The 57,671-nt window shown below is 62.7% G+C and carries 41 protein-coding genes; 19 read left to right on the top strand and 22 right to left on the bottom strand.

The window, feature by feature from the left end:
- Positions 1-67: 67 nt before the first annotated feature.
- The 3 genes from PQQ95_RS30735 to PQQ95_RS30725 form a co-directional block, all read right to left on the bottom strand.
- The gene (locus PQQ95_RS30735) at positions 68-1,246 is read right to left on the bottom strand and encodes a porin (protein WP_408444553.1); all 1,179 of its coding nucleotides are present in this window, start codon (positions 1,244-1,246) and stop codon (positions 68-70) included.
- 50 nt (positions 1,247-1,296) lie between these two features.
- Positions 1,297-2,001: an aspartate/glutamate racemase family protein gene (locus PQQ95_RS30730; RefSeq protein WP_408444550.1), complete on the bottom strand. Its 705-nt coding sequence runs from the start codon at positions 1,999-2,001 to the stop codon at positions 1,297-1,299.
- Positions 2,002-2,109: 108 nt separating this feature from the next.
- Positions 2,110-3,588, bottom strand: a complete 1,479-nt coding sequence (locus tag PQQ95_RS30725) for an MFS transporter (protein ID WP_408444548.1) — start codon at positions 3,586-3,588, stop codon at positions 2,110-2,112.
- 239 nt (positions 3,589-3,827) lie between these two features.
- On the opposite strand from PQQ95_RS30725, the gene PQQ95_RS30720 reads away from it, so the two are divergent.
- A complete protein-coding gene (locus PQQ95_RS30720; RefSeq protein WP_408444545.1) occupies positions 3,828-4,844 on the top strand; it encodes a LysR family transcriptional regulator in 1,017 nt (338 codons plus the stop codon).
- Here the strand turns inward: PQQ95_RS30720 and PQQ95_RS30715 are convergent.
- The 4 genes from PQQ95_RS30715 to PQQ95_RS30700 form a co-directional block, all read right to left on the bottom strand.
- Positions 4,808-5,602 carry an enoyl-CoA hydratase/isomerase family protein gene (locus PQQ95_RS30715; RefSeq protein WP_408444543.1) on the bottom strand — a complete coding sequence of 265 codons (795 nt, stop codon included), beginning with the start codon at positions 5,600-5,602 and terminating at the stop codon, positions 4,808-4,810. The two genes, PQQ95_RS30720 and PQQ95_RS30715, sit on opposite strands and share 37 nt — an antisense overlap.
- Entirely contained in the window at positions 5,589-7,658 is a 2,070-nt protein-coding gene (locus PQQ95_RS30710; RefSeq protein WP_408444541.1) for an acetate--CoA ligase family protein, read from the bottom strand. Before PQQ95_RS30710 ends, PQQ95_RS30715 begins: the two co-directional genes overlap by 14 nt.
- Before the next feature lie 24 nt (positions 7,659-7,682).
- The gene (locus tag PQQ95_RS30705) at positions 7,683-8,795 is read right to left on the bottom strand and encodes an acyl-CoA dehydrogenase family protein (RefSeq protein WP_408444539.1); all 1,113 of its coding nucleotides are present in this window, start codon (positions 8,793-8,795) and stop codon (positions 7,683-7,685) included.
- Between the two features lie 102 nt (positions 8,796-8,897).
- Entirely contained in the window at positions 8,898-9,674 is a 777-nt protein-coding gene (locus PQQ95_RS30700) for a citryl-CoA lyase (protein WP_408444536.1), read from the bottom strand.
- A gap of 463 nt (positions 9,675-10,137) precedes the next feature.
- On the opposite strand from PQQ95_RS30700, the gene PQQ95_RS30695 reads away from it, so the two are divergent.
- Both PQQ95_RS30695 and PQQ95_RS30690 read left to right on the top strand, forming a co-directional pair.
- Complete coding sequence (locus PQQ95_RS30695; protein WP_408444534.1) at positions 10,138-10,524, top strand: lactonase family protein; 387 nt, start codon at positions 10,138-10,140, stop codon at positions 10,522-10,524.
- 237 nt (positions 10,525-10,761) lie between these two features.
- A complete protein-coding gene (locus PQQ95_RS30690) occupies positions 10,762-11,700 on the top strand; it encodes a helix-turn-helix domain-containing protein (RefSeq protein ID WP_408444531.1) in 939 nt (312 codons plus the stop codon).
- Here PQQ95_RS30690 and PQQ95_RS30685 read toward each other — a convergent pair.
- From PQQ95_RS30685 to PQQ95_RS30670, 4 genes are read right to left on the bottom strand one after another with little or no spacing between them, the layout of a single operon-like run.
- The gene (locus PQQ95_RS30685) at positions 11,663-13,174 is read right to left on the bottom strand and encodes a hypothetical protein (RefSeq protein ID WP_408444528.1); all 1,512 of its coding nucleotides are present in this window, start codon (positions 13,172-13,174) and stop codon (positions 11,663-11,665) included. The genes PQQ95_RS30690 and PQQ95_RS30685 overlap by 38 nt on opposite strands.
- Before the next feature lie 25 nt (positions 13,175-13,199).
- Positions 13,200-14,618: a hypothetical protein gene (locus PQQ95_RS30680; protein ID WP_408444527.1), complete on the bottom strand. Its 1,419-nt coding sequence runs from the start codon at positions 14,616-14,618 to the stop codon at positions 13,200-13,202.
- Positions 14,615-16,252 (bottom strand): LVIVD repeat-containing protein, encoded by a 1,638-nt coding sequence (locus tag PQQ95_RS30675; protein ID WP_408444525.1) that lies wholly within the window; start codon positions 16,250-16,252, stop codon positions 14,615-14,617. The genes PQQ95_RS30680 and PQQ95_RS30675 overlap by 4 nt, the downstream gene beginning before the upstream one ends.
- A 44-nt stretch (positions 16,253-16,296) precedes the next feature.
- Positions 16,297-16,704: a hypothetical protein gene (locus PQQ95_RS30670; protein ID WP_408444522.1), complete on the bottom strand. Its 408-nt coding sequence runs from the start codon at positions 16,702-16,704 to the stop codon at positions 16,297-16,299.
- Between the two features lie 644 nt (positions 16,705-17,348).
- Here PQQ95_RS30670 and PQQ95_RS30665 point away from each other — a divergent pair.
- Together PQQ95_RS30665 and PQQ95_RS30660 are read left to right on the top strand one after the other, a co-directional pair.
- Positions 17,349-18,476 carry an aminotransferase class V-fold PLP-dependent enzyme gene (locus PQQ95_RS30665; RefSeq protein ID WP_408444653.1) on the top strand — a complete coding sequence of 376 codons (1,128 nt, stop codon included), beginning with the start codon at positions 17,349-17,351 and terminating at the stop codon, positions 18,474-18,476.
- Between the two features lie 174 nt (positions 18,477-18,650).
- Positions 18,651-19,121 carry a ribonuclease gene (locus tag PQQ95_RS30660; RefSeq protein ID WP_408444519.1) on the top strand — a complete coding sequence of 157 codons (471 nt, stop codon included), beginning with the start codon at positions 18,651-18,653 and terminating at the stop codon, positions 19,119-19,121.
- A 64-nt stretch (positions 19,122-19,185) separates the two neighbouring features.
- Here PQQ95_RS30660 and PQQ95_RS30655 read toward each other — a convergent pair whose 3' ends face one another.
- On the bottom strand, positions 19,186-20,616 hold the full coding sequence (locus PQQ95_RS30655; protein ID WP_408444517.1) for a DUF2252 domain-containing protein: 1,431 nt from the start codon (positions 20,614-20,616) through the stop codon (positions 19,186-19,188).
- Positions 20,617-21,317: 701 nt separating this feature from the next.
- Between PQQ95_RS30655 and PQQ95_RS30650 the strand changes: the two genes are divergently transcribed.
- From PQQ95_RS30650 to PQQ95_RS30640, 3 genes are read left to right on the top strand one after another with little or no spacing between them, the layout of a single operon-like run.
- On the top strand, positions 21,318-22,070 hold the full coding sequence (locus PQQ95_RS30650; protein ID WP_408444514.1) for an enoyl-CoA hydratase/isomerase family protein: 753 nt from the start codon (positions 21,318-21,320) through the stop codon (positions 22,068-22,070).
- A gap of 43 nt (positions 22,071-22,113) precedes the next feature.
- A complete protein-coding gene (locus PQQ95_RS30645) occupies positions 22,114-22,833 on the top strand; it encodes an NAD(P)H-dependent oxidoreductase (RefSeq protein ID WP_408444511.1) in 720 nt (239 codons plus the stop codon).
- 13 nt (positions 22,834-22,846) lie between these two features.
- Entirely contained in the window at positions 22,847-24,712 is a 1,866-nt protein-coding gene (locus tag PQQ95_RS30640; RefSeq protein WP_408444508.1) for an acyl-CoA dehydrogenase, read from the top strand.
- Between the two features lie 160 nt (positions 24,713-24,872).
- Here PQQ95_RS30640 and PQQ95_RS30635 read toward each other — a convergent pair whose 3' ends face one another.
- The 5 genes from PQQ95_RS30635 to PQQ95_RS30615 form a co-directional block, all read right to left on the bottom strand.
- Positions 24,873-26,000 carry a formylglycine-generating enzyme family protein gene (locus tag PQQ95_RS30635; RefSeq protein WP_408444505.1) on the bottom strand — a complete coding sequence of 376 codons (1,128 nt, stop codon included), beginning with the start codon at positions 25,998-26,000 and terminating at the stop codon, positions 24,873-24,875.
- A 56-nt stretch (positions 26,001-26,056) separates the two neighbouring features.
- Positions 26,057-27,709 (bottom strand): sulfatase-like hydrolase/transferase, encoded by a 1,653-nt coding sequence (locus PQQ95_RS30630; protein WP_408444503.1) that lies wholly within the window; start codon positions 27,707-27,709, stop codon positions 26,057-26,059.
- A gap of 230 nt (positions 27,710-27,939) precedes the next feature.
- Positions 27,940-29,088 (bottom strand): acyl-CoA dehydrogenase family protein, encoded by a 1,149-nt coding sequence (locus PQQ95_RS30625; RefSeq protein WP_408444500.1) that lies wholly within the window; start codon positions 29,086-29,088, stop codon positions 27,940-27,942.
- 51 nt (positions 29,089-29,139) lie between these two features.
- Positions 29,140-30,252, bottom strand: coding sequence for a CaiB/BaiF CoA transferase family protein (locus PQQ95_RS30620; RefSeq protein WP_408444497.1), 1,113 nt, complete (start codon positions 30,250-30,252; stop codon positions 29,140-29,142).
- Positions 30,253-30,578: 326 nt separating this feature from the next.
- On the bottom strand, positions 30,579-33,314 hold the full coding sequence (locus PQQ95_RS30615; protein ID WP_408444495.1) for a winged helix-turn-helix domain-containing protein: 2,736 nt from the start codon (positions 33,312-33,314) through the stop codon (positions 30,579-30,581).
- 395 nt (positions 33,315-33,709) lie between these two features.
- On the opposite strand from PQQ95_RS30615, the gene PQQ95_RS30610 reads away from it, so the two are divergent.
- From PQQ95_RS30610 to PQQ95_RS30600, 3 genes are read left to right on the top strand one after another with little or no spacing between them, the layout of a single operon-like run.
- Positions 33,710-34,480, top strand: a complete 771-nt coding sequence (locus PQQ95_RS30610; RefSeq protein ID WP_408444493.1) for an enoyl-CoA hydratase/isomerase family protein — start codon at positions 33,710-33,712, stop codon at positions 34,478-34,480.
- 44 nt (positions 34,481-34,524) lie between these two features.
- Positions 34,525-35,766, top strand: a complete 1,242-nt coding sequence (locus PQQ95_RS30605; protein WP_408444491.1) for a thiolase family protein — start codon at positions 34,525-34,527, stop codon at positions 35,764-35,766.
- 48 nt (positions 35,767-35,814) lie between these two features.
- Positions 35,815-36,582 (top strand): enoyl-CoA hydratase/isomerase family protein, encoded by a 768-nt coding sequence (locus PQQ95_RS30600; RefSeq protein ID WP_408444488.1) that lies wholly within the window; start codon positions 35,815-35,817, stop codon positions 36,580-36,582.
- A gap of 84 nt (positions 36,583-36,666) precedes the next feature.
- Here PQQ95_RS30600 and PQQ95_RS30595 read toward each other — a convergent pair whose 3' ends face one another.
- Entirely contained in the window at positions 36,667-37,809 is a 1,143-nt protein-coding gene (locus PQQ95_RS30595; RefSeq protein ID WP_408444486.1) for an acyl-CoA dehydrogenase family protein, read from the bottom strand.
- A 403-nt stretch (positions 37,810-38,212) separates the two neighbouring features.
- On the opposite strand from PQQ95_RS30595, the gene PQQ95_RS30590 reads away from it, so the two are divergent.
- Together PQQ95_RS30590 and PQQ95_RS30585 are read left to right on the top strand one after the other, a co-directional pair.
- Entirely contained in the window at positions 38,213-39,112 is a 900-nt protein-coding gene (locus tag PQQ95_RS30590) for an SDR family oxidoreductase (RefSeq protein WP_408444483.1), read from the top strand.
- 78 nt (positions 39,113-39,190) lie between these two features.
- A complete protein-coding gene (locus tag PQQ95_RS30585; protein ID WP_408444480.1) occupies positions 39,191-40,759 on the top strand; it encodes a class I adenylate-forming enzyme family protein in 1,569 nt (522 codons plus the stop codon).
- Between the two features lie 154 nt (positions 40,760-40,913).
- Here PQQ95_RS30585 and PQQ95_RS30580 read toward each other — a convergent pair whose 3' ends face one another.
- Together PQQ95_RS30580 and PQQ95_RS30575 are read right to left on the bottom strand one after the other, a co-directional pair.
- Positions 40,914-42,485 (bottom strand): class I adenylate-forming enzyme family protein, encoded by a 1,572-nt coding sequence (locus tag PQQ95_RS30580; protein ID WP_408444478.1) that lies wholly within the window; start codon positions 42,483-42,485, stop codon positions 40,914-40,916.
- 248 nt (positions 42,486-42,733) lie between these two features.
- The gene (locus PQQ95_RS30575; RefSeq protein WP_408444475.1) at positions 42,734-43,783 is read right to left on the bottom strand and encodes an MBL fold metallo-hydrolase; all 1,050 of its coding nucleotides are present in this window, start codon (positions 43,781-43,783) and stop codon (positions 42,734-42,736) included.
- A 335-nt stretch (positions 43,784-44,118) separates the two neighbouring features.
- Between PQQ95_RS30575 and PQQ95_RS30570 the strand changes: the two genes are divergently transcribed.
- On the top strand, positions 44,119-45,921 hold the full coding sequence (locus PQQ95_RS30570) for an acyl-CoA dehydrogenase (RefSeq protein ID WP_408444473.1): 1,803 nt from the start codon (positions 44,119-44,121) through the stop codon (positions 45,919-45,921).
- Positions 45,922-45,996: 75 nt separating this feature from the next.
- On the opposite strand, the gene PQQ95_RS30565 is transcribed toward PQQ95_RS30570, so the two are convergent.
- Complete coding sequence (locus tag PQQ95_RS30565; protein WP_408444471.1) at positions 45,997-47,175, bottom strand: acetyl-CoA C-acyltransferase; 1,179 nt, start codon at positions 47,173-47,175, stop codon at positions 45,997-45,999.
- A gap of 36 nt (positions 47,176-47,211) precedes the next feature.
- A complete protein-coding gene (locus tag PQQ95_RS30560) occupies positions 47,212-49,293 on the bottom strand; it encodes a 3-hydroxyacyl-CoA dehydrogenase NAD-binding domain-containing protein (RefSeq protein ID WP_408444468.1) in 2,082 nt (693 codons plus the stop codon).
- A 443-nt stretch (positions 49,294-49,736) separates the two neighbouring features.
- Between PQQ95_RS30560 and PQQ95_RS30555 the strand changes: the two genes are divergently transcribed.
- The 5 genes from PQQ95_RS30555 (at position 49,737) to PQQ95_RS30535 (ending at position 57,591) form a co-directional block, all read left to right on the top strand.
- Positions 49,737-51,479, top strand: a complete 1,743-nt coding sequence (locus PQQ95_RS30555; RefSeq protein WP_408444465.1) for a DUF1302 domain-containing protein — start codon at positions 49,737-49,739, stop codon at positions 51,477-51,479.
- A 29-nt stretch (positions 51,480-51,508) separates the two neighbouring features.
- Entirely contained in the window at positions 51,509-52,882 is a 1,374-nt protein-coding gene (locus PQQ95_RS30550) for a DUF1329 domain-containing protein (protein ID WP_408444462.1), read from the top strand.
- Positions 52,883-53,000: 118 nt separating this feature from the next.
- Complete coding sequence (locus PQQ95_RS30545; protein WP_408444459.1) at positions 53,001-54,098, top strand: YCF48-related protein; 1,098 nt, start codon at positions 53,001-53,003, stop codon at positions 54,096-54,098.
- Between the two features lie 31 nt (positions 54,099-54,129).
- Positions 54,130-56,535: an efflux RND transporter permease subunit gene (locus tag PQQ95_RS30540; protein WP_408444457.1), complete on the top strand. Its 2,406-nt coding sequence runs from the start codon at positions 54,130-54,132 to the stop codon at positions 56,533-56,535.
- A 309-nt stretch (positions 56,536-56,844) separates the two neighbouring features.
- Positions 56,845-57,591: an SDR family NAD(P)-dependent oxidoreductase gene (locus PQQ95_RS30535; protein ID WP_408444456.1), complete on the top strand. Its 747-nt coding sequence runs from the start codon at positions 56,845-56,847 to the stop codon at positions 57,589-57,591.
- Positions 57,592-57,671 lie beyond the last annotated feature (80 nt).

Below are 57,671 nucleotides of genomic sequence, written 5' to 3'. Positions count from 1 at the left end.
CGCACGCTACGTTTCAGCGTCGCGACCGCTAGTCCGTTTCGAAGAACGATCGCACGTAGTGGCATGCCTAGAATTTCTGACGAAATCCGAGCGAAACCACAGTCTGGCGATCACTGCTCGACGCAGTCACCTGGTTGATTGCCGCAACCGCTGGTTTGCCAGTTGAGTCGACACCGGATGCTTTCTGGTACACCGCGACTATATACAGGTCAGTTCTTTTCGACAGGCTGTACATCACGCCAAGGGTGCCCTGATTATATTGCGCAGGATCTCGGCCGTTGACCGAACTCCCTCGCGTGTACGTGTACTCCACGCCCGCCAGGAGTGCCGGTGTAAACTGATATTTCAAACTCACCTCTACATTGTTGAACGTAGCGTCACCCGAGAATTTGGTTGGATTGGGACCGCTCTCCGCAGTATTACCAAGGTTGAGGAATTTGACGTTCGAGTAATTGGCCCCAAGCGTCGTTGCACCGATGGTGTAATTGCCACCGGCACCGATGACCTGGTACGTATTGGCTGACGCATAACCGCTGAACACCGGGCTGGTATTGTTACTCGTGGCGGCGGTCAGCGTACCCGACGAGCTGGTGCCAAAGAAACTGACGTTCGGGTTGCGTGCGTTCAGGTAAGCGGCGCCGAGCACCAGCGGTCCATTTGAATAAGCTGCGCCCAATGACCAAACCTGATTCCGAGTAACATTGCCAGCAATTCCACCCAGGCTGTACAGACCACCATATGTAAAACCATCGTAGTCGGGGCTGGAGTACTTTATTGCGTTGTTAGTACGCTGACTGTTGTCGAAATTATCAAGATCACCTGGGTGGGAGCCTATAGTGCCGCCCCATTGGTCACCGACCGTAACCGGTCCCACATAGTCGACTTCAGAATCGTATTGACGCCCGAACGTGATGGTGCCTAGGCGGCTGGATGACAGACCGGCATACGCTTGACGACCGAATAGCAGGCCGCCTTGCAGGAGCTTGCCGGTGCCATCGTCAAATCCGTTTTCCAACCTGAACAATGCGCTCATTCCGCCGCCCAGATCTTCCACGCCGCGAATACCCCAGCGACTCCCTCCCAACGCGGCAGTCGTCAAATTGTAGAGCTGTTTGCCGCCGGCGTTGCTATTGTATTCAGGACCTTCGTCGATCGACCCATAAAGTGTGACGCTTGACTGAGCGAGAGCCGGGACCGAGAAGGTCGCGGCCACGAATAACAAAATACTTGTCTCCACATTTTTCATATGTCCTCCTAATTGACATTGTCGTGATCGAGCTTGTTTACGATTTTTGATCACCCTATTTTGGGCCAATACTTCCTGCTGTGACGCAAGCCGAGGTGTGCCGCCATCGCCGCCAGTCGCAGAGGCGCCCCGATCCCTTCCATGACGGGGACGCCGAGCTGCGCGGAGAGCCACGCTGGCTTGATGTGAACCGGACATTGCGTGATACCGAACGAAATGATCACGTCAGCCCGATCCTGCTCGATCAACGACCTCGACTCGGCGACGAAATTCTGGACCATGGCATCGCTGTTCGCCGCGATGTCGGGGCCTTCGAATCCTGAGCTGCGCCATCCTGCCACCCGGTCGAGCATTCCATAGCGTTCAACTATGCGGTGGACCAGCGGGAAGCGGGACTCGTGGTACATGACGATGCCGAATCGGTGACCGAATATGCACGCGAGGTGCAACATGGCCTCAGCTGGCGCAATGATCGGAATGTCGACCGCGCAACGGCCTGCGTCCACGCCCAAGTCCAGCACGCCCAGCGGCACCGCTGCGTCATACCCTTGACGTTCTACTTCACGGAAAACCTCTACAAAACCCGATGATGCGGAGTCGAGAAAAGCGGGTGTGTTTCCTGGCACATAGGCCGTGCCCTGAGTGCTAAAAATGCCAATGTGGACTTCCTCCGACGCGTACGACAGCGCAACATCGGCGCGTCGCTTGAATTCCTGCTCAGGATATTGACCCATTACAAAAGCGACTTTGAGCATTTAGCCTATCTCCATCCGGAACACGACATGGGAAACTTCACGCTTAATTCATGCTTTCATTCGGATCGACGCGCCGGGCATGCGCTGCGGCAACGCCGCTGTCACGCCTTATGCCGCGGAGGGTCGACTTGACGACACAATGGTTCTGGACGCTTTTAGAAAGCTAAGCAGCAGCATGCATATGACGACGATGATCAGCGCCGAGGCCGGGACGTAATACATTTGCGTTACCGGCCAATGAGCCCCTAACAGCAACCCGCCCACCAACGGTCCCACGATCGCTCCCACCCGACCGACACCGAGGATGAATCCCAACGCGGTGCCGCGCATCGGTGTGGGATAGACGGACGTGGTGAAGCCGTTATAGGCGCTTGTAACGCCGGTGCCGAGGCCGCCCACGAAGAATACGACCAGGAGCAATGGATAAAGAAAGATGGCATGACCGATCAGGCTGTAGAACACCGCAGCGAGTATCGCCGCAGCGGCAAATATCGCAGGCGGCCACACGCGGTCGATCAGGCGCCCCCACAGCAACGCACCAGCCACGGAGCCCGCCTGCCCCATGGTGCTGGCGACGATTGCCTTGCTCAGCGGTATCCCGGACTCGTTGAGAAGCGTAGGCGACCAGCTGGTGATGAAGTAGCCGGTCATCAGGCTGATCAGCATCGCCAGCGCGAGAAGACAGGTCAGTGACGCGCGCCCCTGTCTGAAAATGTCGCTTATCGGCAAGCCGCCCAGGTCTTGCTCGGTGCTTGTCCACGGTGTCGGCTCGATGATCGCCGGCGCGATAATGCGCATGATGGCCTGAACCCGCTGGGGTGAGTGCCGCATCAGGACCAACTGTCGAACTGAGTGCGGCAGACTGAAATAGCATGCGACAAAGATCAGCAGCGCGACCGCGCCACCCAGCACAAATGTCGAGCGCCACCCTGCCAACGGGATGATGACGGCCGTTGCATAGCCGGCAAGGATGCCACCCAGCGGGTAAGCACATGAAACGCAGGTAACCGCGAAGCGACGTACTCTCAACGGCGCATACTCTGCAGTAAGCGCCATTACGTTCATATACGCACCGCCCAGTCCGAATCCGCTGGCGATCTGCAGCAATAGCAATGCCGTATAGCTTCCGATAAAACCTTTGGCGAGCGTCGCCACGCCGAATATGAAAATGCTCGAAACAATGACCGAACGGCGCCCGAGCTTGTCGGCTAACATTCCACCAATCAAGCCACTCACCGTCATACCGATCAGGCCGGCCGAAATGAGTGATCCAAGAAGCGATCGGGAAATCTGAAAATCGCGTAAGACCGCGGGCGCCGCATAGGGAAGGATGTACATATCGAACCCGTCCAGCAACGACACGGCAAAGCACAAAATGAACACCCGGTATTGAAGCCGGCTCACAGGGCTTTGGTTTATGACCTCTGCAATATCCAAAATTTGTCCCCTGTCATTTTTAGCACCGCGTTTACACGCATCCGCCTGACCGGCATGTCCGTCTTTTAGTATCGTTTTTTTGATATCGCTCGGCCGACATCCGGATGGAAACACTGGATCTGTCTCGCCGATTATCGTTCTTACTGGCATGGAGTTTAGGAACCACACCGGCTACCAGCAAGACGTTCCGACGCATTTCATCTTTGACAGTATGTCACGGCACATGACGGCCGCTCGGGCCTCTGTGCTCGGGTGACTCCCGATACCCGCCCTCATTAATTTAGTGTGATACTGAGTTACGTTTCGAGGCTTGCCGGATGCGTCTTTCCGGTCGGCACCAGGGTCAGGACGCTGCCGATGTTGTCGCCACTCAACCGATCGGATCTGAAATGAGCTATAGCGACGACAAATTCAGCGCTATTGTGATTCTGGTTCGCGTTGCCGAATGCAATAGTTTTACCGATGCGGCCTTCAAGCTCGGTATGTCGGCCTCTGGCGTTAGCCGCTCGATTGCGCGCCTGGAAAAGCGGCTGGGTGTGCAACTGGTCAAGCGTACGACCCGTGGCCTGAGCCTGACCGACGAAGGCGCCGTCTACGTCGAGCGATGCCGGATGATCCTCTCCGAGATGGAGGACGCCGACGCGCATATCACCAACTCGCGCAGCACGCCGAGCGGCATTTTGCGCGTGCAGATGCCGGCAGCCTACGCACGTAAAGCTGTGTTACCGGCGCTCCCGCAATTCCTCGAACGCAATCCGGACCTGGTGGTCGAGTTGGAGTTGAGCGGCCGCACCCCCGATTTAGCAGAAGAATCGATCGATGTTGCGTTGCGTTTCGGTCGCCCACCCGATTCACGCATAGTGGCGCGCAAGCTTTGTGATGCGGAAAGCGTTGTCTGCGCATCCCCCCGGTATCTAGCCCGCCACGGCACCCCGCAAACACTGGATGACCTGGTGCACCACCGATGTCTAAGTTTCGTCAACCCACGCACTGGCCGGCATAATCAGTGGTCGTTCGTTGAATGCGGAAGAACGCGAGCGGTACCCGTACGGCAGGCACTGAGCTCGAACGATGTGCAATCGCTGGTCGATGCGGCAGTTGCAGGTTCTGGCATCGTCAACGTCGCGCAGGTCAATGTAGCCGAACAGATGGCGCGCGGTGAACTCGTTCCCATCCTCACACGCCATACGCCTAGCAGTTATCCGCTCTTTCTGCTGTACCTGCCCAATCGACATCTGACACGGCGGGTGCGCTGCTTTATCGATTTCCTGGTCGACCTGCTGCAAACTGAATCGCCGCGGCACGACGTACTGGAAGTATCGTCCGCTACGTCATCTCTGCACCCGGATCCAATCTTGTTTGGAGCGCCTCAGGCACATAGCATGGCCGACCAGAACGACGCATAATCTGGCGATCGTTTCGTCAGAAACGCGGAAAATCCCTCCTGCCATTCTGCGGGATCCATCGATCCCAATAACGCGTCGATGCTGGCCCAATCCGCCGGGGCCACACGACCGAGTGAGGCTTTGACCGCAGCGATCGCCGCGGGCGGACACGTCCCGATCTCGTGCGCGACAGCGACAGCGCGATCAATCAACAATGTGCTGTCGACAAGCTCATTGACTAGGCCCATCCCAAGCGCCTCGTTCGCATCGAATCGCCGGCGCGTCAGAATAAGCTCGAGTGCTTTACGACGGCCAACGATCTCGGGTAGTCGAGCCAGCGCCGTGCGTGGGATGACCCCCAGGCCGATTTCGGGCATCGCGAAACGGGCGTTTCCCGAGGCGAGCACGAGATCGCATGACAGCAGCAATTCGAGCCCGCCACCGAGCGCCAATCCGTCGACCGCGGCGATGACAGGACGGGCTTCACCGATAAGCACCTTGAATAAAGCCAACGGGGTCATCGAATCGGCAGGAGCGGCTCCAGGACGAAGCCAGTTACCGCCAAGCATCTCGCTGATATCGGCACCCGCACAAAAATTCCTGATACCCGATGCGATGATCAGGACTCGCGCGCCGAGCTGCCTGCTATTTGAAATGGCCTGCAGCAGTGCCGCGACTTGCACGGTTGACAGCGCATTGTGGTGCGCCTCATCGTGCATCATGATCACACCTGCATGTCCTCGCAGTGTAAAACTCACGCCTGTTTTAGGCTCGTTCATCTATGCTCCCCACGCGTATCGTATTCGCCACCCAGATCACGGACGCGTCGACCGCGCGCGCTTCGTTGAGGCTGACGGTAACGGGGTTTATTTCGATTTGCGTAATTTTCCCGGCATGGGTCAGAAAACAGACACCCACCCGGTTCAACAAATCGAGGGCTGCGGCGAAACCTGAAGCGCCACGTTCGCCGGCATGCAATATCTTGCCGATGGTGGTCTTTTTGAGCGCGTGCTCAAGCGTCGTAATCGGGGCTGGCAGCGAAATGAACTGCACATCAGCAAGCGCCTCGGTCCAGATGCCGCCTGAGCCGGTCATCAGCAATGGCCCGAACACGGGATGGGTAAACGCGCTGACGATCAACTCCAGACCGGGGCGGAACTGGCTCAAAATAAGGGGCGCCACCGCTCCTTCAAGGAGGCTGGCCGCTGCGGCATCCAGTTCGACGGCGTTACGGATGTCTAGCACCACGCCCCCGCGGTCCGAAATGTGAGTCTCCAACAGATCTTTTTTCAACACCAGCGGATAGCCAAGCAAGTCGGCAGCGGCCGCCAGGTCGGCGCGATCCGCAGTAGCGAACCGGGCTACCCGCACCCCGTGTTCGTCGAGAAACCGCATACTGTCGCTTTCACGGAGCGCCGTGGTTGGGCCGGACTCGCTGGACCAGACCGGCTTGCATTGCGCTGCGGTGTTCGCGTTGGCGTCCTTCATCTTTTGAAAACATCGCATCAGCAGGTTTGCGCTGTGAAATACCGGAATGCCGGCCTGGGCCAGAATGCCGCTCGATTCCGTGTCGTAACTGCCACCGGTCCAGACCAGTATCAGTGGGCACTTCACCTGCGGCGCGAGCATGGCAAGGCTCCGACAGGTCGGCTGGTAGTTGGCTGCGGCGGTAATGATCGGCAAGATGGTCATCACCCCGTCGTCTTCCGCAAGGATCCGGATCGTCTGCTCCTGCAGGGTAGGATCGATGTAACCTTGCGTCGTCAAGTCGACCGGGTTTTGCACCGCAATGAAATCGGGCAAGACCTCGCGCAAACGACGCTTCGTGGTGTCGGCCAATCCGGCAAAACGTACCCGCGAGAGATCGGCCTGATCGGCGAAGAGGGCTACGTTGCCGCCCGACACCGAGAGCGCGGCGATGTCGTCGCCATTGGGAGCACCGATTCCTCGGCGCAGCAAACTGGTACAGCCGACCACTTCGTCAAGATCATCCACGAAGATCAGACCAGCTTGTTCTGCGCAATCCCGTGTCACCCGGTAGTCGCCTGCCAGCGATCCGGTGTGCGATCTTGCCATTGCCACGCCGGTTGCTCCACGGCCCACCTTTAACAATACAACCGGTTTGAGCAGGCTGCGTCGCTCGACCGTGGCGATCAGCTCCCGCACGATCGCATCGCTTTCAATCAGCATGACGACTACTTTCGTGTGTTCGTCGTCGAAAAAAAATTCCAGCAGATTTTCGAACGAAACGCCAGCAGCGTTTCCGGTCATCACCAGATAGCTCAGGTCGATGCTGGCCTGCGCCATGAACCAGGCGGCGGAGTATGCCAGCCCGCCGCTTTGGGAAACGATCGCCACATCTCCGACGCCGACCTGATGTTCAAGCGTTGGCACGCTGGTCGCGAACAGACCGTCGACCAGATTAGCGAAACCCATTGAATTCGGCCCAAGGAAGACCACCTCGCCAGCGGAGCCTACTAATTCGGCCTGTAACCTGCTGCCTGCCTCGCCTAGTTCTGCGTAACCGGCTGCGATGATTGTGGCCGCGCTGATCCCGAGCCGGCGGCAGTCGCTCAATACTTGTGGAACACCCTGCGCTGGCAACGCGACGATACAGTGATCGACCGGCTGTCCAATAGCATCCAATGACTCATAGCAGGGCAATCCGAGTAAGGTCTGATACCCTGGGTTGACGGGGAATATCTTTCCGGCAAACTTGCCTTTAATCATCGTCGCAAGAATGCGGCCAGAAACTTTGCTCAACGCCGCAGATGCGCCAACCATCGCAACCGACTTTGGGCGCAATAGTGGCTCAACAGGATTCCTTATTTTCATATCTATATGTTTCGAAAAATTAGCTTAAGCAAGGAGATCCCGGGCGATCTGGATTCGATGAATTTCAGACGTTCCTTCGCCAATCCGAAACGCGCGCGCGTCGCGATACATCCGCTCGATCGGCAGATCTGACACATAGCCAGCGCCGCCGAAAATCTGCAACACGCGGTCCGCCACGCGGCCGACCATTTCGCTGCCGTACAGCTTGGAGCGCGAAGCAGCCACCCGCACTCGCGAATCACCTGCGTCGGCAAGCGATGCCGCGTGATATGTCAGCAGACGCGCGGCCTGCAATTCGACTTCCGAGTCGGCCAACATGAACTGGATTGCCTGGTGCTCACTGATCGGCTTGCCGAATGTCACCCGCTGTTTCGCGTATGCGACTGCCAGTTCCAGTAATTCGCTGGCCATTCCGATGTATCGGCCTGAGTATTGAATACGCGTAGCGTTGATGGTCGCCATAATGCCGTCGAATCCGCCGCCGACCTCACCCAGCACGTGCGTATCGGGAACTTCATAATCCTGGAGTGCGAATACGCCGAGCGAACTGCCATGCCAGCCCATCTTTTTCAATGTCCGCAAATAGCAGAAACCCGGATGTGCGCACTCGACAACGAACAGCGTATAACGGGAACGTAACGGCGCTTGCGGGTCGGTGACTGCAAGGAGGATGACAAAGTCCGCGGTCTTCGCGCCAGAAATAAACTGTTTGGTGCCATTCAAGACCCAGCGTTCGCCCACCTTGCTGGCGCGAGTCGCAACACGGCTAAAGTCGGAGCCGGCATCCGGTTCGGTGATCGCATAGGCGAGTAGTTTTTCGGCTCGCAGAATGGGTTCGAGAAACCATTCCCGCTGTGCGGGACTCACGAATTTCAGGCTGCCAGGCAAATAGCCGAGCGTGGCCGCCAATGCGACGGTCGTGCGCCCCAACTCTTCGCCAATCACCACCTGCGCCAACGCGTTCAATCCGCCGCCGCCCACCGACTCCGGCAGGTTATGTCCGTACAGGCCCAGTTCGACCGACAATTTTCGCAATTGCTTGTCGACTACCGGATCGACCTCGTCGGCTTCGTCGACCTCTCGCTCGAGGGGGCGCAGATTTTCATCGACGAATTTCCTGACGGTTTTTCGGATCATCTCCATTTCGTGGGGCATCGTGAAATCCATACTTTCCTTTCTTGCGAGTAGTGGCAAAACAGGTGGTTTCGACCAGGTAAGCGTCAGTTCCGCAAAAAGCACCTAGTTATCAGACGGCGCGTCGACAGGGGATACGTACGGCATACTCTTCCGGGCGGCTTGCCGCAGGGTGCGTACAGAATTGGTTTGCTGCTCTTCCTGCACGTGTGCAAGTAAACCACCCGCACGAGAGATAACTGCCAGCCCGCGCATGATGGACGGCTCAAAGCCGATCTCGAGCAGCAGCGCGCCGATTATTCCGGTCGCGTTGATCGTTATATGCCGCTGATAGATCCGATCGACTGCACGGGATAACACCAGCAGCAGGTTGACGTAGTCGCCTGCCAGACCGCAGTCGCGCGCGATCGACAGCAACCGCGGCGTACGCGGATCGTCCGGCTTGTGAATCGGGTGACCGAAGCCGGGTACAGCCAGTTTTCGATCGCGATAGCCGAGCACGATCCGGTCGCAATACAGTTCGGCGTCTTCCCCCGAATCGATGCCTTGTTTGAGCAGCTTTGCACAATCCTCCATGGTGCCGGCGAATACGCTGCCTACGGTGAGCAGCCCCGCAGACATCGCCACCTGAACGTCAGCCGGGACACTATGGGCCGCCAATCGCGCGATCAGGGCTGACGGCGTCAGCCCGTGCTCCATCAGGGTAACCAGAGCGGCGTCTAGAACCCTGGTTTGTGCCGGCGTCGGAAATCGGTTGCGAAGCAGGAAAAATATCATCTCCGTGTACGTGTAGTGGCCAATCAGATCGCTGACCAAATCACGGCCTTTAATCTCGATGCGATCGATCAGGACGTCGGCTATCTGCGTTTTCGACTCGGACATGGGTACGCAACTTTATGCATGAAAAGGAATGAACGCATCGCGGCCAACTTAGCGTCCGCTAGACGATGTTTCGCTGCTTATTCTTGCTTTGAGACGAGTTTAAGCAGTCCCTCCAGCGGAGGAAAGCGATCACCGCGCAATTCATATTTGATAAGAAGTCACGACGTTCGTAAGCGTATGGAAAGATTTTTTGGCAGGGGAATCCGCGTGGGTTGTGTGTCGCGTAATTACGGCAAACGCAATGACCGCGATTGCGTGACCTGGTCCGAGGAGGCAACTGCCGTCGAAACGCACCCGGCATTTGACTGATTGGCGCGGCTGCCCTGCGGGAGCCGTGCCTCGTTGCTGGTTGACCGCCGTCGGAACCTGCTCCATTCCCCCATAAACCGCACGTCCCTCGCGCCAACCACCGCCCAGGCGCGCCGATGGAGGTTGGAAAGAAGTCGAGGCTCGCTATCCGGACTTGCAAGGACGTTTGACACTGGTGCAAACGGTGCCGACCACCAGTCCCGATTTCCAGGGCGTGAAGAGCGGCGCCGAGATCGCGCTCAGCCGTGATGGCCGGTTCGTCTATGTCGAGAACCGCGCCGAAAATACGCTCGTGGTGTATCGCGTGAATCCGGATTCGGGCCAGCTTGTTCTCGTTCAACGTGTTTCCTCAGGCGGTGAAAAACCGTGGGGATTCGCGCTTCATCCGTCGGGCAAGTGGCTGCTGGTCGCCAATCAGCGCAGCGGCACGGTGAATGTGTTCAGCGTCGATCCGGCGTCCGGCAAGGTGGCGGCTACGGGGCAGGCGGTGGAGATGGCAACGCCGGTGAGCGTGGCTGTCGTGGAGGCTCTGTCAGGTTGATAGGGGGCGGCGATAGAGTGAAGTGATGACGTTCGCCGCAGAATACCCGCACAGTTGAGCGGTGACGCCTCCTGAGAGGCGCTGGGCATGAATGCATCAAAACGAGGCCAGACTCTTTTATAGTCAACTGAGACCAGTAAGCATCGAGTAAGAACAGCGCCCTACAGTTTGCTCATCCTCGGAACATGATAGTCACAGTATGTTTCAGTTCCGGAAATACCCGGACTACACGAAGGAATGAGCATGCAGAACCGGCCGACTATAAGCTATGTGCGCACGATTGCTCCCGATGGGCATCGGTTGAACTGGACACCACCCCCGGGCTGGAAAAAACAACTTGTGGTGCCGTTGCCTGGACCCGTTGCGATCGATCACTATATCGCGGGCGCGTCGGAACTTATCGATCTGGAGACGACGGAGCCGGTCTTTACTATGCACTTAAAGGCGCTGACGACACTTGAGATGCGTACGGATAAAGGGTGGGCCCCGAAGCCCGTGCGTGCGCCGCTGGCGTACGCGCCATCCGGATTCGCGGCCTCCAGCCGATGGTCGAATGATATCGAATGGCTTGCCGTCCACTTCGACTCGTCATGGTTGGCCCGGTCCGGTCTGCTGGTCAGTGCGCGGACCGTCCCGCCGGAACCCCACTTCGACGTGAGCGACGATTTGCTCATGCAGATCGTCAGGACCCTCCATGAGGATGCACTCGCGGGGATGCCATTGGGTCCGACGTACTCGGAAACGCTGGGCGCAGCCGCGCTTGGCCGCATGTCGTATCTGGAGTCGAAGCGGCAAGTCAGGGAATACACGCATGCGCGGGCGATGCAAAAGGCCGTCGAGTACATCCGCGACAATTTCCGGGAGCCGCTGGCGCTCGTGATGCTCGTCGAAGCGACTGACTATCCCGGCGACCTGTATTCATTCATCAGAAGTTTCAAGAAAGCCCACGGACTCACCCCTCATCAGTACATCATCGAGAGCCGTTTGCAAGCCGCGCGGGACCTGATCGAACGCCGGCAATGCGACGTGACCGAGGCCGCGCTCGCGTGCGGCTTTTCGACAACGAGCCACTTCTCGGCAACGTTCCGCAGACGGTGGGGTTTTTCGCCGTCCGGACTTAAGTCGCGTTCCGCGATCGTTACGCGAGAGGAAGAGACAGGATCCATAGACCGCTGATCGTCAATACGATCGTCAGTACGAGCAATGGCAATTGATTACCCATCACGGTGCCGGCCAGCACGTGATTCCGGATGGCGATTGCATGCGTGATGTAAACGCTCAGAATATGGCCGACGAGAATCAGGAACACCTGGGCATGCCAGATATATCCGGCATTGATGAGAAGCGATGTCGGTGAGGGATCTGGCGACGTCGGCAGCAGACGCCAGCCGAGTCCGAGCGGATCTGAGAGGATCGAGAAGATTTGCCGGCCCTGATCCAGGAATAGCGTGAAGTAGTGGCAAACGTTGTAAAACAATGCAATCGGCAATAGCAAAAGGCCGAATTGCCGCGTAAAGACCTTTCCATCCAGCGCTGAACGTGATCCAAGGGCGCCGAGTACGCAGAAGCCTCTGAATAGGCAATAGTAGGCTAGCCCGATCACAGCAAACGTGACCCACTGCCCGGCAAGAACAATCTCCCCTGATATCGCATAGTTGTTTTTGAGCGCCGGAAACAGCTGGACGATCAACGGGTAAATGCTGCGCCAGAAGAAGTTGTTCCAGCTCGCCGTGTCGCGCAAACCGTCGTAGACCGTCGACGAGAGCATGAACGACAGGAAGATCACGATGCTGGCATCCAGCGGCTTCTCCGATGCAATGTCGGTGATTGGATCCCTCAGTTTGATCCCGATACCGTTCTCCGGTAGACGAAACCACTCGAACGGCGAAAGTCGTGTGCACAGTCGGCACAGGATACCGAACGCGTCGAAGTGATTGAGCCACACCTCTCGGCCGAAGCAGAGCGAACCGGCCAGCGCATAAGCTAGATAGGCAACAAGAAACAGGCTTGCATCTCGCGGCCTTCCCGCTCCGAATAGTTCCAGGGCGATGAGCGCGATATAAGCGAGCAGGGCAGGGTACGATGCCAGGCATCGAGGATATTGATACCGCGTTCCGTCTATTCCGGGAAAGTAACGCGCGGCGATTCGCAGTATCAACGCAAACGGATTCGTGAACGAATAGATGTTGCCGAATACCGCGCTGACATACATCGATCCCAGATAGAACCAGAGCCAGAAGCCTGACATGCTGATGTTCAGGAACGGGTTCTGGGTTCCGGCGATGCCGGAAATGATCAACAGAACAACGAAGAGCGTGCTTGCGATTTGTCCGACCCGGAGTATGGCGGCTGGTATCCGCAGCGTTCCGTCCCATTGATGCGCCGACGCTCGCATGTCCGGGCTGCGGGCGCCCGATGCGAATACCAGGATCGTGAAGGAGACGATGAGCGTTCCGGTGGCAGCATAAGCATAGAGCCACAATGGAACGGGAAGATAGTAAGGAATACTCCACGCATGCGCGTCGGCCAACGCCGGAAAACAGGTGAGGATCGACGCAGCCACTGGGAACAGACAGCTTTTTCCACGCGGCGAATGGATTTTTACGCGGTTGTTCATGCCGCATGACCCGCCCTCGATATCGTCACGCATTCCAACGATCCTCGCTTTTTTTCGATCAATAGTCGGCAGATGAAATCAATCCCGTTATCTTCCAGCCGACGTCCTTTTCCTGTTCCGAGACAACCCCGATCGTGTCGTAAGGTGAGTCAAGCAGCTTTATCAACGCAACGGCACGCTTGTTCCCATCGGCCGAATTGGGCAGTGCGAAAACCAGGAAAGGCAGAATCGGGGATGGCTTGTCTCCTTCCACGATGAGAGGCAGCACGGCATCGTTCAACGACTTGAAAACCTGGAACGACGCACGGTTGCGAAACGGCGCGTACGAATTTCCTGTCGAATGCGGTTGATCCTCCATGGCCAGGTACGTGCCGTGATCCCGCAGTCGCCATCCGACGAGTTGATCGACCAGCGCGCCGTCCGGCTTGCGGCTGTGATCGGGTGAAAGCGCGGACAGCCAGTGCTTGTCGACAGGTGACGTCGTCAACCAGTCGCTGAAGAAGTGCGTGTAGAACTCTATGAGTGCCTTCTCCACACCCGGTTGCGCGGTTGGCGGCGCGGGCGTCGGGATGTCGCGCCGGCCGCCCCACCGGGCAGCCTTCCATGCGGGACCGTCCGGCAGACTCGTTCCGTCGAGAAAGGAGGTGTCTGCAATACCGTTCGCGACGAACCAGTCCGCTTTCGCCCGCTTTGTTCGCGCGTCGATAAAACGAGGGAGAGTTTGCCGTATCTGCTCCCATGGCAACGCATGCCTGAGCGATCCATTGACATTCGGATACCTCAGCATCTGAAGGTAGGTGGACTTTGCCATCGCCTCCACATCGGCAGACCAACGCCAGGTTATATCGGCCACATGACTGGACGGACCACCGCGATCGGCCGGCGCAGCCATCGCGAGACTGGCGTCGCATTCGATTCCGTAGCGGCTCCAGTCCGGAACGGAGGGCGTGCCGCGGTGCGCCCAGGCGTCTTGCAACGAATGGAGCGATCGACCGAACTCGCCGAGCATGAACGCCGCGTTACGCCCTTCGGCCCGCCGCAATGTCGTATCGATCAAAGCTCGGGGAGCCGGTCCGTCCGGCACCACTGTTCGGGTTTGCACGCTGGCCGGAACCCTGGTCGCGCTCGGATAGTGCACAGCCTGAGTATCCACGGCATCGGGCGTGAAGCGCGATAGACATGCAAACTGCAAAGGCGACGTCATGTATTCGATCGAGCCGGCATCCATGCGCTGATTTGCAAGCGCGATCGCGTCGGCCTCGCCGGGTGCGAAGCCTGCCTGCTTCGCGAGCCACAACGTGAGACCGAAGTGCACATCCGATTCAAAACCGGCGCAGGTCAGCGGAATGGCGAGCACGGCCAGCAATAACAGCGTGGCGGGGCCCGAGTTGCGCCGCGCGAGGCGCCGCACGTCGACCGTGCGGGCCGTATGCCCCTCGTGACGCGACACGAGGGGGGCGTGATGCCTGCGCGTCAATTGCCGATCTCCGTCGCTTTTGTGCTCTCGGGGAACGGCCAACTGCCGTTTTCGAACGACAGGACGAGCAGGCCATTGTCCTCGCACGCTGTGGTCAGCAGGTGCCGGTCGAAGTCGAAATCTAGGCGCGAAGCGCACCAGTCCGGGCCGCCTGCGCGATATTGGCCAAGCATGAGATGTCCCGAACCGGCGCCGGGGGATTGCACGGAAGGCGGGTTGTAATACGCGATTTCCTTAGGCTTTGACGGATCCCGGATATCGAAGACGCGCACACCAGAATTGAAATAGCTGCAGGCAAGTGCGGTCGCGTTTTCTCTATTGTCAACGCTGCAGTAGTGACTGCCGTAGGTGAACGTGGCGAGGCCCTGTATGTCAGGAATGACCTTGCTGCAGTTCTCGACTGCGTGCGTTTCGAGTCGAAGCTCGGATACAAGCCGCGGGGCAGTTTCGTTCGACATGTCGTAGATATGTCCAAGCGGAAAGGGTGTCATACCGGCATTGCAGGCGGCTTTTACGGCCGTCGCTCCGGCATCCTGAAGGCCGCCGGATCCCCCTTCATCGACTTCAACCAGATAGGGTTTGCCACCCACGGAAAACGGGATCGTATGTTGCGCCACACTGCCATCGCGAACCGGCACCGTCGCGATTCGCTGCATTTGTGCATTTGGAAGCCGGCTCTGTACCTGGCTGGTGTCGATGACGAAGAACCCGTTATCCCCATTCGAGTTCATATTGTTCAGCGGCGGTGCTCCCGTGCCGGCCGCCGTGCCTCCGTTTCCGATCGCAACGAAGTATGCGCGCGTCCCATCCTGGCTCACGGACAAGCCGTGGGGAATTGATCCGAAGCCCAGATTGGAGATGCTGATTGTGGATATCAGCTTCGGTCGCGTCGGTACCGTCAAATCGATCGCATAGTAGGATTTCGCACCAGGTGACCCGATGTAATACGTGAGGCCGTCCGGGGAGAATCCGCCTTCATGGCCCAGCGGCGATGTGGTCGGAACGATGCCTCCATCTGCTCCCGTGCCCACGGGGACGCTAGCGAGAAGTTGTGGCCGGGTGCAGTCGGTAGCGATGTCGTACAGATCGAGCTCGGGGCCGCCGCCACCGCCGAGCCCGTTATCTCCTGCCAGGATTCCACGTGCGACATTGACGCGCAAAGACTCCCACGGATCGATCATCGCCGTGGACGTCAACGAGCTTACCCGCACGGGGTTGGCCGGATCGGTGATATTGATCACCGGTACTCCGGGGTTCACGCGCGGCGGAGCAGCAGGATTGGTGAATAGCGGGCTTGCGCCCATCGTCGCATGATAGAAACAGGTCTGACCTTGCTTGTCGGTGTAGGTCGCGGCCGACCAGGACGCGCCTTCACCCTGAAGCTGGCTGACACGTTTCAGATTGCAGTTGAAGCCACCGAACCCGGACTGGCGAAGCGCGGCCGGCACCTGGCCCTGCAGCGCCGTCTCGGGTGTATCGCCCGCGCTGCAGTTCGGCACCCGTGGAACGACATAGTCCGCCACGGATACATTGGACGCTGGACCCGCGGTATCGTCGGCGTGCCCGCCACAACCTGTGAGCACGAGCGTGCCGAGCGATATCGCGATCGCTAACCCGTTCCGCAATTGCATCATTGTCTCCTCCTGTTTTGTATAACTCGATGAGCCGAATTCTTTAGCTAGTCATTCGGATATATCTCGATCGTGGCGACCTCGAGCTGTTCGCCGTTCTGACTATGAAGGTGAAGTGAAAAACGCCCGGTGATACCAACCGGCAGAATGTCCAGCGATTGATCGGTCCCGGATACGCAAGCGGCGACAGCGCCGGGTATTTCATGGACCATCAAAACGCCGGCTTCTTGTGAATGAACATTGATATGCGCCGCCATGCCTTCGCGAATCGCTATCACGGATCGTTCCCACGGGGCCTTGTCCCGATCGACGGAGACGGAGAAAATCTGTCGATCCGGAAGTCTTGAGGACCCCCAGGACAGATGTTTCGCGACACCGTATGCCAGCACCAATGTCGAAACAGTCGCGATCAACGCGATGGATCGACGCTGGCGTCGCGGATTCCTTTCCTCCATCCCAGCACTCCGCTCGATCAGTTTTCAGTCGACACCACACTGTCGTTCCGACTGTTCCGCTACCCGGGTGGTCTCGGTTCGACGAATATTAGTGATCGGCACAATGCAGAGATATCTGCTTATTGCGAGTTGTCGGGAAATTGCGTCCGGAGTAACCCCAGTGACGCTACCCAGACGGTCCGTGCGGTCCGGATTTGTGCCATGCGGTCAAGGTTAGGGATGTTGCCTGGTGGCGCGGAGATCCATACCTGCGCGCATTGCTGAGACATGGTGCGCGCATCGGCGATATGTCACGTTAAGGTGTCATGCTGCATGGCAGCAGTCGATTCAATACAGCTGTGAGCCGCGTCAACGCAGCCAGCACCCTGAAAGGCGTCCATTACGCCGGGAGAACCTGACGCACCAGTGGGTAGCGTCATGTCGTTATCTCCGCCCGCGTTTACCGCCGGCGCTTTGCTCCGCTCTGCGGCCGCTGAGCCTCGTGCATGTCCAGGGAATAATCGAAAATTAGCCCTGGCTGCAGGCGGCTTTCGTTAGAATCAGTTTTCGCCGAGACAAAAAAGCCTATTTTCATTGGCGCCGCGGTGTCGAATCACAAATACTGCTGGCCTGATTCTATTGTTTATCTTTTACCGGAGGCGAGCATGCCGGGTTTACTTCCCAATGTCGACCACGATGGACTCCTTGAGTATTCAGTGGTTTACACCGATCGATCGATCAATCATATGTCGCAGCTCTTTCAAGGAGTCATGCGCGATATTTCGGGCGCCCTGAAAAAAGTCTACAACGCTAAGTCGGCCGTTATCGTGCCGGGCAGCGGAACGTTCGGCATGGAAGCCGTCGCCCGGCAGTTCGCGACGAACAAGAAGTGTCTGGTCATTCGTAATGGCTGGTTCAGTTTCCGCTGGTCGCAGATTTTCGACATGGGCGGCATTCCGTCTGAATCGGTGGTGTTGAAGGCGCGCCCAGTCGAACAAGGAAGGCAGGCCGCCTATGCCCCGGCCCCGATCGAAGAAGTGGTCGCCGCGATCAGGGAACACAAGCCGGATCTGGTCTTTGCGCCTCATGTCGAGACCGCATCCGGAATGATGCTGCCCGATGCCTATCTGCGCGCAGTGTCCGACGCTGTGCACGCCGTCGGCGGCATGTTTGTACTGGATTGCATCGCTTCCGGCACGATCTGGGTCGACATGGAGGCCAACGGCGTCGACGTGCTGATCAGCGCGCCGCAAAAGGGGTGGAGCGCCTCACCTTGCTGCGCGCTGGTCATGCTCAGCCCGCTCGCCCGCGAACGTATCGATGCCACGACCAGCACCAGCTTCGCTTGCGATCTTCGCAAATGGCTGCAGATCATGGAAGCCTACGAGAACGGCGGATTCGCATACCACGCCACGATGCCCACGGACAGTCTCGCCACGCTGCGCGACGTGATCAAGGAAACCGAGGCATACGGTTTTGACAAGGTGAGAGCGGAGCAGCTTGAACTCGGTGAGCGCATTCGCTCGCTCCTGGCTGGCAAAGGTTTCAGAAGCGTGGCGGCTGAAGGTTTTCAGGCACCGGGCGTCGTGGTCAGCTACACGGACGACGATGGCATTCGATCCGGCAAGAAATTCGCCGACGCCGGCTTGCAGATCGCACCCGGCGTTCCCCTGCAATGCGACGAGCCTGAAGATTTCAAGACCTTCCGCGTCGGATTATTCGGTCTGGACAAACTGCATGACGTCGAAGGCGCGGTCGCGAGGTTCACCAAGGCGTTGGACAGCATTCTTTAGATTGCCTTTCCAGAGCCTGCGCGGATGGCTCGCCCCTGAATTGCAACGGCACCGGCTTGATTGCCGTGTAAAAAGTGCCTATTTTGGGCTGAACCTTGATTCGCTCTGCCACTAGCGATATCTTTACATCGATCCTGGTCGTCGAATTCGGGTGAACGAGGGGAGGGCCGTTTCGTGAAGATAGCGTGGGCATTCTGCTGCGTCGTCACCTTGAGCGCGATCCTCGGTGCGTGCGGTAAGGACGGATCGCGAAACGCGACGGAGGCGTCGGGTGCATCCGCAAGTCAGGCGCCGGGTCAGCCAGAGCAGGGCGCGAGCGGCACGCTCGCTGCGTCAGGCGCGCAACAGACCCACGCATTGGGCGCCGTCACCAAGGCACAGTTGCCGGCGGAAGCAGCCGAAACACTGCGGCTGATCAAAGCGGGTGGCCCGTTTCCTTTTGGCGAAGATGGTGTCCTGTTCCGTAACAGTGCGCTTTTGCTGCCGACGCATCCGCGCGGCTACTACCACACATACACAGTTCGCACGCCCGGCTCGACGGATCGCGGGCTGCGCCGGATCGTATGCGGCGGCCCGCGCAGGCAGACCAGCGACTGCTATTACACCGAAGATTACTACGTCAGTTTTAAGCGCATAGCCGAATAAAGACCGGCTTCAGCCTCGCCGCATCGTTGCGGCGAGGGTAGCTTTGCTACGAGCTGGTAACGTTTCAGTACAGCGGCGTTCCCGAATTGTAAGCGCCGACGAAGGACTGCCAGTCCAGGTTGACCTGAGTCGCGTAGCTGAACGCGAAGGTTGAAATTTCGGACTCCAATCCGCTCGTGCTCGTGACAGCATTACTCACCTGCTTATCGATGCTGTACTGGACGATCGCACTGTTGTAGTCCTGGTCGGAGATGGCGTGAGCCGATGCCAGCGCCTGGCCCAGATAAGTGGCAGCGGTATTGAGCTTGCCGGCACTGCTCAACTGGGTATAGTCGAAGTCTTCCTCATACGGCGACTTTTCGTGGAAGTAGAAGGTCAGCCCGTTGATCGTGGCGTAACCCGCCAGCACGTCGGCATTGAGCGTTTGGGCCTTGTTGGTCAAGGCGACGCGGGCGCCGTCGTTGCTGTTATCAGCGGACGCCAACGTCTGCCCATTGCTGCTCGCTACAGCCACGGCGCTAGTGGTTTCCTGCTTCAGTTCGAGAATCACGTCATCCGAGGTGGAGGTTGACGGACCTTCGATCAAGACGTAGTAGCGCAGCTTGCCCAGGCTGCCGACGCCCGAACCCAATTTCTGGTGAATATCCTTCACCTGGTAGTAACTGGCAGCGTATTGCTTGGATGAAGAGATGCTGCTGATATAGCTGCTCATCGCTGCGGCGATGTTGCTGTAGGTCGCACTGTTTACGGCCACCAGCGTGTTGGCGATGTTCTGGAAGCTGCGCACACCATTCGTCACCTGAGTGTACTTGCTCAACAGGCTGGAGCGGCTATCACCGTTGGAGTTGCTGATCGTTGTCTGCACGACGCCGGACGTATTGCCGTTCTTGAGCTGAAAACTGAGTTCGGCGCTGCTGCCCATGAAATTGTTCATTTCGCTGACATAGGCGGCCACCATGGTCTTGATGGCGGTCGTGATGTCGCTATCGGCAATGCCATTGGCGCGCCCCGCGAGGACCATGCTGGTGGCCAGCCGGCGCAGATCCCAGACGTATTGGCCGAGATAGCCCTCATCGAAATCGTCGACAGAGAACACGTTGTTGCTATTGCTGTCCTGCCACGCGCCGAAATTTCCGATGTGGGCATCGCCGCCAATCCACGTGTAGCCAGTCTGCGTGGTGGTGTAGCTCGATGCAGGCAGGGTCAGCATGTCCTGGTAAAAAATGTGGTCGGTACCGCGATAGAAATCGAAAGCGCCGCCTGCCATGGTCGCCATCTTGGTCGCGAGGTCGGTGCTGTCGGTAGCCGCAAAGGGATGGTTATAGTTATAGATTTGCGTCACCACCCAGCTAGTGCGCGAAGTCTGAGCCTGAGCGGCAGACATACACAGCAGGCAGGCGGCGGACAAAGCAATCCACGCTTTCTTCATTGTTTTCCCCTGAGATAAATAAAAAGGAGCGACATGGCCGCTCCTTACCGAATTCAGGCGATTCAAACAATGTTGGATGACAACGGCGTGACCTGGCAAAAATTCGAATGAGTGTTTTGGGGAATATCCGATGATGGCTCGGGGTCGAACTGAGTCACTCGTCATCCGATTGAGTGTTGTCCAACGGATCAACGGTGGCGCGATGGAGGGATTCTTCGTGGTCGATAAATCCCGGCCAATGGCTGGGCTTGCCAAAGAGGTTGCCGATCGTTCCGTTGCAACCACTCTGCGATGGTCTCGTCCTTCAGCGCTTCCTCGGCGTGGTGCTTCGCTCTGACGCTATCGAACGATTCGCCACACGCACCTACGCTGTCCGCCGGACCGGCTCACTCCGTTCAGCCGTCCAGCACACCGGACCAGATGAGCCACCCCGCACGAAAAGGAAGGGGCGGCCAGCCTTGAACGTTGCCTACACTCCCTGACGAACCGTCTCGATTTGACATCAAGCGGATCCGGGGGCGAGCCCGTGAAGCAGCATTCTCGTCCACTGTTTCCCGCAGGGCCGTCAAAAAATGGCCTCTTCGAGGTCTTCGAACCGAACGCGTCGGGGCGCGTCAACCGTCAATCGCGGCGAACGATCCACGCCACGCCGTCAATCGGCGTCGGCGCTTCGTCGGCACGTGCTTTCGCTATTTCGCCCTGGCGGTCGCCGAATCGAGCCTGCGGAACACCTGAAAACGAGGAACCATTCAATGGACTATCAGTATTTGCTGCTCGACATTACCGACAAGGTCGCGACGGTGACCATCAACCGTCCCGACAAAGGCAATGCGCTTGCGCCCGGCGTGCTCGAGGAAATCATTTCCGTCTTCATAAGCCTCGGCGAACGGGAGGACGTCAGCGTGGTCGTTCTGACGGGGGGTGAGCGCTATTTCTCGGCCGGATTCGATCTCAACGAAATCCGCAAGCTGGAGAAGGTCTCGAACGAAGCGTACACGGCGCTTTTTCATCGCGCCTACCGGGCGATCCTCTTCTATCCTCAGCCGGTCATTGCCGCAGTGGGCGGCCCGGCCATCGCGGGCGGCTTCGATCTGACCATGATGTGCGACATCCGCTACGCCTCCACCCGCGCGAAGTTCGGCCAACGCGAAGTGATGCTGGCATTGACGCCCGTACTCGATCCGCTGTGGCGAATCATCGGGCTCGGCCGCGCCAAGGAAGTCGCGCTGACCGGCCGAATCTATGACGCGGCGGAAGCAGAACGGATGGGCTATGTCAGCCGTGTGTATCCGGAAGGCGAGCTGCTCTCGTCGGTGAGCGCTATTGCGGCGGAGATGGCCAACTGTGACCGCATGTGCCTGCTTGAAACGAAGCGTCTTTCCAATCAGTTGCTGAATCTCGACCTGGACGGCGCCATGCGGACTCAGGAGTGGCTGTTCCGCAGCTATATCGGCTCGGACGAGAACCATAAACGCATCGACGCGCTGCAGGCTCGCCTGGCCGCCGACCGTCGCAAGTAATCGCGCTGCCCACCCTAAACCGAAATTACAGGAGAACGTCGCGATGAACGTGCTGATCGTGTTCGCCCACAACGAGCCTCAATCGTTTAACGCATCCATGAAGACGCTTGCCGTCGAGGAACTCGAGGCGCAAGGGCATGAGGTGACGGTATCGGATCTCTACGCCATGCAATGGAATCCCGTTGCGGATCGCGATGACTTCGGCAGCCGCGCCAACGCCGATTACCTCGTCTATGCGCTGGAGCAACGGCACGGCTACGAGAAGAAGACCCTCGCGCCCGACATCCAGGCCGAACTGGACAAGCTGGACCGGGCTGATCTGGTGATCTTCAACTTTCCGGTCTACTGGTTCTCCATGCCGGCGATTCTCAAAGGCTGGGTCGACAGAGTCCTCATTTCCGGCCGTTGCTATGGGGGCATGCGGTTCTACGACCGTGGCGGACTGAAGGGCAAGAAGACGATGCTCGCCATGACTATCGGCGGCCAGCAGCACATGCTGTCCGAGGGCGGTATTCACGGCGAGCTGGAAGACATGCTCAGGCCGATTCTGCGCGGCACGCTGGCCTATACGGGCATGACCGTGCTGCCGCCGTTCGTTGCCTGGCATGTTCCCTACATCAAGCCCGAGCAGCGCACGGAAATGCTGGAGCAGTATCGCCAGCGACTCCGGCAGATCGACAGCCTTGAGCCCCTGCAGTTTCCGTCAATGGACGATTTCGACGACATGCTGCGCCCCAAGGCAGTGTGCCGCGAAACGCATTGAAAAGGACGCCACCATGTCACTGATTCTTTCGCGCCGCGATCTGGATTTCATGTTGTACGAATGGCTCGACGTCGAGACGCTCACGACGGCCGCGCGCTATGCGGACCATTCACGCGAGACCTTCGACGCCGCGCTGGACACCTGCGAAAAGATCGCCACCGATTTGTTCGCCACGCACAACAAGAAGAACGACGAGCAGGAGCAGCATTTCGACGGCGAGACCGTGCATGTCATTCCCGAGGTCCGGCGGGCGCTGGCCGCCTTTTGCGAAGCCGGCCTGATGGCCGCCGGGCAGGACTACGAGCTTGGCGGCATGCAACTGCCGATGGTGCTCGAAAAAGCCGGTTTTGCCTGGTTCAACGCGGCGAACATCGGCACCACGACATTTCCGTTTCTCACTATCGGCAATGCGAACCTGCTGCTGGCCCACGGCACGCGCAAACAGATCGACACGTTCGTGCTGCCGGAAATGGCGGGCCGCTTCTTCGGCACGATGTGCCTGTCCGAGCCGCAGGCGGGTTCGTCGCTCTCGGACATCACGACGCGCGCCGAGTACGAGACAGACTCGTTACTCGGTGCGCAGTATCGTCTGCGTGGCAACAAGATGTGGATTTCCGGCGGCGAGCATGAGCTGTCGGAGAACATCGTGCACCTCGTGCTCGCGAAGATTCCCGGTCCGAACGGCAAGCTGGTGCCGGGCGTGAAGGGCATTTCGCTCTTCATCGTTCCGAAGTACCTTGTCGGCGAGAACGGTTCGCGCGGTGAGCACAACGACGTGGTCCTCGCGGGGCTGAACCACAAGATGGGTTATCGCGGCGCCACCAATTGCCTGCTGAATTTCGGCGAGGGCGTGAAGTACCGGCCGCGCGGCGAGGCGGGCGCGATCGGCTATCTGGTGGGCGAGGCCGGCCAGGGGCTCACTTACATGTTTCACATGATGAACGAGTCGCGCATTGGAGTAGGGCTCGGTGCGGCGGCGCTCGGTTACACCGGCTATCTGCATGCGCTCGACTATGCGCGCAACCGTCCGCAAGGACGTGCCACAGGGCCGGCCGGCAAGGACCCGGCGAGCCCGCAGGTCAGGCTGGTGGAACACCCGGACATCCGCCGCATGCTGCTGGCGCAGAAGAGCTATGCGGAGGGCGGTCTCGCGCTCAATCTGTACTGCGCGAAGCTCGTCGACGAAGCACGCGCAGCCGAGGCCGGGAACGATGGCCAGACGGCGCAGGCGTACTCGCTGCTACTCGACATCCTGACGCCGATCGCCAAGAGCTGGCCGTCGCAATGGTGTCTCGAAGCGAACAACCTCGCCATTCAGGTGCACGGCGGCTACGGCTACACGCGCGAATACAACGTCGAGCAGTTCTACCGGGACAATCGCCTGAATCCGATACACGAAGGCACGCACGGCATCCAGGCGCTGGACCTGCTCGGCCGCAAGGTCACGATGAAGGACGGCAAGGCGTTGCGAATGCTCGTCGACCGGATGCGGGCGAGCGCCGCGCGCTCGACGGCCACCGGCGACACGGCGCTCGTGGAGTACGGCGCGATGCTCGATGAGATCGTGACGCGGCTTGTCGAGGTGACCGACGCACTATGGGCCGCCGGCGATCCCGCGCTGACGCTCGCGAATGCCTCGATCTATCTTGAGGCGTTCGGCCATGTGGTGGTGGCGTGGATATGGATCGAACAGGCGCTTGTAGCGCAGGCCGCGCTTGCCGGCACCGGCACCGGTACCGGCGACAAGGCGTTTTATCGCGGCAAGCTTGCCGCAGCGGCGTATTTCTATCGATGGGAATTGCCGCGCGTCACGCCGCAACTGAATCTGCTCGCCTCGCTGGATCGCACTGCGTTCGACATGCAGGACGCGTGGTTCTGAAGAACGGCAACGCACCGGAAAGCGGTCGCGCTTTATCTGACCTTGATGAGCCGCTGCATTCGAAAATGCAGCGGCGCCCGCGAAGGGAGGTTGGTGAATCGAACTACGCAGACCCGGGCGGCTTCATTCCCGCCCGGCATCCTCCGCACGAAGCATTGCCTCAATGGCGGGATTCGCGGACCCACGCGTCTTCATCCATCGCAAGCCGGAAGCCAAGATGCGACATGCCATTCATCGGATCCGTGCCGCGGCGCGCGCTGGTTCGATAGCTGATGCAGTAGGTTTCGCTGCACAGGAACGAGCCGCCGCGCGTCACGCGCTCGGGGGCCGAGGCGGTCGGACCGTTGTCCGGGTCGTAGCTCGAAGCGGGTCCCTGGGGATTGCTGACGACACGTCCGGACGCCGACTCGATGCGAAACGCGTCTGCGCGATACCAGTCGGCCACCCATTGCCAGACGTTGCCCGCCATATCGTAGAGACCATAGCCGTTTGGCGCGAAGCGGCCCACGGCCGTCGTGCCTACCTGAACCTTCTCGTGGCTGCTGCGATCCTCGGTGACGGGGAACGGACGCGCCGCATCGTCCCAGGTGTTCGCCATTTTTTTGCTATTCGGTGCGAATTCGTTGCCCCACGCGTAGTCGGCCTGTTCGAGGCCGCCGCGCGCCGCGTACTCCCATTCCGCTTCGGTGGGTAGCCGCTTGTGCGCCCAGTGCGCGTAGGCGAGCGCATCTTCGTAGGATACCTGCACGACCGGATGATTCTCCTTGCCGGCAATGCTGCTGCCGGGTCCGGCCGGATGCCGCCAGCTCGCGCCCGGTACAAACTTCCACCAGCGTGAGTAGTCGTTCAACGCGACGGGCGCGTCCGTGCCGGTGAAGACGAGGGCGCCGGCGACGAGCGTGTCGTCGGCGGGGCGCGGCGTGCCGGGCGGCAACTGAACCGCCAGATCTTCCCAGCGCGGCTTGCGCTCGGCTGTCGTGACATAGCCGGTCGCGGCGACGAAACGCGCGAATTCCGCGTTGGTGACGTCGTGCCGGTCGATCCAGTAGCCATGCACCTTGACCTCGTGCGCGGGCCGTTCGTTGGGCAACGCACGCGGGTGCTCGCTGCCCATCATGAATTCACCGGCCGGAATCCACACCATGTCTTGCGGGCCGGCCGCGCCGTCGCCCACGGTGAGCGGGGCAGGGCCCTTGAAGTGCTCATACGCGGCAATCGCGGTGCCGGTCATGAGAAGCGTGAGCGCGACCGCGCCCGCCTTGTGCCACTGTTTATTTGCTAGCTTCATTGCTGTTTCCAATACCAAAAGCGCCGGCGTCGGTTCGGACGTCGGCGCGATCAAGCCTACTTGAGCGAGGCCTGGGTTCTGGGCGGGTACTTCTTGAGCACCTGCTGATAGCGGGCGTACTCCATCACGAGCGGCACGCTGGCGGGGATATGCCGGATCGCGATCGACTCCTCTTCCTTCGGGTCCGTGTACAGATTGAAGACCAGCACGGTCCACGCATCGCCGACCATCCCGGCGAAGCCGCCGTTGTAGCCCTTCTGGGTCACCGCGTCCGGAAGCTGGAATTTCTTCATCAGTTTGAATTCGTCGACCCGCACCGCGGAAAGCGAGTCGTTCCAGAAGTAGAAGACGCTGCGCCGGTTGGAAACACCCTTGTCGGCAAGCAGGAACGAGGTCTGGTCGATGCCGTCGACGTACGTCGTGGGCGGCACGAGCTTCGAGAGACCCGCACCCGGCGTGCCGGCCAGCGCAATCGACGTGTTGAACAGGTCGGCGAAATCAAACAGGCCGTCTGAGCGGCGCGGCTCGACCATACCCTTCCAGTAGACGAAGAACGGTGCGCGCACCGCGCCTTCCCAGGTCGAGCCCTTGCCGCCACGGAACATCGAGCGCGCGGCCGGCTGCACCTCCTGCTCGGGGCCGTTATCCGAGGTGAAGAACACGATCGTGTTGTCCAGTTCGCCGTTCGCCTGCAGCGTGTCGATCAGCTTCTTGAACATGTCGTTGACCTGCACGATGCAGTCGCTGTAGTTTGTGCGCGCCGCCGATCGTCCCCTGTAGTAGTCGTTCGGATAGTTGTCGAAGTGGCAGGCACGCGGCGCGTAGTACAGGAAGAACGGCTTGGTGGCGTTCTTCTGGCGGTCGAGGAAGCCGACGGTGTAGTCGAGCCACTTCGTATCGAGGTCCTTGATGGTGTCCGTGTTGATCTCGTACAGGCTTTCGACCTGGCCGCCTTTCACCGCGTGCACGTCGCTCTTGTTGAACGGCAGATTCAGAATGTAGCGATAGCGCTGCGGGCTCAGGGCGATTTCCGGGTTGTATTGCGGGTCGCGCCACTCGGTGTACATGTCGGAGACCGAGAGGAAGCCGCGGAAGTCGTCGAAACCGACGTTCTGCGGCTGCGAGCCGGCGTTCTCGCCCATGTGCCACTTGCCGACGGCCTGAGTCGTGTAGCCGGCGCGCGAGAGCAGTTCCGGCAACGTGGTTAGCCCTTCGAGGCCGCCTGGCTGGCCGTACATCGGCGGAATCTGGATGCCGTGGTGGGCCATGTTCTGGCCGGTCATGATGGTCGCGCGGGTCGGCGAGCAGCTCGGCTGCGAATAGGCCGAGCTCAGGATCAGACTCTGGTTCGCGATGCGGTCGATGTCGGGCGTGGCGTTGCCCACCGCCTCGCCGCCGCCGTTGAAGCCGAAGTCGCTATAGCCGACGTCGTCGAGCAGAAAGACCACGATGTTGGGGCGCTTGCCGGTTTTCTTCTGCAGGGCTTCCAGTTTGCGGGCGGCCTCCTGCGCCTGATCCGCATGCGCGATGACCGGCTCCATGTTGTCCGCGAGCTTGACCGTGCGGGACGCCAGATACTGGTTAGGCTGGTCGTAGCCGGCCAGGCCCTGTTCTTTCGTGGGTTCGGTGATCGTCTGCGCGCTGACCGCGTATGAGAGGGCCAGCGTCGCTCCTGCTGCGAGGAGCAAGGCTGGGATGATGTGTTTCATGGCGTCTCCTGCCGTTGTGGTAATGGCCGGTGACTGGCTGGTGAACGGACCGGGCGCCGGCAGGCGCCATGCCACCACGCGGTTCGCCGCCGCAGTCGATCCGGAAAAGCACGGATACCTCGTGCCGTCCACCGGGTCCGCTCGGCCCGGGAGACGACTCCGACTTCAAAATAACAGGGCATGGCGCGTCGAATCACCCCTCGTTAATAGGGGGCCGCGTCGAATGTGCGTCAGCCGAGTTGGCGCGAGATGATGAGCTTCTGAATGTGGCTCGTGCCTTCGTAGATCTTGCAGACGCGCACGTCGCGCAGATAGCGCTCCACGGGGAAGTCGCACAGATAGCCGTAGCCCCCGTGAATCTGGAGTGCGCTTGAACAGACCTTCTCGGCCATCTCGCTCGCGAAGAGCTTGGCGATCGACGCTTCCTTCATGCAGTCCGCGCCGGTGTCGCACAGCCGCGCGGCGTGGAGGCAGTACTGGAACGCCACGTCGACCTGCGCGGCCATGTCGGCCAGATCGAACGCCACGCCCTGGAGCTGTGCGATCGGCGCGCCATAGGCCTCACGCTCGTTGGCATACTTCACCGCCGCGTCGAGCGCGCCGCGGGCCGCGCCCGCAGCGATGAACGCGATGCCGATGCGGCCATCCGATAAACCGCTCATCACCGTCCGGTAGCCGCCGCCCTCGGCGCCAAGCCGCTGCTCAACGGGCACGCGACAGTTTTCCAGCGCGATCTGCGCCGTGTGGGCCGTGTGCTGACCGAGCTTGTCCTCGATGCGCGTCGTGGCGTAGCCGGGCTGCGACGGATCGACGATGAACGTCGTGGCGCCGCGCTTGCCGGCTGCCTTGTCGGTGATGGCGAATGCCACGCCCACGCCGGCCTCGCTGCCGTTCGAGATGAACTGCTTCGAGCCGTTGAGGACGTAATGATCGCCGTCGCGTACCGCGCTGGTGCGCAGTGCCGCCGTGTCCGAGCCGGCATGCGCTTCGGAGAGCAGGAACGCGCCGATCGACTCGCCGCTCGCCATCGCGGGCAGGAAGCGCTGCTTCTGCGCCTCGGTGCCGTTTTTAGCGATGCACATCGCCGTGAAGTTGTGGACGTGCAGGATCGTGGCGAGGCCCGCGTCGTGCGCGGCAAACTCGTGCTGCGCGAGGCAGAAGTCGAGCACGCCCGCGCCCGTGCCGCCATAAGCCTCAGGCACCAGCATGCCGAGAAAACCGAGCTCGGCCAGCGCCTTGATTTCGGCGTGCGGCCATGCGGACTCGCGGTCGCGCTGGGCGGCCGTCGGTGCGACGATTTCGTTCGCGACACGGCGCGCCGAGTCGCGAATCATGATCTGCTGCTCGTTGAGGAACAGGCCGGAGAGATCTTTACTCATGGATGGTCATCCTTGTGTTGGGTCGAGGCGGGCGGGGCGGCCGAGCGGCGCTCAGCGCGTATCCCAGTCGCGCAGAACTTCCTGGGTGTGTTCGCCGCGCTGCGGGATCCTGCGTGGCGCGGGTAGCGGCGTGGCCGAGAAACGCGGGGCGGGATTGGCCTGCAGGACGCCGCTTTCGCGTGTGTAGACCTTGCGCACTTGCATGTGCGGATGCTGCGCGGCTTCGTCGGGGCTGAGCACGGGCGCGAAGCAGGCATCACTGCCTTCCAGCAGCGCGCACCACGCGTCACGGGTCCGGGTTGCGAAGAGGTCGGCGAAACGTTGGCGCAGGTCGGGCCACGCGCTGGCGTCGTAGGCCTTGTCGAACGCGGGGTCGTCGGCGAAACCGAGCTTTTCGCGCAGCAGGCGATAGAACTTCGGTTCGAGCGAGCCAACCGAGATCATGCCGCCGTCGGCGCAGCGATAGGTGTTGTACCAATGAGGACCGTCGAGCAGGCTCTGACCACGCGTCGCCGTGAACTTGCCGGACGCCTGGAGCGCATGCAGCAAGGTCATCATGTGCGCGCTGCCGTCGACAATGGCGGCGTCCACCACTTGCCCCTCACCCTTCGCGCGCGCATGCATGATGCCCGCAAGCAGGCCCACGGCGAGATAGAGCGCGCCACCGCCAACGTCGCCCACGAGGCTCGGCGGCGTGATGGGCGGTTCGCCTGGTTGGCCTGAATACCAGAGTGCGCCAGACAGTGCGATGTAGTTCAGGTCGTGCCCCGCGGCGTGTGCGAGCGGACCGGTTTGTCCCCAGCCGGTCATGCGGCCGTAGACGAGCTTGGGGTTGTGTTGCAGGCACACGTCCGGGCCGAGGCCGAGGCGCTCCATCACGCCGGGCCGCATGCCCTCGATCAGCGCGTCGCATCGTGCGATCAGTTGCAGCACGGTTTGGACACCCTCGGGCGTTTTCAGATCGGCGGCCACCGAGCGCTTGCCGCGATTCGGGATGTCGTGATTGCCGAGATCGACCCGGTCGGCGTCGGGTTCGACGCGATCCACCACCACCACGTCCGCGCCCAGATCGGCGAGTAACATGCCGCAAAACGGCCCCGGTCCGATGCCTGCAATTTCGAGCACGCGCACACCGGAGAGCGGGCCTTGCCAGTCTGGCGTCATGGTTTGCCTCATCATCGTTGAATGCGGCCAATGATAGAGAGCGCGCGGCGCGCAGACACCCCCTCGGAAGGAAAGGGGGCGGCGGACGGCGGCGTCTGGCGGCGGCGCGTGCGCCCCCTATTCAAGGCAGGGGCGGGCGCAGTGTGTGTGCGAGTCGGCGCAGAGGGCGGTGCAAAAGGCAGTGCAAAAAGTGGTGCAAAAGGTAGTGCGAAGGGCGGTGCACATGGCAGTGCAGAGGGTGGCGCAAAGTGCAGTGCAAAAGGCAGTGGGCAAGGCAGTGCAGAGGGCCGTGCAACGAACGGCGGCTCAGGTCCCGCCGCCCACGCTCATTCGATGTAGCCGTGCTCGCGTGCCCATGTCATGGCGTCGTAGCGCGAGGAGACGCCGAGCTTGGTGAGGATGTTGCGCACGTTCCATTTCGTAGTCCCGACCGAGATGTTCAGGGTCAGGGCGATGCGCTTGTTGGACATGGCCTGCGAGATCAGCAGCAGGATCTCGCGTTCGCGTGGTGTGAGATTGATGCCTTCGCGCGCGAGCGCCTGCGTGTCCGGCTTGCTGGTGCGGATGGGCGGCGGCGGGTGTGCGGCGTCACCGGGCTTCAGCAGCGCGTCGAGCAGTATCGCGGCCTGCGGCGAGAGCGCCGCCGCGTTGCGTAGCGTGGCGAAGCGCGGCGCGACCGGCCCGCCGTCGTCGATGAACGTGCGCACGAGTCCGAGCGTCGCGCCTGTGTTCAACGCATCGACGAGACACTGCCGGGCTGCCGGCGCCTGCTCGATGTCCTCATAGGCGGCCGCCGCCAGCAGGTTCACGCGGACGAGCAGTCGTTCGCGGCCGGCAGCGAGCGCGAAGGCGCGCGCCTGCTGGAGGGCATTGAGCGCTTCGGAAGTGTTGCAGTTCACGAGCGCGAGGCGGGCACGCGCGATCGCCGCGATCGCCTGCGTTTCGTCGGCCAGGGCCGGCTCGGCTGCGCCAACGTCCGCTGTGGCGAGCGCGTCGAGTTGCGCCATGACGCCTTGCGCGCGCACGTGGTCTCCTTCGTCGAGCAGGATATGCACCGCCTCGCCCAGCATGAAGGCGGCGGGCCGCGGCAGGCCGAGCGCCCGGAAATGCGCGGCCTGCCGCTGCAGGAAGGCAAGGGCCGCCGCCGAACCCTGATCGATGCGGTCGAGCCGGGCGTGGACGAGCGATGCCTGCACCATGACGTCGGGCCACGAGGCGCGCAGCAGGTTCGTCCGGTTGGCGAGGACGTCGCGCGCATCGGCGATGCGGTCGAGTTCGTAGTACGCGTCGCCGAGCATGGCGGCGCACAGGTCCGCACAGACCGAGTGCCGCCCGTAGGTCGTCTCGGCCTGCTGGAGCAGCGCCGCGCCAAGGCGCGCCGTTTCGCGGACCTGGCCTTGCTTCAGGTGGGTCGCGGGCAGCGTGGCCTCGAACATCAGCGCGATCTCGCTGCCCTGATCGTCGCTCTGCACGGTGTGCTCTTCGTGCAGGCGCAGGGCTTCACGAATACGGCCCACGTGCGCGAAGGCGGTCACCAGCGCACCGATGTAGACGTATTTCAAGGTCCGGTTCGACGGCCACGATTCCTGCGGGCGCTCCAGCAAACCAACGACGTGCTGGCCGTCGTCGCGCTGCGTCGCGATGGTTGCTTCCGCTAGCGCGAGCTGGATTTCCATGCCGGGCAGGCGGGCCGCGTGGCTGCGCCGCAACTGGTCGAGCCAGCGCTGTGCCTGCGCCGGCCGAGCGGTCAGCGCATAGGTCAGGCAGCCGAGAAAGGAGAGCCGCGGATGTTCGGCGAGCATCTCCTCGGGCAGATGGTCGAGCAGCTGGGCCATCGCGCCGACGGCGCTGAAACGCCAGTCGGGCGGCATGGCGCTTTCGACGGTCCGCACCGCGAGCGCGAGGTCGCCGGTGAACTTCGCATGACGCACGGCGTCGACGAGCATCTGCTGGCTCGCGAACCAGGCGCTCGCGCTGCGGTGCAGCGCCTGCACGAGGTCGCCGCCACGCGCGGCGAGCCGGTTGCCGAGGAACTCGCCGAGCAGCGGATGAAAGCGGTACCACGGCGTGCGATCGTCGGTTTCGACGCGCTGGATCAGCAGAAATTCCTCTTCGGCGCGCTTCATGAGATCGGCGGCTTGCGTCTGCCCCGTGACGTGAGCAGCGAGTGCCGCGTTGAAGCGCCGCAGCGGCGCGAGCATTTCGAGGAACGCGATCATGTCCGCCGGTACCTGCGCAATCACGTCCTCGGCAAGGTAGTTCTGCAGATCGCCCGAGCGGCGCAACAACACCGGCAACTGGCCGCGCGCGGCCGGGCGATTGCGCAGCATGATCGCGATGAGCTGCAGGCTCGCCGGCCAGCCGTGCGTGACGTCCTGGATCAGCTGGAGTTCGTCGGCGGTCAGCTTGATCGTCGCGAGATTCTGCTCGAAAAACGCCTGGGTTTCGTCGAGGCTGAACGGCAGATCTTCGAAACCGGCCTCGGCGAGCTGGCCGTACACGCGCAAACGGCTGAGCGAGAGCGGCGGCGTGGTGCGCGAGGCGATCACGATGTGCAGATTGGCGGGGCTGTGGGTGACGAGCTTGCGCATCAGTTCGTGCACCCACGGGTCGTCGACGTGATGGTAGTCGTCGATGAAAAGATAGATATCCTTCGCAACCCGCTCCGCGAGCGCGATGAGTGTCGCGGCGACGGGCTCGACCGGCCACATCCGGTCGTCGTCTTCGGCGGCGGGCATGTCGTTGGGCGCGACGCCGAGGCGCGCGAGCGCGCCAAGCAGATCGCGGCAGAACACGGCCTTGCGCCGGTCGTCCGCTGCGAGCGCGAGCCAGGCGACTTCCGCACCGTGCTTCATCAGTTCCTGGCGCCATTGCACAAGCAGGATGGTCTTGCCGAAGCCTGCGCTCCCCGTGATGAGCGTGAGCGCGCAATGCTGCGCCTCGTTGCGCAGGCGCTCGATGAGCCGCTTGCGCACGATATGGCGGGGGCCGATGCGCGGCGGCGCGAACTTCGCCGGCAGGTTGGACTCGTCGGGCTGGGGTGTCTGGATTGTCAACGTCATGGCTTGGCTCGCCGCGGGCGGCACGCGCTCCGGACGGCCCGGGCGGCAGATGAGACCGGTTGCGCGTGCGAAGGTCTCATCGCGTCCGGCAAGGCGGCAGTCGTGCGCTGGGCGCCGCACCGGTACCGGGCATCTCGTCGGTTTCGATGCTAGCACGCATGATGCGCCGGTGACCCCCTCTTATCGGGTGTGGAGTCGCGGCCCCCCCGCAAATGAAGGGGAATTTGCGCGCCTCGCTCCCTATCGTTGCAACGTACGCATGGCGCGCTTCACGGCGCCGGGGATCGCCGCGCCGGCTCGATGCGCGCTTTGTCCGTCGCGCCGCAGCCGCGTTGTGTGAATCATCCGCAGCAGACGATTTTTCGCCAGGACTGGCATGGATTGGGGAGCAATAGATGAGCGTCACATTTGAACTGAAGGGCCCGGTGGGCTGGATCACGCTTGCGCGTCCGGAAGCCATGAACGCGCTGTCGCGCGAGATGGTGGAAGGCATCACCGCGAAGCTCGTGGAATGGAAGGACAACCCGCAGGTGCGCGTCGTCGCCCTGACGGGCACGGGCCGCGCGTTCAGCGCCGGCGCCGACCTGAAGACGGCCGGCGCGCCCGCGCAGCCAGGCGAGAAGGACTTCCTCGACAAGATTATCGAGCTGTTCGACACGATGCGCGCGTTTCCGCGCCCGGTCATCGCCGCCGTCAACGGTCTCGCGCTCGCGGGCGGCCTTGAGGCTGTGATGACCTGCGACTTCGTGATCGCGGCGGAAAGCGCGCGCTTTGGCGACGCCCACTCGAACTTCGGCGTGTTCCCGGGCGGCGGCGGTGCCGCCGTGCTGCCGCGCAAGATTCCCGTGAACATCGCGAAGTATCTGCTGTTCACGGGCGACTCGGTGTCGGCGCAGAAGATGGAGCAGTACGGCCTCGTCGCGGAAGTCGTCGCCGATGCGGAACTGCTCGACCGTGTGCAGGCGATCGGCGAGAAGCTCGCAGCGAAGAGCCCGCTCGTGCTCTCGAAGATGAAGTGCGTCGCCGACGAATCGGCCGACAAGCCGGTCGCCGACGCGCTGCGCCACGAAGTGCTCGAGCTGCGCAATCACCAGCGTTCATACGACATTCAGGAAGGGCTGCGCGCGTTCGTTGAAAAGCGCAAGCCGGAATTCAAGGGCTACTGATCCCGGCGGCATCGCACGGGCTCGTTTGATTTTTTGGGGACATCATGGAAAACATCTATATCGTCGGCGTGAGCATGACGCCGTTTGGCCGTCACATGGACAAGAGCGTCAAGCAGCTCACCGCGTGGGCGGTCGAGGACGTGCTCAAGGACGCTGGCTGCGAGCGCAAGTGGGTTCAGGCTGCGTTCTTCGGCAACACGGCGCAGGGCCACTTCGACGGCCAGCACATGATTCGCGGTCAGGTGGCGCTTCTGCCGATCGGCCTCGGCGGCATTCCGATCTACAACATCGAGGGCGCGTGCGCGTCGTCGAGCGCGGCGTTCAATCTCGCCGTGATGCAGCTGCGCGCGGGCGCGGCCGACGTCGTGCTGGCCGTGGGCGCCGAAAAGATGTATTCGAACGACAAGGCCAAGATGTTCTCGTGCTTCGAATCGGCCTGGGACGTCGAGACGCTCGACGAGAACAAGAGCTGCCTCGCCGGCATGGGCAAGGACATCGTGCCGCCGCCCGGCTCGCAGTCCGACAAACCGTACAGCCCGTTCATGGACGTCTATGCAGCGCTCGGCCGCGCGTTCATGTCGCGCTTTGGCGTGACGCAGCGCCAGATTGCGGCGGTCGCGGCGAAGAATCACAACCACTCGGTGCATAACGAACGCTCGCAATATCGTAAGCCGATGACGATCGACGAAGTGCTGGCCGCGCCGCCGATCACCTACCCGATGACGCTGCCGATGTGCTCGCCGATCTCGGACGGCGCCGCCGCTGCGATCCTCTGCACGGAAAGCGCGCTGAAGAAGTACGGGTTCGACCGCAGCCGCGCCGTCAAGGTCATGGCGAGCGTGCTGCGCTCGGGCTCCGCGCGCGCGGCCGACGACTATGAGAACGCCTGCACGCCGCAAGCGGCGAAGGATGCTTTCGAGCAAGCCGGCATCAGCCCGTCCGAAATCAACGTCGCCGAACTGCACGACGCCACCGCGATCGGCGAACTCATCACGTTCGAAGGTCTCGGCCTGCGCGAGCCGGGCATGAGCGGCATCCTCGCCGAGCGCGGCGAGACTTCGCTTGGCGGCTCGATCGTGGTCAATCCGTCGGGCGGCCTCGAATCGAAGGGCCATCCGATCGGCGCGACCGGCCTCGGCCAGATCTTCGAGCTGGTCGAGCAGCTGCGCGGCAACTGCGGCCAGCGTCAGGTCGAAGGGGCGCGCTTTGCGATTCAGGGCAACGGCGGCGGCCTCTGGCGCGTGGAAGAGGCGCTCGAGCACATTGCCATTCTCGGCAAGGCTTAACGGCGGAAAGTATGTGGCCGGCCGGCGCGGCCGGCCAGGAGTCAAGCTATGGTTGAAATCAGTTGGGAGGAGCGCGTCGCGGTCCTCACGATGAAGGGCGCGTCGGCCTATAACGTCATGGATCGCGCGATGCTCGAGCAGCTCGGCGCCGCGCTTCGTGACGTGGTCGCGCAGGGCGCTCGCGCGATCGTGCTGACGGGCGCCGGGCGCGTGTTTTCGGCGGGCGGCGACGTGCATATGTTTCACGCACTCGCGCAGGAAGGAGAGGACGTGTTGTCGAGCACTATCGGCGCGCTCATGGAGGACCTCGGCAACCCGATTACCCGTTTCATCGCCGAGTCGCCGGTGCCGGTCATCAGCGCCGTCAACGGCCCGTGCGTGGGCGGCGCGCTCGGCTATGCGCTGGCCGCGGACATCGTGCTGTGCGCGCGCTCGGCGTATTTCCTCGTGCCGCAGGTCACGCAGCTGGGCGTCGTGCCGGACTTCGGCATCAACTGGGTGATTGCGCGTGCGCTTGGGCGCCCGCGCGCGCTCGGCATGGCGTTGCTCGGGGATCGCATCAGCGGCGAGCAGGCGGAAGCCTGGGGCCTTGCATGGCGTTGTCTCGACGACGCGGAGCTGATGCCGCAGGCGCTCGCGATGGCAGGAAAGCTGGCCGCGCTGCCGACCGAGGCGGTGCGCGAGTGTCGCCGCCTCGTCGACGGCTCAGGTCAGGTTTCGATGAAGCAGTCGCTCGCAGACGAGCGCGAACTGCAACGCGGTCTCGTGCGCTCGACGTTCTTCCGCAACGCCTGCGCGCGCTTCGCAGCGAAGTAGCTCACCGTGAAGTGAGAACGCGGACATCCTCGCCGCGTTCCCGCACAAACGACAACGAACCCTCTCTTGCCGTTGCGCCGACGCTCAGAGATTGCGCGAGATGATGAGCTTCTGGATGTGGCTCGTGCCCTCGTAGATCTTCGTCACGCGCACGTCGCGGTAGTAGCGCTCGACCGGGAAGTCGCTCAGATAGCCGTAGCCGCCGTGGATCTGCAGGGCATCCGAGCAGACCTTCTCGGCCATTTCGCTCGCAAAGAGCTTGGCCATCGATGCTTCCTTGGTACACGGCAGACCGGCCGTTTGAAGACGCGCCGCGTGAATCACGAACTGATGCGCGATCTCCACCTGAGTCGCCATGTCGGCGAGATCGAAGGCGACGCCTTGCAACTGGATGATCGGCGCACCGTAGGCTTCGCGTTCCTTCGCATAGCGCACGGCAGCGTCGAGCGCGGCGCGAGCCGTGCCGACGGCGATGGCCGCGATCGCGATGCGGCCTTCCGACATGCCGCGCAGCATCTGCCGGTACGCGCTGCCTTCCTCGCCGATCAGGTTGGCGGTCGGCACGCAGCAGTCGATCAGCTGGATCTGTGCGAGGTGCGCGGAACGCTGACCAAGCTTGTCCTCGACGCGCGCGACATGGTAGCCGGGTTCGGACGTGTCGATGATGAACATGCTCGCGCCCTTCTTGCCCGACGCCTGGTCCGTAATGGCGAGTGCCACGGCGACACCGGCCTGGTTGCCGTTGGAGATGAACTGCTTGTTGCCGTTCAGCACGTAATGATCGCCGTCGCGCTTCGCCGAGGTGCGGAACGCAGCGGTGTCCGATCCGGCCTGCGGTTCTGAAAAGAGGCCGGCGCCAAAACGCTCGCCCGTGACCATGCCTGGCAGGAAGCGCTTCCTTTGTTCTTCGTTGCCCAGCTCGGCGATCAGGCCCGCGATGGTGTTGTGAACGTGCACGACGGTGGCGAATCCCGCATCGGCGGCGGCGAACGCTTCGAGGGCGAGGCAGTATTCGACGAAGCTCGCGCCCGATCCGTCGTGTTCCTCCGGCACCAGCATGCCGAGGAAGCCGAGCTTCGCGACTGCATCGAGCTCGCGGGTCGGCCATGCGTGGGTGCGGTCGCGCTCGGCGGCCGTCGGGGCAACGATTTCGGTGGCGACGGTGCGCGCCGAGTCGCGGATCATCACTTCCTGTTCGCTCAGGAACGCTGCGGATACGTCGGTCATGGGTTCTCTCTCTCCTGGTTGGACGTGCGCGGTGGCGTGCGCCGCGAGGCGCGCCACCGCATGGTGTTGCGACAGAGGCCGGACGTGCGCGTGGCGCGCACGCGGTCCCGGGTGCCTGCTTTCACTATGAACGGTGCGGGCGAGCGTCGCTCCCCTACATTGGAGGGGGGTGAGGGAGTGGTCTGGATGCCCCCCATCTGGAAGGGGGCGGCTGTCCGGGACGGTGCCCTATGCTTGGTTCACAACCAGAGGTGTGCTGCGTTGCGCGCCGCCCGGCGGGCAAGTCGCCCTCGTCGAGCACGCTGGTTGCGCGTGCCGCGCGACGAGGAGGCGCGGCATGTCGCTAACGGCGCGCGGCGCGGTACAGGTTCATTCTTTTGATCGAGACATTGGAGAGACTTTCATGAGCATCCGTTTTGACGGAAAGGTTGCGCTGGTCACCGGCGCAGGCGCGGGTCTTGGCCGCGCGCATGCGCTGGCATTCGCCGCGCGCGGCGCGAAGGTGGTGATCAACGATTTCGGCGGCAGCCGGGACGGTACGGGCAGCTCGACGTCGGCCGCGCAGGCCGTGGTCGACGAAATCCGCAAGGCGGGCGGCACCGCGATCGCGAACGGCGCGAACGTCGCCGACGCGGCGCAGGTCCAGGCAATGGTCGATCAGGCGATGGCCGAGTTCGGCCGCATCGACATCCTCGTGAACAACGCGGGCATCCTGCGCGACAAGAGCTTCACCAAGTCGCAGCCCGAAGACTTCAAGCTGGTGCTCGACGTTCACCTGATGGGCTCGATCAACTGCTCGAAGGCGGTGTGGGACGTCATGCGCGCGCAGGAATACGGCCGCATCCTGATGACGACGTCGGCAGCGGGTCTCTACGGCAACTTCGGCCAGGCGAACTACGGCGCGGCCAAGATGGCGCTCGTCGGCCTGATGAACGTGCTGAGCGTGGAAGGCCGCAAGAACAACATCAAGGTCAACACGATCGCACCGGTCGCGGCGACACGCATGACCGAAGACGTGTTGCCCCCCGAGGCGCTGCAGCGCATCCAGCCGGAGCGCGTCACGCCGGGCGTGCTGTATCTGTGCAGCGAAGAGGCGCCGACGAAGGTGATCCTCGCGGCGGGCGGCGGCACGTTCTCGACCGCCACGGTCATGGAGACCGCACCGGTCCATCTCTCGGACGCTGAGCTGAGCCCGGAAGGCGTGGCTGCGCGCTTCGCGCAGATCGCCGACTGGAGCACCGCACGGGCCTACAAGGAAGTGACGGAGCAGGTGCAGGTGTTCCTCGCGCCCGTTGCGAGCTAAACCTTCGCATAGGTCGGTAAGACTCGCACACGGCGTCCCGCATGGACGCCGTGTGCATTTTCAGGGTGGAGGAATTCGGTGAAACTGGACTTTGCCAATGTCATGTCACAGCTTGCGGTGCGGTTCGCGGATCGCGAGGCGCTCGTCAACGTCGAGCGCCAGCGGCGTTATACGTTCCGCGAGCTTCATCTGTTGACCAACCGCATCGTCAACATGATGCGCGAGCGGCTAGGCCTGCGCCGCGGTGACGTTTATCTTTGCCTGCTTGAAAACGACAATCTGTCGCTGCTGCACGCGTGGACCGCGCTCAAGGGGGAAGCGTCCGCGGCCTGGACCAACTTCCGCGATTCGATCGACGAGCATCGCTGGCAGGTCGATTTCATTCGGCCGAAGGTAGTGTTCATCGAGAACACGTTGCTCGACCGCTATTTCGACTGGCTGCACGAGCGCGGCATCCAGGTGGTGTGCATGGATCCGCCGGCCGCGCCGCGCGAGGGGCTCGCGTATTTCCGGGACCTGCTCGACGGCGTGCGCGACGACAAACCGGGGGTGGCGAGCGAGGCGTTTTCCGACCCGCTCGTGTACCGCTTCACGGGCGGCACGACGGGCACGAGCAAGTGCGCGCGGTACACGATGGACAACTGGCTCGCGAGCCGCGACTCGCTGTATGTGGAGTTCGAGCAGGTCTATTCGGAAGAAACGCGCTATCTCCACATGGCGCCTATCAGTCACGGCTCCGGCCTCGCGATGCTGCCGACGCTGTTTCGCGGCGGCTGCACGATCACGCAGAACCTGCCTGACCTCCGGCAATGGTGCCGCAACATCGAGGCCGAGCGCGTCACGACCACGCTGCTGCTGCCTACGCTCGTCTACCGTCTGCTTGAACTGCCCGAGGCCGCGCAGCACGATCTTTCGAGCCTGCACACACTGGTCTATGGCGGCTCGCCGATGAGCCCTTCAAAGCTCGCGCACGCAAAGGCGCGCTTCGGCAACGTGTTCATCCAGCAGTACGGATCGACCGAATGCCTGCAGGCCATCTCGACGCTCACGAAGGCCGATCACGGGCGGCCCGGCGAACACCACCTGGCGTCGGCGGGGCGCCCGTCGCCGGGCATGGACCTGAAGATCATGGACGAGCGCGGCAACGAACTCGCGCCCGGCGAGACCGGCGAAATCTGGCTGCGCTCGCGCGCGACGATTTCCGGCTACTTCGGCAATCCGGCCGCGACCGCGTCGGAATTCGAAGACGGCTACTGGAAATCGGGCGATCTCGGCCATCTCGACGAAGAAGGGTATCTCTACATTGTCGATCGTAAGAAGGACATGATCATTACGGGCGGCTTCAACGTCTATGCCGTGGAAGTGGAAGCGGCGCTGAGTTCGCATCCGGCGGTGGAGAATGCGGCCGTGGTCGGTGTGCCGCATGAGGAATGGGGCGAGGCCGTGCACGCGGAGGTCGTCTTGCGTGCCGGCGCCGAGGTGTCGGGCGAGGCGCTCATCGAGCACGTGAAAGGGCGGCTCGGCCGCTTCAAGGCGCCAAAATCGATCGCGTTCGTGCAGTCGCTGCCGCTTAGCACCGTCGGGAAGGTCCTGCGGCGCGCGGTGCGGGAGAAATACTGGAAAGGTATCTTGCGGCGCGTTTCGTAGCGGGTGCGGGGGATTCGTCGAGCCGCTTCTACGGTGGGACCGTAGAAGCGGTTTTTTTATTCAGCGGTCGTGTCGTGTTCGGGCGGTGTCGTGCCGGGCGCGCGGCAGGGTGAAGAGGAAGGGCCGCGCCGCGCGCTCCGTACGCCCATACCGCCTAGCCGATGCGGCGAGCCTGATCCTTCCAGTACTTCTCGCGCACGTGACGGCGAAGCACCTTGCCAACCGGGCTCAACGGCAGCGCTTCGACGAAGCTGATGCTTTTCGGTGCCTTGAAGCGGCCAAGCAGGCCCTTGACGTGCTCGATCAATTCCTCGGCGCTCACCTCGCTGCCGGCCCGCACGAGCACCTCGGCGTGCACGGTCTCGCCCCACTCGACATGCGGCACGCCGACCACGGCCGCATTTTCCACCGCCGGGTGTGAACTCAACGCCGCTTCCACTTCCACGGCATAGACGTTGAAACCGCCCGTGATGATCATGTCCTTCTTGCGGTCGACGATGAAAAGGTAGCCGGCGTCGTCGAGATAGCCGAGATCGCCGGACTTCCAGAAACCGTTGGAAAACTCCGCCGCCGTGCCCTCGGGATTATTGAAGTAGGCCGCGATCGTGCCGCGGCAACGTACCCAGATCTCACCGGTCTGGCCTTGCGGCACTTCGTTGTCGTTGTCGTCCACGACCTTGACCTCGATACCCGTGCCGACCTGGCCCGCCGACGCGAGACGTCCTGTCGCGACACCGGTCAGATGGTCGGCCTTCGACAGTATCCCGACCATCTGCAGGCACTCGGTCGCGCCGTAGATCTGCGTGAAGACGTTGCCGAAACGATCCTGTGCGAGCTTGAGCTTCGCGGGGCTCATCGGCGAGCCGCCGTAAAAGATCGTCGTGAGCGAAGACAGGTCGTATCCGGCGATCTCCTTCACCTCGAGCAGGCGGTAGATCAGCGTCGGCACGAGCAGCGCGTTGGTGATCTTCTCCGTCTGGACGTTGAGGCTCCACTGGCGAAGGTCCGGGAGGTTCTGCGTGACGTTGCAGCCGCCGCGGAAAAACGTCGACAGGATGCTGAATCCGGAAGCGTGGCTGATCGGCGCCATGTGCAGATTGCGCGTGTGCTCGTCGAAGTACTGCTCGTTTTCGAAGTACGACGCGTCGCGCATGGCCATCCAGTTGTCGATGGTGTACTGCGCGCATTTGCTCCTGCCCGTCGTGCCGCCGGTGAAGCGGTAGATGAGCACGTCATTGGACGTGTCGCTCTCGACGTCGGGGTTAGCCTCGCTGCTGCCTTCCACGAGACGCCAGAAGTCGTGGAGACCGTCGCGCGGCGCGGCGGGCGGGTCCATGCAGACCACCGTGATGCCGCGTTGCGTCAGGAGGTCGAAATAACGTTCCAGCAGCGTGTTTTCGATGAACACCACCTTTGGCTTGATGAAGTCCATCTGCCAGCAGTGCTCCTCGAGCGAGTCGCGGAAGTTGGTGTACACGGCGCCGGCCTCGCCCTTGAGCGCCGTCCACGTGTGCAGCAGCGACATGTTGTCGTTTTCGAGCAGACACATATAGAAGTCGCCACGGCGCAGGTCCAGCCGCTCGCGCATCATGTTGGCGATCCGGTTGGTCAACAAATGAAGCTCGTGGAACGTGTAGCGCCGCTGGCGTTCGATGTTGACGAGCGCCTCATTGTTCGCGTATTGCAGCGCGGTATAGCCAACGATCCGCGCAAAATTCATTTTCATCCCATGTCTCCGGTTCTTTTTCGCCGGGCTGCCCGGATGCGTGCGGCACCCGGACAGCCCTGCCTAGAGCTGATTGTCTGCATTTGCTTAGGGCGTCGCTCCCTCCTTTTCGGGGGGCGCAGCGTCGTACAGGCGGTGGCGCAAGAGCCGTCTTCGGGCAACGGGACGTGGCGGGCGGCGGGCGCAGGCTCGCGCATGGCCCATTGTCTCACTTCAGCCGTGACGGCCGCTTCGGCGGTCCGCTCCGTTCAGACGGCCCGATACCAGGCCACGCCGTCTTTTTCGTCGACCGCCGCGAGTCCGCGGATCACGAGGTAATTCAGGTGGGCGATGCTTTCTCCCGTGGCGAGCCCGTAAGTCGATGCGTTGCCGGGCTCGATGGTGCGGCCGAACAGCGTGCTGAATGTGTCGACCGCGCGTTTGGGCTCGGCCAGTGCGTCGTGCAGTCGCTCGATCGCGCGCCGCTGGGACGTCGCGAGACGTGCAAGGCGCGCGTGCAGGCCGGTGAACGGTTCGTTGTGCGCGGGCAGGACAAGGACGTCGTCGGGCACGCGTTCGCGGATGGCGTCGAGCGAGGCGAGCCACTCGGCGAGCGGATCGGCGTCAGGCTCGCTCGGCAGCACCGATACGTTGGACGAAATGCGCGGCAGCACCTGGTCGCCCGAGACGAAGAGCTTCAGCGCCGGGCAGTACAGGCACGCATGCTCGGGCGTGTGGCCCGCACCGACGACGACCTCCCAGTCGTGCCCGCCGATCGCGATGATGTCCCGGTCGCGGATGCGCCGATAGCCGCCGGGTAGCGGAAAAATGAGCCGCCCGAAGGTGCCGAAGCGCTTGCAGTAAGCGTCGAGCGTGGCATCGTCCCAGCCGGCGCGGCGGTAGAACGCGATGGCTTCGTCCGGCGCGGGATGGCCGGTGTCGCCCGCGAGCATGCGGCATTGCAGGTATTCGGTACGCGTCATCCACAGGCGGCGGCCATAGCGGCGCGTGAGCCAGCCGGCCATGCCCACGTGATCGGGGTGCAGGTGCGTGACGAGCACGCGCGTCACGCCTTTGGCGAGCGGTCCGTCGAGCAGCATGCGCCACGTGTCGACGGTGTCCTCGTTGCCGAGCCCGGTGTCGATCAGTGTGTGACCGTCCGCTTCCTCGAGCGCCCAGACGTTGATGTGCGTGAGCGTCGAGGGCAGCGCGAGGCGCATCCAGCGCACGCCCGATGTGATTTCGCGCGCTTCGCCGCGTTCCGGCGGCGTGCCGCAGGGATAGGCGAGACCTGCGTCCCGATGGTTCGCGTCAGTCATTGCTGCGGTCCCTTTGCTGGAGTCATTCGAATCGGCACGTTGCTGGCAGATTCGACTTATATCGTGATTCGCCCTGCCTCTGCCCCCTCCATTCCGAGGGGGCAGAGGCACTTATGCTCGTCCGCCAGACGCGGCGCCCCCGTCTTCAGGACAGGGGCGGCGCATCGCTGCGCCTGCTCAAATCGAGGTTCACCTTCGTCTGGCGAATACGCGCGCGGCGGCGACGCGCGTGCGCGAACCGCAAACGTTCGCCGGATCAAACTTGTGGCGCAAGGGGCTCGCACGCTTGCACAGGCGGGCCGCCCGCGACCGCGCACACTGAGCAGGAGTACACGATGAGCTATAGCGCGCCCGTCAAGGACATGTTGTTCGTCATGAAGGAACTGGCGGGTCTCGACGATGTGGCCGGTCTGCCGGGCTTCGAAGAAGCCACGCCGGAGACCGCACAATCCGTGCTGGAGGAAGCCGGCAAGCTGGCCAGCCAGGTCTGGGCGCCCCTGAACGTCGTGGGCGACCGGCAGCCCGCGCAATGGAGCGAAGGGCGCGTCAGCGCGACGCCGGGCTTCAGGGAAGCATTTCGCCAGTTCGCCGAGGGCGGCTGGCAAGGTCTCGCGCATCCAGTCGAATATGGCGGCCAAGGGTTGCCCAAGTTAGTCAGCGCGGCGTGCCTCGAAATGCAGAAGGCCGCAAACCTGTCGCTCGCGACGTGCCCGTCGCTCACCGACGGCGCGATTGAGGCGCTGCTGATGGCCGGCAGCGACGAACAGAAAACGCGCTATCTGCCGCGCCTCATCTCGGGCGAATGGTCCGGCACGATGAACCTCACGGAGCCGCAGGCCGGCTCCGATCTCGGCTTGCTGCGCACGCGCGCCGAACGCCAGGCGGATGGCACGTATCGCCTATTTGGCACGAAGATCTTCATTTCGTGGGGCGAGCACGACATGAGCGGCAACATCGTGCATCTGGTGCTCGCGCGCACGCCCGATGCGCCCGAAGGCGTGAAGGGCATCTCGCTCTTTCTCGTGCCGAAGACCCTCGTCAATGAAGACGGCTCGCCGGGTGCGCGCAATGACGTGCAGTGCGTCTCTATCGAGCACAAGATGGGGCTAAAGGGCAGCCCGACCGCGGTACTGCAATACGGCGACGAGGGCGGCGCGCTCGGGGAACTGATCGGCGAGGAGAATCGCGGGCTCGAGTACATGTTCGTCATGATGATTTCGGCGCGTTTCGCCGTGGGCATGCAGGGTATTGCGGTGGCCGAGCGTGCGTATCAGAAGGCGCGCGAGTATGCGAAGGAGCGCGTGCAGAGCCGCCCGGTGGACGGATCGGCGCAGCATTCGGTGACGATCGTCCATCACCCGGACGTGCGCCGCATGCTCGGCACGATGCGCGCGTTGATCGAGGCGTCGCGCGCGGTGGCCTATGTCGCGGCGGCGCATGCCGACCACGCGCATCATCATCCCGACGCGTCTGTGCGCGCCGAACATCATGCGCTCTACGAGTTCATGGTGCCGGTTGTGAAGGGCTGGAGCACGGAGATGTCGGTGGACGTGGCGAGCCTCGGCGTGCAGATCCATGGCGGCATGGGTTTCATCGAGGAAACCGGCGCCGCGCAGTTCTACCGCGACGCGCGCATCCTGCCGATTTATGAAGGCACGACGGCGATCCAGGGCAACGACCTGATCGGCCGCAAGACCGTGCGCGACGGCGGCGTGGTCGCGAAGCGGCTCATCGGCGAGATCGGCCAGGTCGTGCAGACGCTGGAAGCAAGCCCGGCGTTTGCGGACAGCGCGGCGTTCAAGGCGATGCACCGGCATCTCGCGGCGGCGAACCGGTCGTTTGTCAACGCGGTGACGTTCATGGTCGACAACGCCAAACGGGATCCGAATGCTGCGTATATGGGCGCCGTGCCGTACCTGAAACTTGTCGGCATCGTGTTGGGCGGGTGGCAAATGGCGCGTGCGCTGATCGCCTCACAGCGTTTGATGCAGGACGATCCGGCATTCCATGGCGCGAAGATCGCTACCGCGCACCACTACGCGACGCATGTTCTGCCGCAGGCCGGCGCCCTCGAAACCACGATCGTCAGCGCGTGTGGCGGCGAAGGTGTATTCGCGTTGAGCGAGGAACAGTTCTGATTTGCGAGTGGATGCGCCAATGAAAACGGGGCCGCGCGGCCCCGTTTTCATTCGGTTGTTCGCGCGGTCAGACGATCAAAGCACTTCGAACAGGGCCGCCGCCCCCTGTCCGCCGCCGATGCACATCGTCACGACGACGTGTCTGACGCCGCGGCGCTTGCCTTCGATCAGCGCGTGCCCGACGAGCCGCGCGCCCGAGACGCCGAACGGATGCCCGACCGCAATCGCGCCGCCGTTCACGTTCAGACGGTCCATCGGAATGCCGAGCTTGTCCGCGCAATAGAGCACCTGCACCGCGAAGGCCTCGTTCAGCTCCCACAGGCCGATGTCGTCGACCTTGAGTCCTGCCCTGTCGAGCAGCTTCGGGATCGCGAACACGGGGCCGATGCCCATCTCGTCGGGCTCGCAGCCCACGACATTGAAGCCGGCGAACCGGCCGAGCGGCTGAAGCCCTTTCGCGGCCGCAACACGCGCGCTCATCACGACTGACGCCGATGCGCCGTCCGAAAACTGCGACGCGTTGCCCGCCGTGATCACGCCGCCTGGCAACGCCGGGCGGATCTTCGCCACGCCTTCGGGCGTGGTGTCGCCGCGAATGCCTTCGTCGACGGCAATGGTGACGCGTTTCGTCACGATCTGCCCTGTTGCGGCATCGCTCACGCCGGCGAGCACGGTGATCGGCACGATCTCGTTGTCAAAGCGGCCCGCCGCCTGTGCGGCCGCCGCGCGCTGCTGGCTGCGCGCGCCATACTCGTCCTGGCGCTCGCGCGAAATATCGTAGCGGCGCGCGACGTTCTCGGCGGTCTGAAGCATGCTCCAGTAAATCTCGGGCTTATGCTCGACCAGCCACGGGTCGTTCGCGAACTGCTGGTTCATCTGCCGCTGCGTCCACGAGATGGTCTCGACGCCGCCCGCCACGAAAATGTCGCCCTCACCGGCGATCACGCGTTGTGCCGCCATTGCGATCGTCTGGAGTCCGGACGAGCAGAAGCGGTTGACGGTAGCGCCCGGCACGGTGGCGGGGCAGCCCGCGCGCAGCGCGATCTGGCGTGCGATGTTGCCGCCCGTCGCGCCCTCCGGATTCGCGCAGCCGATCAGCACGTCCTCGACTTCGCTGGGCTCGATGCCCGCGCGCGCGATGGCGTGCTCGACCACGTGGCCGCCGAGCGTCGCGCCATGGGTCATATTGAAGGCGCCTTTCCAGCTCTTCGCGAGACCGGTGCGCGCCGTGGAGACGATGACTGCTTCATTCATGATGACATTCCTTCGATGTTGTGCGGTGCGGCGCGCCTAGCCGTTGAAACCGGTGCCTTCTTCGGCGAGCCGCGCGAGGCGCGGCGCGACTTCCCACGCATGGCCCTGGTAGCCGTGCGCGTAGCGACGCATCGCGCGCACGACGTTGTAGAGGCCCACCTGGTCCGCGTAGAGCATCGGGCCGCCGCGAAAGCGCGGAAAGCCATAGCCGCTCAGATAAACCATGTCGATGTCCGAGGCCTTCGACGCGATGCCTTCGTCGAGGATCAGCGCGCCTTCGTTGACGAGCGCGAACACGAGCCGCTCGACGATCTCCTCGTCGGAGATCCTGCGGCGTGTGATGCCGAGATCTTTCGAGTGCTGCACGATCATCTCGTTGACCCACGGGTTCGGATAGGCCTTGCGGTCGCCGGGCTTGTAGTCGTACCAGCCCGCGCCGACTTTCTGCCCGAAGCGGCCGTTCTCGCAGAGCAGGTCGCCGGTCTTCGAGTAGTTGAACCCGGGCCGCTCGACGGCGCGGCGCTTGCGGATCGCCCAGCTGATGTCGTTGCCGGCCATGTCGATCATGCGGAAGGGACCCATCGCGAAGCCGAACTTTTCGATGGCGCGGTCCACCTGTTCCGGCAGTGCGCCTTCGTCGAGCAGGAAGCCGGCCTGGCGGCTGTACTGCTCGATCATGCGATTGCCGATGAAGCCATCGCACACGCCCGAGACCACCGCCGTCTTGCGGATCTTTTTCGCGAGTTGCATGACGGTTGCGAGCACGTCCTTACCGGTCTGCGCGCCGCGCACCACTTCGAGCAGCTTCATCACGTTGGCGGGGCTGAAGAAGTGCATGCCGATCACGTCCGCGGGACGGCGCGTGAAGGCGGCGATGCGGTCGACGTCGAGTGTCGACGTGTTCGAGGCGAGAATCGCGCCGGGCCTCATGACTTCGTCGAGCGCACGGAATACGGTCTCTTTCACGCCGAGGTCTTCGAATGCCGCTTCGATGACGAGGTCGGCGTGCTTGATGTCGTGATACGAGAGCGTGGTCGAGAGCAGCGCCATGCGGCGCTCGACGTCTTCCTGCGCGAGCTTGCCCTTCTTCGCGCTGTTCTCGTAGTTGCGGCGGATCGTGGCGACGCCGCGCTCCAGCGCGTCGGCCTTCGTTTCCAGCAGCGTGACGGGAAGGCCCGCGCCGAGGAAGTTCATGGCGATCCCGCTGCCCATTGTGCCCGCACCGATGATGGCGACGCTCGCGATCTCGCGCGTCGGCGTATCAGCTGGCACGTCGGGGATGCGGCTCGCGGCGCGCTCACCGAGGAACGCGTGACGCAGCGCGCGCGCTTCCGGCGTGCCGAGCAGATAGACGAAGTGGTCGCGCTCGTCGGCCAGACCCTGATCGAACGGCTTCAGCGAAGCAGCCACGGCCTCGACGCAGCGCAGCGGCGCGGGATACTGGCCCGCGCGTGCGGCGACTGTCTGGCGAGCGACGCCGAGATAACCCTCGTCGTTTTCGTGGCGCACCTGAAGGTCACGCAAGCGCGGGTGCGGACAAGGGGCTGTGGCGGTCGCCCGCGCGAATTTAATGGCCGCGCCGAGCACGTCGTCCTCGACGATTTCGTCGAAGAGCCGTGTGCCCGCGAACTTGCCGGCACTGACCGGCGCACCGGAGAGAATCATGTTGAGGGCAGGCTCGAGGCCAATCGCGCGCGGCAGACGCTGCGTGCCGCCCGCGCCCGGCAGCAGGCCGAGATTCACTTCCGGCAGCGCAATCTGGGCCGTGGACGAAGCGAGGCGATAGTGGCAGCCGAGTGCGAGTTCGAGGCCGCCGCCCATCGCGGTGGCGTGAATTGCCGCGACCACGGGTTTCGCCGACGCCTCGATGGTGGCGATCACCGTGGCGAGGCTCGGCTCCTGCAAGGCCTTCGGCGTGCCGAATTCGCGAATGTCCGCGCCGCCCGAGAACGCGTTGCCTGCACCGGCGATCACAATCGCCTGCACGGCATCGTCCGCTAGGGCGCGCGTCATGCCTTCGATGATGCCGATGCGCGTGGCGAGCCCGAGGCCGTTCACTGGGGGATGGTCGAGCGTGATGACGGCTACGCCGTCGAGAGCCTGATACTGCGCCGTCATGCTGGGTTCCTTTGAGTCTTGAGCCGTTGCGCCTGCGCTGCGCGCGGAGGCGCGCCACGTGCGGGTGGTTGCCTCCGACCTGTGCGTGCGCTTGAGCACGCGCCAGGCGCCTGGCCCGGTTCGGGGGTGAGTGCCGGCCATGATGGCGCGGCCGTCGCGCGTTGACCCCTCCCTTTACAGGGAGGCGGTCCGGCCTGCCTGGTTACCCCAACAACGTTTACCCATCCCCTCCTTTTTTACAGGGGAGGGAGGGGGGGGAGTGCTGGCAATTTACGGCATGGCTACCCGGTATCGACCGCGCCGCGCAATACGTGCCGGCGGTCCGCGAACTCGCACGCGGGCATGGCAAGGGAGGCTGGCGTCCAGGGAAAGCACCGACGATGAAGACGAAGACAAAAGGAGACCACTAGATGGATCGCAAGCGCCGCAAAAACAGCAGGGCCATGACCCTGCCTCGCCTCACCGTACTGGCCGGCCTGATCGCGACCGTGATGCCGTTGCATGCCTACGCGTTCAAGATCGACACCGGTTCGCCCGACTGGGACGTGAGCTGGGATAACACCTTCAGCTACAACCTCGGCGTGCGCGCCCAGGGCGTCGACCCGATGATCGGCAACAACCCGAACTTCGACGACGGCGACTACAAGTTCAGCCACGGCGGCGACGTCGTCACCAACCGCGCCTCGATCCTCTCCGAGTTCACGGCGTCCTACCAGGGCTATGTGGGTATCCGGCTGTCCGGTTCCGCGTGGAAGGACTTCGCTTATGGCAGCGGCGACAACACGAATCCAGGGACCTACGCGCCGGGCATTACCTATCAGTCGATCCGCGCTTATCCGAACGGCGTCTACGGCTCCTATACGGACCGCTACTACGTACAGGGCGCGCAACTGCTGGACGGCTTCGCGTTCTACAACTCGCAGGTCGCGGGCCACGCCGTTTATCTGAAGGCCGGTCAGTTCACTGAGTACTGGGGCAATTCGCTGTTGTCGCCGACGCAGGGCATCTCCTACGCGCAGGGCGCCACAGACGGCATCAAGGCGTACAACACGCCCGGCACGCAGACCAAGGAACTGTTGCTGCCGCGGCCGCAGATCAGCCTGACCGCCCAGGTGACGCCTGAAGTATCCGTGTCCGGCCAGTACGAGCTCGGCTGGACTTACAACCGTCTGCCGACCGGCGGCACGTATATCGAGGCCGCCGACTTCATCGCCCAAGGGCCGTCCGGGCTTTTCCTCACGGCACTGCCGGGCGCTGTGCGTCCGCTCTTCGGGATGCCCCCGAGCAGCGCGCCTTTCGCCTATCAGGTGCCGCAGGGCAATTCGATTACGCCGCCGCAGGTCGACAACAACTTCGGCATCAAGCTCAACTGGACGCCGCAATTCATCGACGGCGCGATGGGTTTCTATTTCCGGCGTCTCGACGAAAGCCAGCCCTGGATACTCGCCGACTGGAAGACCATTCCCGCGCTCAAGACGGCGTTGCCAACCGACTACCACCTCGCCTACAACCGCGGCGCGCAATTGCTGGGCTATAGCTTCGACACGACGATCGGCAGCGTGGCTACCGGCTTCGAAGCTTCGTACCGTCACAACACCGCGCTGAATACGGCGCTCAGTCCGGCCATCGCGACCCAGACCGAGGGCGCGAAGGGCAACATCATCAACCTCGTGGCGAACGCGATCGTGCCGCTCTCGCGCTCGCCGCTCTGGGACACGGGCGCGCTTACGGCGGAAATTGGCTATACCCACCTGCTCTCCGTCACGCAGAACGCGCAGCTCTTCAACGGCGTGGGGTATGCGTCATGCCCGAGCAACAACAAGTGGAACGGCTGCTCGACGAAGGACTACGTCGGCTTCGGCGTCGTGTTCCAGCCGCAATGGCTGCAGGTGTTCCCCGGCGTCGACCTGAGCATGCCGACTTCGGTAACAGGCGGCATCTGGGGCACTAATCCGATCAATCCGGGCTCGGCGGCCGGCGCCCAGGGCTCCTTTACGTACTCGATCGGCGTGCAGGCGCTGATTCGCCAGCGCGCGACGATCACGCTGTCGTACATCGGCTATCACTCGCATGTGAACGGGACGTCGACGACGCCGAGCGGTCTGCCCTTTGACAGCGCCGGCAATGGTCTTTACGACCTGAACGACCGTCCGTGGGTCTCGCTGACCTTGCAGTCGTCGTTCTGAAGCATTCAAAACATCCAGGAGACAAACGTATGAAAACTCTGCTTCATCTGGCCGCGGCAGGCCTCGTGACGCTGCACGCCGCCGGCGCGTGGGCAGCGGTATCCGCAGACGAGGCCAAACAGCTCGGCACCACACTGACGGCGTTCGGCGCCGAAAAAGCCGGCAGCGCCGATGGCGTCATTCCGGCGTACACGGGCGGAATGACTACGCCACCGGCTGACTATGTGCCGAACAGCGGCAAGTGGCCTGATCCGTTCAAGGGCGAAAAGCCGCTCTTCAGCGTGACGGCCGCGAACATGAGCCAGTACGCGGAGCAGTTGACGCCCGGCGTGCAGGCGCTGCTCAAGCGCTTTCCCGACTATCACGTAGACGTGTATCCGACGCACCGCTCGGTGTTCTACCCGCAGTGGGTGCTCGACAACACGGTGAAGAATGCGACGAGCGCGCATCTCGTGGGGAAGGTCGAGGGCGACGGCGTGGCCGGGGCGTTCGGCGGCATTCCGTTCCCGATTCCGAAGAGCGGCTACGAGGTGATGTGGAACGCGCTTCTGAACTACCAGCGCACGGAGTATTCGGCGACCAACGTGGGCGCGTATCTCGTCGATACGTCGGGCGGACGCACGGCACTCCCTGTATTGAACTTCGTCGAATACCGGCCGTTCTACGACCCGAAGAACGCGGGCACGAAGGCCGACTGGCCCTATGACCGTCTGTGGGTGCAAATTCAGACGCCGCCGACCGCGGCGGGCCAGAGCGTGCTCGTCGACTACTCGATCAACTACTCCGACAACGACCAGGTGAGCTGGGCGTACTTTCCGGCGCAGCGGCGCACACGCATGGCGCCCGACTACAAGTACGACACGCCCGCCGCGAGCTATGGCGGCGTGACGTTCTGGGACGAGGCGTCCATCTTCCGCGGACGCATGGACAAGTTCGACTTCAAGCTCATCGGCAAGAAGGAGATGCTGGTCCCGTACAACAACTATCGTCTCTCGCAACTGCCGGTGGACGACGTGTTCGGGCCGAAGCATGTCAAGTCGGACGCGGTGCGCTGGGAGCGCCATCGCGTGTGGGTTGTCGAGGCCACGCTGAAGGCGGACGCGCGTCACGCGTATTCGAAGCGCACCTTCTACGTCGACGAGGATAGCTGGAACTTCGTCGAGACCGATGGCTTCGGTCACGACGGCAAGCTGTGGCGCGTGGGGCTCGACTACCACTTCCCGCTCTATGACGGCGGTGGCGTGTACGCGGTGACGCTCGGCTTCTACGACCTCGAGAAGGGCAATTACTTCCTTTCCTATACGACGGGGGAAAACGGTTCACCGCTTCTGCGCGTGTCCGACAAGCTCGACAAGCCGAATCTGTTCACGCCAGCGGGCATCGCGGGCACGGGCTTGCGCTGAAGGCGCATTGCACAGGAAGAGCAGGGCTTGGGTCGCTTCGGCACGCATGCGCATGGAACCGGCGCGGAATCCAGAGCGACGGCCCGGCTCAAGACGTTAGACGAAGAAGGGGTTTCAGATGAATCATGCAAGCGCCGCGCGCTCGGCGCTGGTCGCCGCCGGCTGGGCAGCGCACGCAGTCGCGGAACCGGACGCGCCCGCTTCGGCGGTGATCCGGAAAGACCCTTTCGTCGATCCGCTGGATGCGCCCGCCATCATGCACGCAGCAGTGGCGGGGCGGCCCCTGATGACGGTCGCGCGCGCCGGAACCCGTCTTGTCGCGGTCGGCATGCGCGGCTTGATCGTCGTTTCGGATGACGAAGGGAAAAACTGGTCGCAGGTGGGCTCGCCGGTTCGCAGCGACCTCGTCGCGCTGAGCTTTCCGACCTCGCGCGACGGCTGGGCAGTCGGACACGACGGCGTGGTCCTGCATACCGCGGACGGCGGCGGCACCTGGGTGCGCCAGTTCGACGGCCGCATGGCGGCGGCTTCGCTCGTCAATAACTACAAAGCAAAAATCGCGGCCGGTGACGCAGCCTTGCAGCCGTATGTCGACCAGTTGCTGCTCAACTACAAAGCGGGGCCGTCCTTGCCGCTGCTGGGCGTCTGGTTCAGCGACCCCCGGCACGGCATCGCAGTCGGGCCCTTCGGGACCGCCATCGTCACGGACGACGGCGGCAAGACCTGGATGCCGATGCTCGAGCGCATCGACAATCCGCAATTCCTGCATCTGAATGCGGTGCGTGGCGTGGCGGGCGGCGTATTCATCGCGGGCGAGAAAGGCACGGTGTTCCGATTCGATCCCGCAAGCGGGAAGTTTGCGCGGGTCGAATCCGGCTATGGCGGAAGCTTCTTCGGCATCGCCGGCGACGAGCGCGCGCTGTTCGCCTACGGTCTGCGCGGCACGATCTATCGCAGCACGGATCAGGGCGCGAGCTGGGCCCCCTTGAAGAGTCCGCTGCACGGTGCGGTTACGAGTGCGGTGCCAATCGAATCGCGTCACGCCGTCGTCTTCGTCTCGTCGAGCGGAGAGGCGACGCTTTATGACGAAACCACCGACACCTTCCACCCAGTGAAGACTGGCCGTCCCGCCGCTTTCACCGGCGTTCTGGCGCCGGGCGGCGACGCGCTCGTGCTGACCTCGCTGGGCGGCGCGAGCCTCGCGTCCGCGCGATAACGATTGCTGGACCTGCAAAAAGAGTATTGATATGAATCCCCATTCTGAACGTGGCGAAGCGATGCCCGTCGTGCGCGCGAGAGCGGAGTTCGAGACGAAGTCGGGATCGCGGCTCGAACGGCTGATCTTCAACAACCGGCTATGGATCGTGGCCGCGTGTGTCGTGTTGACGGCGCTGCTAGGCTTCCAGGCGATGAAGTCGAACGTGAGCGCATCCTATGAGCGGATGATGCCGCAGTCGAGCCCCTTCATCCGCAATTACCTCGCGAACGTCGACTCGCTGCGCTCGCTCGGCAATTCGGTGCGCGTGGTCGTCGAGAACCGCAATGGCAACATCTACGATCCGAAGTACCTGAAAGCACTGCGTGACATCAACGATCGGATCTACCTGCTGCCCGGCGTCGATCGCGCCTTCGTCAAGTCGCTGTGGATGCCGGTGGTGCGCTGGACCGAGGTGACCGAGGCGGGTTTTCAGGGTGGCCCGGTCATGCCTGACGACTATGACGGTTCGGCCGCGAGTATGGCGAAGCTGCGCCAGAACGTGGCGCGCGCGGGCATCGTGGGTTCGCTCGTGGGCGACGACCAGCGCTCGAGCACGATTTTCGTGCCGCTGCTTGATCGCTATGCGGACACCGGCAAGCCGTTCGACGCGCGCGCGCTGCACGACTCGCTCGATCAGATTCGCCACGACTACGCGCACGACGGCATCGACATTCATGTGATCGGCTTCGCCGAACTGGTCGGCGATCTGATCCATGGGCTGCTGCAGGTCGCGCTGTATTTCGCCGCGGCGAGTGCGATCGCGACGGCCGTCATCTACGGTTACACGCGTTGCGTGCGCAGCACCGCGCTGGTGATCGGCTGCTCGCTCGCCGCCGTTGTCTGGCAGCTCGGCATCGTTCATCTCCTCGGTGTCGATCTCGATCCGTACTCGATCCTCGTGCCGTTCCTGATCTTCGCGATCGGTGTGTCGCACGGCGCGCAGAAGATGAACGGCATCATGCAGGACATCGGCCGCGGCACCGATCGTTACGTCGCCGCGCGTTATACGTTCCGCCGTCTGTTTCTCGCGGGATTGACGGCGCTGCTGGCGGATGCCGTCGGCTTCGCGGTGCTGATGCTGATCGACATTCCGGTGATTCGCGGGCTGGCGGTGGCGGCGAGCGTCGGCGTGGCCGTGCTGATCTTCACGAACCTCGTGTTCCTGCCCGTCATGCTTTCGTATACGGGCGTGAGTGCCGCAGCGGCGGCGCGCAGCCTGCGCGCGGGCGAGCGGCAGCCGCTCGCCACGCTGCTCGTGCCGTTCACGCGGCGCGTGCCGGCGACCCTCGCCGTATTGGTGGCGGGCGCGCTGACGGCGGGCGGCCTGCTGGTCTCCGCGCATCTCAAGATCGGCGATCTCGATCCGGGGGCGCCGGAGCTGCGCGCCAATTCGCGCTACAACCGCGACAACGCGTATGTGACGAGCCACTACGGTCTGTCCACCGATCAGTTTGCCGTGATCGTCAAGACACCGCCGGGCGGCGTCAACGACTATAAGACGCTGATGGAAATGGACAACCTCGAGCAGGTTCTGCGCGATGTAAAGGGGGTGCAGACCACGATGTCGATCAGCGGCGCGAGCCGTCGCAACACGGCGGCCGGTTTCGAAGGCGATCCGCGCTGGATGACGATCAGCCGTGACCCGTTCGTTTCCACGGACGCGGTGAACAACGCCTACGTCGCGAATCCGGAACTCGTGAACGGCGCGCGGTCGGTCGCACCGGTGATCGCGTTCCTTGCTGACCACAAGGCCGAGACGCTCAAGGAGGTGGTGAACGCGGTCGAGGGCTTCGCCGCGCAGCACGATACCGCGCAGCTGCAGTTCCTGTCCGCGGCAGGCAGTGCGGGTATCGAGGCGGCGACGAACATCGCCGTCGAAAAAGCCAACCGTTCGATGCTGCTGCTCGTCTACGCCGCGGTAGTCGCGCTCTGCTTCGTGACGTTCAGGAACTGGCGGGCGGTGGTCGTGGCGGTCGTGCCGCTCGTCATTACGTCGATTCTCTGCGAGGCGCTGATGGTGACGCTCGGCATCGGCGTGAAGGTGGCGACGCTGCCGGTGACGGCGCTCGGTGTCGGCATTGGTGTGGATTACGCGCTCTATCTGGTGAGCGTGCAGCTTGCGCTGCAACGGCAGGGCGCGACGCTCGAAGCGGCCTATCGCGAGGCGCTGGGATTCACCGGCAAGGTGATCGCACTGATCGGCGTAACGCTCGCAGCCGCCGTCGTGACCTGGGCATGGTCGCCCATCAAGTTCCAGGCCGACATGGGTATTCTGCTGACCTTCATGTTCGTCTGGAACATGGTGGGGGCATTGGTGCTCATTCCCGCGCTTTCGCACTTCCTCCTGCAACCCCGGAGCGCGAAACAGACCTGCGCGGCCGCCATGGCGAAATGAGCTGTGCCGCGCGCGGCGCGGCCTCTCCACACGGCGCCGGTCATGGCCTCGCGAGGCGCATCCGGCGCTGTTTCTATTCCACCGACGAATGACAGCAGGCATGCGGCGCCCCCCCAAATTGGGCGGGGGGCATTCGTTGCCGATTCCCTTATTCTGATTCCGTGCCGCTTTCTGGCGGCGAGTCGTGTGCAGCGGATGTGGGGTTCCATGCAACGGCATGGCCTGCAATCTCGCGCCGCGCCGGTCGATATCGACAACCGATTCCGCAGCGGGCCGCGAGCACGAGCCATTTGATGTGAGGAACAGGACGTGAAACTGGAGAACAAGGTAGCCATCGTGACCGGCGCGGCATCGGGCCTCGGGCTTGCGACCTGCCGGGCGCTGGCGGACGCGGGCGCGCGCGTGGTGGGCTTCGATCTGGACCAGGGCAAGCTCGACGCGGCGCTCGGGGCCGGAATCGACGGCATCGCCGTCGACGTGTCGAGCGTGTCGAGCGTGAAGGCGGGTGTCGATGCAGTGGTCGCGGCATACGGCGCGGTGCATGTCGTGGTCAATTGTGCCGGCATTCTCGGTCCGTGCAAGACGATCTCGAATGGCGAGTTGTTTCCGACCGAGTTGTGGAATCGCGTGCTCGGCGTGAATCTGACCGGGACGTTCAACGTGATTCGTCACGCCGCGCTCGCGATGAGCGCGAACGAGCCCGAAGAGACGGGCGAGCGGGGCGTAATCGTCAATACAGCGTCGGGCGCGGCGCGCCAGGGGCAGATGGGGCAGGCCGCCTATAGCGCGAGCAAGGCGGGTGTAATCGGCATGACGCTGCCGGTCGCGCGCGATCTCGCCGGATACGGCATCCGCGTTGTGTCCATCGCGCCTGGCCTGTTCGAGTCGGGTATGTCCATGGGGATGCCGCAGAAGGTCTCGGACGGCCTGATCGAAAAGATGCTGTTCCCGCGCCGCATGGGCAAAGCGGCCGAATTCGCGGCGCTCGTGCAGCATGTGATCGGCAACGCGTATCTGAACGCGATGACGCTCGATATCGATTGCGGTACGCGCTAGGCGCTCAACAACATGAAGCGGTCAAGGAGAAAGTCGTGAAGGTTCTGGTGGCAGTCAAGCGCGTCGTGGATGCGAATGTA

The organism is Paraburkholderia caffeinilytica, assembly GCF_046030355.1.
GTDB classification, from domain to species: domain Bacteria; phylum Pseudomonadota; class Gammaproteobacteria; order Burkholderiales; family Burkholderiaceae; genus Paraburkholderia; species Paraburkholderia caffeinilytica_B.
The sequence above is the reverse complement of the archived record's forward strand: the minus strand, read 5'-3'. Positions and strand labels throughout refer to the sequence as shown.

Coding starts and splice junctions, on each gene's coding strand:
- PQQ95_RS30540 (WP_408444457.1), top strand. CDS start 54,130: ATGAATCCCCATTCTGAACGTGGCGAAGCGATGCCCGTCGTGCGCGCG.
- PQQ95_RS30690 (WP_408444531.1), top strand. CDS start 10,762: ATGAGCATGCAGAACCGGCCGACTATAAGCTATGTGCGCACGATTGCT.
- PQQ95_RS30600 (WP_408444488.1), top strand. CDS start 35,815: ATGGTTGAAATCAGTTGGGAGGAGCGCGTCGCGGTCCTCACGATGAAG.
- PQQ95_RS30665 (WP_408444653.1), top strand. CDS start 17,349: ATGCCGGGTTTACTTCCCAATGTCGACCACGATGGACTCCTTGAGTAT.
- PQQ95_RS30550 (WP_408444462.1), top strand. CDS start 51,509: ATGAAAACTCTGCTTCATCTGGCCGCGGCAGGCCTCGTGACGCTGCAC.
- PQQ95_RS30710 (WP_408444541.1), bottom strand. CDS start 7,658: ATGAAAATAAGGAATCCTGTTGAGCCACTATTGCGCCCAAAGTCGGTT.
- PQQ95_RS30620 (WP_408444497.1), bottom strand. CDS start 30,252: ATGACGCCAGACTGGCAAGGCCCGCTCTCCGGTGTGCGCGTGCTCGAA.
- PQQ95_RS30705 (WP_408444539.1), bottom strand. CDS start 8,795: ATGATCCGAAAAACCGTCAGGAAATTCGTCGATGAAAATCTGCGCCCC.
- PQQ95_RS30575 (WP_408444475.1), bottom strand. CDS start 43,783: ATGACTGACGCGAACCATCGGGACGCAGGTCTCGCCTATCCCTGCGGC.
- PQQ95_RS30635 (WP_408444505.1), bottom strand. CDS start 26,000: ATGAAGCTAGCAAATAAACAGTGGCACAAGGCGGGCGCGGTCGCGCTC.
- PQQ95_RS30670 (WP_408444522.1), bottom strand. CDS start 16,704: ATGGAGGAAAGGAATCCGCGACGCCAGCGTCGATCCATCGCGTTGATC.
- PQQ95_RS30730 (WP_408444550.1), bottom strand. CDS start 2,001: ATGCTCAAAGTCGCTTTTGTAATGGGTCAATATCCTGAGCAGGAATTC.
- PQQ95_RS30565 (WP_408444471.1), bottom strand. CDS start 47,175: ATGAATGAAGCAGTCATCGTCTCCACGGCGCGCACCGGTCTCGCGAAG.
- PQQ95_RS30630 (WP_408444503.1), bottom strand. CDS start 27,709: ATGAAACACATCATCCCAGCCTTGCTCCTCGCAGCAGGAGCGACGCTG.
- PQQ95_RS30675 (WP_408444525.1), bottom strand. CDS start 16,252: ATGATGCAATTGCGGAACGGGTTAGCGATCGCGATATCGCTCGGCACG.
- PQQ95_RS30625 (WP_408444500.1), bottom strand. CDS start 29,088: ATGAGTAAAGATCTCTCCGGCCTGTTCCTCAACGAGCAGCAGATCATG.
- PQQ95_RS30700 (WP_408444536.1), bottom strand. CDS start 9,674: ATGTCCGAGTCGAAAACGCAGATAGCCGACGTCCTGATCGATCGCATC.
- PQQ95_RS30555 (WP_408444465.1), top strand. CDS start 49,737: ATGACCCTGCCTCGCCTCACCGTACTGGCCGGCCTGATCGCGACCGTG.
- PQQ95_RS30615 (WP_408444495.1), bottom strand. CDS start 33,314: ATGACGTTGACAATCCAGACACCCCAGCCCGACGAGTCCAACCTGCCG.
- PQQ95_RS30545 (WP_408444459.1), top strand. CDS start 53,001: ATGAATCATGCAAGCGCCGCGCGCTCGGCGCTGGTCGCCGCCGGCTGG.
- PQQ95_RS30645 (WP_408444511.1), top strand. CDS start 22,114: ATGAACGTGCTGATCGTGTTCGCCCACAACGAGCCTCAATCGTTTAAC.
- PQQ95_RS30720 (WP_408444545.1), top strand. CDS start 3,828: ATGAGCTATAGCGACGACAAATTCAGCGCTATTGTGATTCTGGTTCGC.
- PQQ95_RS30595 (WP_408444486.1), bottom strand. CDS start 37,809: ATGACCGACGTATCCGCAGCGTTCCTGAGCGAACAGGAAGTGATGATC.
- PQQ95_RS30590 (WP_408444483.1), top strand. CDS start 38,213: ATGAGCATCCGTTTTGACGGAAAGGTTGCGCTGGTCACCGGCGCAGGC.
- PQQ95_RS30610 (WP_408444493.1), top strand. CDS start 33,710: ATGAGCGTCACATTTGAACTGAAGGGCCCGGTGGGCTGGATCACGCTT.
- PQQ95_RS30580 (WP_408444478.1), bottom strand. CDS start 42,485: ATGAAAATGAATTTTGCGCGGATCGTTGGCTATACCGCGCTGCAATAC.
- PQQ95_RS30570 (WP_408444473.1), top strand. CDS start 44,119: ATGAGCTATAGCGCGCCCGTCAAGGACATGTTGTTCGTCATGAAGGAA.
- PQQ95_RS30685 (WP_408444528.1), bottom strand. CDS start 13,174: ATGCGTGACGATATCGAGGGCGGGTCATGCGGCATGAACAACCGCGTA.
- PQQ95_RS30560 (WP_408444468.1), bottom strand. CDS start 49,293: ATGACGGCGCAGTATCAGGCTCTCGACGGCGTAGCCGTCATCACGCTC.
- PQQ95_RS30735 (WP_408444553.1), bottom strand. CDS start 1,246: ATGAAAAATGTGGAGACAAGTATTTTGTTATTCGTGGCCGCGACCTTC.
- PQQ95_RS30605 (WP_408444491.1), top strand. CDS start 34,525: ATGGAAAACATCTATATCGTCGGCGTGAGCATGACGCCGTTTGGCCGT.
- PQQ95_RS30715 (WP_408444543.1), bottom strand. CDS start 5,602: ATGAACGAGCCTAAAACAGGCGTGAGTTTTACACTGCGAGGACATGCA.
- PQQ95_RS30725 (WP_408444548.1), bottom strand. CDS start 3,588: ATGCCAGTAAGAACGATAATCGGCGAGACAGATCCAGTGTTTCCATCC.
- PQQ95_RS30640 (WP_408444508.1), top strand. CDS start 22,847: ATGTCACTGATTCTTTCGCGCCGCGATCTGGATTTCATGTTGTACGAA.